Source organism: uncultured Phocaeicola sp. (assembly GCF_948499155.1).
Classification (GTDB): Bacteria; Bacteroidota; Bacteroidia; order Bacteroidales; family Bacteroidaceae; genus Phocaeicola; species Phocaeicola faecalis.
In genome coordinates this window covers 1-57,671 of the sequence record NZ_CAOOSE010000014.1, presented here as the reverse complement: position 1 = coordinate 57,671, position 57,671 = coordinate 1, and the positions used below count along the sequence as shown (strand labels likewise).

The window sequence follows — 57,671 nt, the reverse complement described above, 5'->3', positions numbered from 1 at the left end:
AAAAGTATTTTAGTATTAAAAACATAAACGAAAAACTTATCTTTGCAAACAAGTTAACGAGGAATAATAAGATGAAAACAGACAAAAATATAGAAGATATGGCTTTATTGAGTTCCCTCCGAAAAGGGGAACAGAAAGCGTTCGACAGTCTGTTCAGAAAATATTATCCGATGCTATGCGCTTATGCCCACCGTTTCATTGAAATGGAAGATGCGGAAGAGATTGTTCAAGAAATCATGCTCTGGGTATGGGAAAAACGTTCGGAACTGATAATCGAATCCTCCCTCAACCAGTATCTTTTCAAAATGACCTATCACCGGGCATTAAACCTTATAACCAAGAAAGAAATCACTAGCCGGGCAGAAACCTTTTTCTATACCAAAAATCAGGAAGCGACGGAGGATGTGAATTATTATCAGATAGAAGAACTGAGCAAAAGAATCGAAAAGGCAATAGCTGCATTACCCGAATCTTATCAGACGGCATTTGTTATGCATCGTTTTAAAGGCATGAGCTATAAAGATATCGCCACCATTTATAATGTGTCCCCCAAAACAATAGACTACCGCATTCAGCAAGCCTTGAAATTACTGAGAGAAGACCTAAAGGATTATTTGCCACTGACAGTATTGCTGGCATTGCATATCGGCTGATATGCAAATTTATTTTTTACCGGTTAATTCTTACTTTCTATACCTCTTCCATCCTTTCCAGTTCCCATCCGCAGAACTGCATCACAATGCAATGCAGGCGGGTTCCCCTGCAAAGCTGCCGCACCTTCTCCCCTTCGGCATAACGGTGGATTTGCTGCACGGCTGCATCCCACTGTTCCGCCGACTGTGCCTCGAACCTGTCTTTCGGGAGATATTTCAGTTCCAGAATGTAGCTGTGCTCCACTTCCGGATATCGCTGCAGGTCCGGCATGAGGAACATGTCGCAGAAACCGTGGTTCAGCTCCACTTCGGGCATGGTCAGGTAATAGGCATTGATACTCAGGTAGGCGGTGAAGAAACCTTGAATGTTCCTTTCGCCCTCTATGCTACTGCGTACCGATAAAATGCGTAGTCAGTGACAAGTATCGGATGTAATGCCGGCTCTCGGCTTTTGTCATAAAGGTCTTGTCATACAATGACTGAATCCACCAAAACCAACTGTATTTTCTCGCCCTACAAACGGAAAACCGGTCTCTTCCTTCCTCCTTTCATTAGTCGTTGAAACGCCCTGCCGGTGGGGGTTCCGGTAGTGAAGGGATATCCCGTCACCGCCCTTTCAGCCTCCTTTCATTCGTAGAATTTCTTCTTTCGGTTTTTGAACTTTTTCGATAACGCTTTACGGTAGGGGCGGACCCATGTGTCCGCCCAATAGCGCCAATGGCTTAAAGTGAACTGTTCTCAGGCAGACACACGGGTCTGCCCCTACAGAAACCGGTGGGCTAAAAAGATGTGTAGACATACAATTGCTGAAGGCAGGTTGTGAAGGGACTTGGGAAGCGCGGCTGAAGGGAGGATGAGGGGATGTGCTGTCATCTTTAACCGGTTGATAACCAGTGTGTATGAATCAAAATGAAAGGATGAACGGAGAAGAGGGAATAACCGGCTTAATGAGGGGATACTCCCATCTGCCCCTCCATGAAAAAGATGCCGGGCTTTTTTAAAAAGATGGTGATGTTTTTAAAAAACTTCCCGGTCTTTTTCGAAAAACTCAAAGTCTTTTTTGAAAAGTTCAAGGTCTTTTTGCAGCATTCAGCGTGAGCTTCAAGCTGTATATTTTTAAATGTGCACGTATGCACGCATCGGTCAACACATACGGTGACATCAGCCTGCACGTATATACGCATCGGGTCACACGTACGTACGCATAAGCCTAGACATATATATGTCATTGTGTCAGATTCCGTAACCAGGCTTCAACATCCTTTTATCGCTTCCATAATCTATTCTCCTTTTGAGTTTAAAACAACCGATAGACAAAGGTCGTTTTTCAACCGGATATTGAGCAGGAAAAAGAAAATATTCTTAAGACTCACATGCATGGGGTGCGTTTCACATTCGACGGGCGGAAGTGACGGTTCTTTCACACTAATTCCCCATAAACAGGCGGTTCCGGCAGCTGTTATGTGTGAAAGGAGGTATGCAATAAGTTTTCTACCACTTAATTTCCGTTTGCTTGCGGCGGAAAAGTAAAGCAGTATCATCACCCCTAAACAATGGGCATTGTCTGGACAAACTGTTACCATTGTTTCAAGAAACTGTTCCCATTGTTTGAAGAAGTTCTCACGAGAGTTTTTGAGGTCTCATATTCTATTTTATTCGACTAAAACGAGTGATTTTTCTGTCTTTCCCCTCTTTTTATCAATTGATAGAAATGCTTTGGAAAAAGACCTTGAGCTTTTTGAAAAACGCTTAAGTCTTTTTCGGAAACTCCTTGGTCTTTTTTAAAAACATCAGAGTCTTTCCATTAAGATACGTTGACATTTGTTAGGATTTTCAAGTTGGAAGTAAAGCAGGGACTTGACACTGCTTAAACTCTTGAAAACGTGATGAATAAGATTTTAGGAGAAAGAAGAAAAAAAGTGCATCTCTTAGTAAGAGATACACTTTTCGCTGCAAATTTACACAAAGTTTTGATAATTAAAACTTTTTGAGAAGAAAAATCACAAGGCAAGTGCAAAAATATCTTTAGTCTTAAGTTATAGGACACTTTTTTATCGGCTTAAACTATTAATAATAAAGCGGTTATGTGCGTTCGGTGTATCTCTTACTAAGAGATGCACCGAACGCAACCCTTTTTTAAGGGTTTGAAAAATGTGTAATTATCTGAAATAGAGACGATAAAAAGAGAGTACAATGGACTACCTGTTCCTACATCGCGACAAGCGCACCTTTACTTCCGAAAGGCAGAAGAATCTGCTCTTCCGGGCTGCCCATCTTTACTGGGAGCAGAAGTTTGCAGGCCGTAACGTGGAGCAGGCAAGGAAAGTCGATTGTGAGCTATATAAATATGTATTGTACTATTTGGAAGTGCGCCAGGTGTTCCTTGACCCGAAGCTCTCACTGAATAAGTTGAGCGATATGATTGAAACGAACCAGACTTATCTGTCCAATGTGGTGAACCGCTACTTCGGTTGCCACCTGAAAGATTTGGTGAACACATACCGTGTGGAATATGCCAAGGAACTGCTCCGGTCGGGAGGATGTCCGTTGGAGGAGCTGCCTCAACGATGCGGATTCCTGTCACGAAGTACGTTTTACACTTCCTTTAAGAAGGTGGCGGGTGTCTCTCCAAAAAGATATATGAAACAAGAACAGAGGGCTGTACCCTCGGAACCGATAGAATATGTATAACCAATTTTAGTTTTTTAAATTTATAAATTTAAAGTTTTTCTATTATGAACAAAAAGTTTTTAAGTGCAATCCTGTTCGGAGCCTTAATGGTTACCTCGACAGGAACATTTGTGTCTTGTAAAGACTACGATGATGACATCGATAACTTACAGGAACAAATTGACAAACTAGCGACCAAAGAAGATATGGAAGCTAAATTGTCTCAGATGCAGACAGCTATTGATGCTGCAAAATCAACTGCCGCAGATGCTTTGAAAAAGGCCGAAGCTGCCGGCAATGCTGATGAAATTGCTGCATTGAAAGAACGTATCTCTAAGTTGGAAAAAGCTACTATCGATGTAGAAGCATTGAAGAAAGAACTGAAAGATGCTGTAAACGAAGACATTACTGCTTTCCGCACAGAAATGCAAGATTTAATCAAGGAAGTAGAAGGTCTTGTAGGTAAAATCGCAGACATGGTTACCAGTGTAGAACTAGTAAAATCATTTGCTCTTGATTCTGAAACAGGATTCGATCCTATTACATTAAGTACAGCTATCGAAAAAGACAACGAATTCAGCAAAGACATTGCAGGAAAGATTACCTTTACAAAGGGGAATGAAGTACAGACTCCGGGCCAATTCCTGGTTCGCGTATCTCCGACCAACGCTGTTCTGACTGCTGATATGATTTCGCTGGTAAACAGCCAAGGCGAAAACTTGGATGAAATTCTGGAAGTGGTAAAAGTTGAGAAGTCTGACGTGCTGTTGAGCCGCGCTGCTAACGAAAGTGGCTTGTGGAACGTAACTGTTCAACTGAAGAACTACGGTGACGGAAAAGCATTCGCTGCTGCCACTACAACAGAGAAAGGCACAAAACAAATTTTGTTTGCTGCCCAAGTAAACAACACACTATCTACTTCTGACGTAAGATATGTAACTTCTTCTTACGACTTGACTTTAGGTTGGGAAGAATTCAAAGCTGCCAACAAACTAAACTATTTCGTTGACGCTGAAAACATCAAGAACGTAAACAACCGTTACGATAAAAACAGTAAGTCTTTGAAAGAAACGACTGCTAACATTACATATAAAGAATTAGTTTGGTCTGGTGGTGGTGCTGCTGTTGCAGGTAATGATAAAAACACAAAACAGGACGATAACCGTTCTTCACAGAATGTATATCCCGCTGTACAAGGACAAGCTTTAAAAATTGCGCTGTCTTCTTCTGACGATAAAGTAGTTGCTCCTACAAATATCAGAGCCATCTACGTTGTATTGGATAAGCAGAATGCTGTTGAATCAGCTCCGTCAGAATTGAACGCATGGAACAGCTATACTTATACAGGTTTGAACACCGTAGTTGAAGGAACTTCTACAGAAATTACGATTGACAGCAAATCAGCTATCAACGATATCATCGGTTTCCGTGTATTCGCTGTTAACTATGATGGTACTTTGGTTGACCCGGACGGTAAAGCATTCTATGTAAACTTGGGTGATGCAAGCAAAGACTGGAATGCTACAGCTACTAAGATTACCGCTTTAGATCCGGCCAAGGTTACAACAGAAAAATCTGCATTGGTACCTGTTACCCTGACTAAGGTTAACGCAGCCAAGGCTACTTGGACAACAGACAAGATTGGTGAAAACGCACATATATTCGATGCATACTTTGTAGATGCAGAAGGCAAAGTTCTCTTCAACACTGCTGATTTGACTAGTATCCCCGCAGATTTCAGCAAGGTAGTTAAAGTTTACACTATGCCGACTATCAGCGACTGGACAAGCTACGAAGATGATAAAGCTTACAGTGGTAAATTGACTCTAACAGCTGCAACAGGTCACGTGGTAGCTACCATGAATGTATCAATGACGAAAGCTGTTCCGAACACATTGCCCGAAGGCTTCTCATTAAAAGACAAGCAGGTCATCAACGGTATTTATAACTGCTACATGATTGCCGACAACTGGACTGCTGAAAAAGCTACATTGGGTGAAATGCCTGTAAAAAACTTCATCAATATCGGTAAGGGTGAAGCTGCTAAATATGAAGTAAAATTGTCAGATTCCCAGTATGATGCCGACAATAAGCTTGAAGCTCAAACTGTAACCGGTGATGCTTCTATCTCTGTAAAGGCTGAGTTCGTTGACAACAAGACACCACACGCTACCGTAGTTTCTTACAACTATGGATTGGTTTCTTCTAAGAAAGACGCTGAAGGTAACTTCATCCCTGTAGAAATCGAAGCTACTAATTTCAATACGGTTTATTGCTGCTTCTACAAGAAAGAAATTCACACTTGGGATTGGGCAACTAGAGCACAACTTGGTGGCGAGTATAATGAATTGAAAGATTCTAGCAAACCTGCTTCTGGTTACAAGAAAGATCCTCTGTCAACGACTCTGACTTATGGTAATCCTGTAGATGAGGATGGAAATGCTATTGAAACAGGAGCTTACAATGAAATGATTTTTGGTCAGAATGCTATTGACGGAACATTCTCTAAACTGTTGAGCGCTCCTTACGAAGGAAGTTTGGTTGTTAAGAGTGCTAAATTAGTTTCTGATGCAACTCAAAAGGAAGACTACTTCTCGGTAAGCACTGATTTGAAGTTTACAGCAATCAAGACTGATCTTGGTTCTAATCCGAAGGAAAATGTACCTTCTACATTGATTGTAACTTGTGTTGATTCTTACGGACACGAAATTGTCATCTCATTGAAGATGACTGTTGCTCCTCGTAAGTAATTGAAACAACAGTCAATTCACACTCTAGAATAAGTTCTCCCTCATGCATGAGGGAGCTTATATAATAGAAAAACTTTAAAAAACTATCGAAATCCTCGGCTTGTGATAAGTCGGGGATTTTTTAATTACTCTTCCACTATCCACTTTTCTATATTTCTTGTTTCCGCACTGAAGTTTACTCCTATTTTAAACAGTTTACGGCTGTCAAGTTCAAAAGGTTGTGCATAACGCTTTTCATTGATTTGTCGCAATGCTTCTTCTGCCGTTCCATCCAGTTTAAACTCCATTACATAAATAAAACGATCTGTCTGTAACACTAAATCCACACGCCCCCTAGCAGTGTGATATTCCACTTTCACATAAAAGCCTACCAGCTTGAAGACAATAAAAAGAACGTTTTGATAATGAAGTTCCAATTCACGCACCATCTCATAAGGAGTATCTGCAAAGAAACTCTGCAAACGACGGAAAAAAGAATCATAATCACCAACTTCTACCTCATGGACAAACTTCTGTATTTCAAAGGGAGAATCCACTTTATTCACATTGGCATAGAAAGGCAATAAAAAACGAATAAACCCTTCTTCCACCTCACGGTTTGGAAAACCTAAACGGTAAATGCCAAAACGCTCGTCATACCCTTTAATAGTCAAATATCCGCTTTGATAAATCACCGGAATAGGATTGGTCGATTCTGAATCAATGCTATTCAACACCTGCGCATCCGTTTCTTCATGCGCCATCCGTTCCAGGTCATAATGATGTTTTTTCAGTAAAGTCACCAAATAGGTAGGTGTTCCCGTCTCAAACCAATAACTGCCAAATTCCCTCCTCTTGAAGGCACTAAGCAGACTGAAGGGATTATACATGCCTACAGAATTATGTGTAAAATGATAGCCGTCATAATTCCGTTTCAATTCATCACAAAGTTCATCGTAAGAGATGCCCCTCGCAGCAGCAAACACATGAAGCTCTTCCTCCAGATATTCATGTATTTCGTTGTCGCTGACACCGCATATCTCAATAAACTCATTCCACATGGATATATCATCCAAATTATTCAAATCACTAAAGACACTGACCTTTCCAAATTTCGTTACCCCTGTCAACAAAGCAAACTTGATACAACTGTCCATCGTTTTCAGTACTCCATAAAACGGCTTCAGCGTATTCCGATACTTTTCTTGAAGTTCCTTATTTCCAATTGCTTGCAACATCGGTTTATCATATTCATCCACAAGAATCGCCACTCGCTGTCCCGTCTTTTCACAAGCACGTTTCACAACTCCTTTAAAGCGCAGAGCCAAAGAAGTTTCAGACGGAGCCGCTCCGTAAAGGGCTTCCCAATTAGTGAGATAGTCATTTAGAATATCATCCAAATCCTGTGCCGAATCATATTTTGAGATATTAAGGTCAATATGCAGAATAGGATATTGCACCCAGTCTTTCTCCAAACCGGCTATGGCCAGGCCGTCAAACAGTTCTTTCTTTCCCTGGAAATAAGCTTCCAACGTAGATATCAAAAGACTCTTTCCGAAACGGCGCGGACGGCTGAGAAAATAATAACTTCCTGTTTTTACCAACTTATAAATCAAAGCTGTTTTATCAATATAAAGATAGCCGTCATTACGCAGCTTCTCAAAACTCTGTATTCCAATAGGATATAACTTGTTGCCCATAACTCATTGTTTTAACAGATAACACACAAAGATAAAGAATTCCTTCTCATGTTCAACCTTTTACAACTATAAAAGCTCTCTTCTCACCGGATAATTTCCTCTGAACTGTTCAAACTCTTCAGGCCGTTGCTTCAGCCAATCACTATCCCGCTGCGGATTATAAACCTGTAAGAAAGCTTCCTCTTTATCAGACGACAAAGTCATAGGCGGCATGGCAGGAGGAACAATCTCAAATGAAGCCTCTATATGAAAAAAACGACAAACGGCCTCCAGTGCCATACGAGTGGCATTCGCCTTTCCGTCGGCAGAATAACCGGCTATGTGAGGTGTTCCCAAAAACACGGTTTGCAACAGTTCAAGATTTATATCAGGCTCGTGCTCCCATGTATCGATAATTGCCTCACTGACCTGTCCCGTTTTCAGAGCATTGAGCAGTGCCGGAGTGTCGATGACTTCTCCGCGACATGTATTTATAATCACAGGACGACGCTGCAATGATGCAAAAAAAGAAGCATCCGCCAAATGAAAGGTCTTATACACCCCGGTGCGGTATAAAGGAGTATGGAAAGTGATAATATCGCATTCGCGCATCAAAGTCTGCAAATCGACAAAACCCTGTTCACCGCTGTCCTCACGGGGAGGGTCGTTCAGCAACACATTCATCCCCAAAGTCTCAGCCATCCGCCGGATGCGGCTACCCACATGGCCTACCCCCACAATACCCATACACATATTTTCCAGCTTCTTTCCGCGTAACCGTTTGAGCAGCAGAAGCGAAGCATGTACATATTGCTCCACTCCTCCGGCATTGCAGCCGGGACAGTTGCTCCATGCGATACCTGCCTCACGGCAATAATCCACATCGATATGGTCAAAACCAATCGTCGCCGTTGCAATAAATTTCACGGAACTGCCCTCCAGCAATTCACGGTTACAATGGGTGCGTGTACGGACAATCAGAACATCGGCATCTTTTACATCCCGAGGCGTAAAAGCAGCACCCGGCAAATATACCACCTCATCGGCTATCTGCCCGACAGCTTCTTTAATATAGGGGATTTTATTGTCTACAATTACTTTCATCTTCTAAAAAAACTAGGATTAGGACAAAGGTAGACACTTTTACCGAATAATAATTGGTTGATTAGAAAAGTTTGCATAGATTTGTCTTTCCAATAATTTTAAAACGAACAAGATATGAGTTTTACAGAACTATGCAAGCCCATTTTTGTGCAGTCTATCAATGACTATCACAAGACAGATAATGTTGATACTCCCATCAACAATCCTTATGAAGTGAAAAGCATCGAGTATTATCTTTATCTGAAAAACTGGATTGACACAGTACAATGGCACTTTGAAGACATTATCCGCGACCCGCAGATTGACCCGGTGGAAGCATTGACACTGAAACGCCGTATCGACAAGTCCAATCAAGACCGTACTGATTTGGTGGAACTGATTGACAGCTATTTCCTTGACAAATATAAAGATGTAACAATACTGCCCGATGCAACGATTAATACCGAAAGTCCTGCATGGGCCATCGACCGCCTTTCTATTCTTGCACTGAAAATCTATCACATGCGTCAGGAAGTGGAGCGCACTGATGTGTCTCCCGAACATCACGCACAATGTGAAAAGAAACTGAATATCCTGCTTGAACAGCAGAAAGACCTCTCATCCGCCATCGACCAATTGATAGCCGATATCGAAGCGGGCCGCAAGTATATGAAAGTATATAAGCAGATGAAGATGTATAACGATCCGGCATTGAACCCTGTTTTGTACGGAAAGAAATAAATGGTTCCCTCATGGCTAAGATTCTGGTAATTCGTTTTTCAGCAATCGGCGATGTGGCAATGACCATTCCGGTGATTTACTCATTCGCCGTTCAGTATCCTCAGCACCAAATTACAGTGCTGAGCCGCAATACGCTTGCGCCCCTGTTCAACGGATTACCTCCCAATATCACTTTTCACGGAATGGATTTAAAGGGAGAACATGCAGGAATCATGGGACTGGAATGGATGTACAAGGATTTGAAGAAAGAGCATTTCGATGCCGTAGCGGATTTCCATGATGTATTGCGCAGCAAATATCTGCGGTTGAGATTCAGACTGGCCGGCGTGAAGGTGGCGCATCTGGACAAGGGACGCAGTGGAAAAAGGAAACTGGTACGCGTCAAGAACAAAGTGATGGAATGGCAGAAGTCGTCATTCCAACGATATGCCGAAGTCTTCCGAAACATTGGTTATCCGGTAGAATTAAGTTTCCGGTCACTTTTTGGCAACGGCAAGGGAAGCATTTCGTGCATGCAACTGCTAACGGGCGACAAAGGTACAGACAAATGGATTGGAATTGCCCCGTTTGCAGCCCATGTAGGCAAGATATATCCTTTATCCAAACAAGAACAGGTCATCAGTTTACTATCTGAACGCAAGAATACGAAAATCCTGCTGTTCGGAGGAGGAGCTAAAGAGATTGAAGTACTGGCTAAATGGGAACGTCAATACCCCAACGTCATATCCACGGCAGGCAAACTGACACTGAACTCGGAATTGGCACTTATGAGCCATCTGGACGTTATGCTGTCTATGGACTCTGCCAATATGCATCTGGCATCATTGGTAAACATTCCGGTGGTCTCCATTTGGGGAGCCACACATCCATACGCCGGATTTATGGGATGGAAACAATTGCCCGACAATGCCGTACAGGTGGATTTACCGTGCCGTCCCTGTTCCATTTTCGGAAACAAACCCTGTTGGCGCAAGGACTATGCCTGTCTGCAGGGAGTCACTCCCGAAATGGTGGTACACCGTATTGAACAGGTTATCGATTAAAGAAAGAATAAACCAACGCTCTATGAAAATAGTAATTCATCCCGATTTTATGCAGACTGCCGATTTTATCAGGCAGCTACCCCAACACTTTGCACAAGAAGGGGAGCTGTTGTATGAAGGTAGAAATGAAGTCAGACGGTATCGGGTGAAGGACGAATGGTTGGTAGTGAAAAGATACAAGCAGCCCAATATCATTCAACGGATTGTCTACACCTTTTTCAAGAAAAGTAAAACGGAACGGGCTTACCTCTTTGCCGGCATATTGCGCCAGAGAGGTTTTGACACCCCGCACGAAGTGGCTTATATTGAAAAGAAAAGAGGAGGATTGTTTCTCGACGGATATTTTATCTCTACCCAGTGCGACTACCCTCCCCTGTCCAAAGTGCTGTGGCAACGCCAGTTCGACAAGCATGCCGCCGACGAGCTTGCTGCATTTATGGTACGGTTGCACGAAAAAGGAGTGTTACACGGTGATTTGAATCTGACCAATATACTTTATTGTACAGACAAAGACAGCCATTACCATTTCACCTTAATTGATACTAACCGTTCCAAGTTTAAATCCTCCCTCACCCGAAAGGAGTGTCTGGAGAATCTGAAACGTCTCACACACAGCAAAGCCCTCCTGCGGTATGTGGTGATGCAATATGCTAATTTGAGAGGATGGCCTCCAAGAGAATGTGCTTTGGAAGTATTTCAGTTCCTTCTTCAGTTCGAACACAAACGACGAAGAAAACGCAGACTCCAGGCATTAATCGGAATAAAAAAGTAACAGACAATGAAGATAGTATATTATATTGTATTTTTCTTTTGGTATATGCTTTCGCTTTTACCATTACGCCTCTTATATGTTTTTTCCGATATCCTCTACTATCCGCTCTATTACTGCATTCGCTATCGGCGCAAAGTGGTCAGACAAAATCTTACCGGCTCCTTTCCCGATAAGGATGAAAAAGAGCTCATCCATATAGAGAAACAATATTATCACTTCTTTTGCGATTATATGATAGAGACAATCAAGCTGTTCTCTATCTCGAAAAAACAATTAAAACGAAGAATGACCTTCGGAGGTATTGACGAGATTGTGAAGAAGCTGGAAGAAGAGAACAAAAACTTCTGCTTTGTCTATCTGGGGCATTATTGTAACTGGGAATGGATTGCCTCCCTGCCCTATTGGGTGCCGGAAGATATATTGTGCGGGCAAATCTACCACCCGCTATACAACAAAGCTTTCGACCGGCTCTTTCTCCGCCTGCGCAACCAGTTTGGCGGCGAATGTATCTCCATGAAGGAGACGCTCCGCCGAATCATAGAACTGAAACGCGCCAAACAGAAAACAATTATCGGTTTTATTTCCGACCAGGCTCCGAAGTGGAACAGCATCCATCATTGGGCAGAGTTCTTCCATCGTGAAACTCCGGTATTCATCGGAACGGAAAAGATAGGCAAACAGGTAGACGCCTTGATTTATTATGCCGATGTGAAACGGATAAAAAGAGGATATTACCATTGCGAGTTCAAGCAACTGGCCAACAATGCCAAGGATGTTCCCGATTTTCAACTGACAGATATGTATATCCATAATCTGGAACGTATGATAAGTGCAGTACCTCAATATTGGCTATGGAGCCACAAACGCTGGAAACGCACCAAAGAAGAGTGGATAAGAAGACAACAAGAAGAGAAGAAATGACAATGAAGGAGTATGATTATTTAATAGTAGGTGCCGGATTATTCGGAGCAGTATTTGCACACGAAGCCCGATGTGCCGGCAAGCGTTGTCTTGTCATAGACAAACGAGACCAACGCGGTGGTAACTTATACTGTGAAGACGTAGAGGGAATACATGTACACAAATATGGCGCACATATTTTCCATACAGACAATAAAGAAGTGTGGGATTATGTGAACAGCTTTGTGGAGTTCAACCGATACACCAATTCTCCGTTAGCTCATTTTGAAGGTAAATTATACAATCTTCCCTTCAACATGAATACCTTCTATCAGTTATGGGGCGTAAAGACTCCGGCAGAAGCAAAGGAGAAAATAGAAGAGCAACGCCGTGAGTTTGCTCACATCACCGAACCGACCAATCTGGAAGAACAGGCATTAAAACTGTGTGGCAAAGACATTTATCGCTGTCTGATAAAAGGTTACACAGAGAAACAATGGGGCAGGGCGGCCACTGAATTACCCGCATTCATCATCAGGCGTATCCCCTTCCGCTTTGTATATGACAATAATTATTTCAATGATGCCTATCAAGGCATCCCCAAAGGCGGATACAATGTATTGATTGATGCGCTGCTGGAAGGTATTGACGTGCGATTAAACACAAACTACTTCGAGCACCGGAAAGAGCTGGATGCATTGGCAGACAAAGTACTTTTCACCGGATGTATCGACGAGTATTTTGATTTCTGCTGTGGTCATTTGGAATATAGAAGTCTACGCTTCGACCATCAACGATTGGATACAGAAGATTTTCAAGGAAATGCAGTGGTAAATTATACCGAACGTGAGGTTCCTTACACACGCATTATTGAACATAAGCATTTTGAATACGGCACACAACCCACCACCGTTATCACTTATGAATATCCGGACGATTTCCAACCGGGCAAAGAGCCTTATTATCCCGTAAATGACAGACGAAATACAGAAATATATCAAAAATATAAAAAGCTGTCCCAACAACATCCCAACGTTTTATTCGGCGGACGATTGGCTCAATACGCTTATGCCGATATGGACGATACGGTGAATGCAGCACTTACCTTGTGGAGAAAACAAACTAAAAACTAAAACTTTAACTTATGAGAAAGACAGAAAGGAAGAAGGTACTCATAGACCTTTCCTATTTAAAACATCCAAATTGCGGATTCGGACAGATAGCCATCAATTACTCAAAGCTATTTGCTGCTTTATCCGTAGAAGATTTACATTTCATTTATTTACTTCCCAAAGGATACCAGGATTTTTATGGCAATAATGTAACATGCGTACCTATTAAACATAGAAGAATCAATAGATGGCTTCCCTTTACTCTTCCTAAAGTAGATCTGTGGCATTCCGTGAATCAGTTTAATAAGCTATATAGAAAGAGCCCTCAATTTATATTGACCATACATGATTTAAATTTCCTATTTGAACATCAAGGCCGGAAAAAACAAATCTTTTTGAAGAAGATACAACAAAAGATAGATAAAGCTACAATCATCACGACTATTTCTCATTATGTAGCGAATGAAATAAAGAAATATACCAATTTGAATGGAAAAGAAATCCGTGTTATCTATAATGGAGTAGAAAGGATAGACCAACAAGAAGGCAAACAACCGACATTTGCGACAGGACGTCCTTTTTTCTTTACTATCGGGGAAATGCGTACCAAAAAGGACTTCCACCTGTTGGTAGATGTTATGAAGTCGTTTCCCGAATATGACCTCTATATTTGTGGAAAAGACAGTTTTCATTACGCAGACGAAATAAGAACACAAATAAAAGAGAAAGCAGTCAATAATGTCTTTGTAACAGGCATGATAGAGCAAACAGAAAAGATATGGCTGTACCGTAACTGCAAAGCCTTTCTGTTTCCCAGCAGAGGTGAGGGATTCGGACTGCCGGTTATCGAAGCCATGCAGTTTGGAAAAGCTGTATTTATATCCAATTATACTTGCCTACCGGAAATCTGTAATGGCTTCGCGTTTATTTGGGAGAAGCTGGAACCGGAAGCAATGGCAGAAAGTATCCGAAAAAATCTTCCCTTATTCTACGAGCAAAAAGAACGAATTGCCCAAATGAAAGAACATGCATACTCTTTCAGTTACGAAAAGCATATAAAGGCATACATCGATTTATACCATGAATTACTGTCATCAGAATAATTCAGTGTGTTTGCATGATATTCTCTAAAGAAATCATCGTAAATACAAAAAATCTCTGTAATTTTGTTCTAATAAACTTTCAGAGAATTAAACGAAAGAATAAATATAGATGAACTGCTACCTGTCACGCAATTACAAAGGACTGTCCAGTGCCGGAAATAAGGCAAAGACAGATATTGAACAGATTATGAAAGACCTGTCTTTCAAAAATGTAGGACTCAAGCAGACAACTTACAGAAACAAAGTGCTTTCATTTCTCTTCACTTTAGCCGGAGTATTGAAAGCTCCGTTCTGTCTGCACAAAGGTGACTATCTGGTACTTCAATACCCGTTAAAGAAATATTTTTCCTTTGTCTGCAACATGGCTCATCAAAAAGGAGCTAAAGTAATTGTGATTATTCATGACTTAGGTAGTTTCCGCCGTAAAGCATTGACGATAGAACAAGAGATAAGCCGATTGAACCATGCCGACTACATCATAGCACATAACGAAAAGATGAAAAAATGGCTGGAAGACAACGGATGCAAGGCTAAACTTGGCATCTTGGGAATCTTCGATTATCTGTCGGCGACATCGGCTACCCCCAAACAGGACACAGAAAAACCATACAACGTATTATATGCCGGAGCGTTGAGCCCCCGTAAAAATGCATTTCTTTACGAAGTAGGTACTTTTGTACATTCTTTCAATCTTAATCTGTATGGCAACGGCTTCGAAATAAATCAGGCAAAAGGTAAAGAGCACTTCAACTACATGGGGTTTGTGAAATCTGATGATTTGATAGCCACAGCCCAAGGAGATTTTGGCTTGGTATGGGACGGCACTTCTGTCTCTACTTGCACCGGAGACTTTGGAGAATATCTGCAATACAACAATCCTCATAAAACATCCTTGTATATCCGATGCCAACTGCCTGTCATCATTTGGAATAAAGCTGCATTAGCAGATTTTGTACGCGAGAACGGCATCGGAATATGTGTGGATTCTCTGGAAGAACTGGAGAAGATTTTAAATACATTAAGTGAAGAAGAATATGCAGAAATGAAGAAAAGGACGGCAAAGATAGGAGAGCAGTTAAGTCAAGGCCATTTTGTACGAAAAGCCTTACAGGAAGCTATTGAGCGTCTATAATATTTTTCAAAGAAAAGAATAACTAATTAAACAGATACTTCATGATACCTAAAATCATCCATTTATGCTGGTTCAGCAATGATCCCTTTCCGGTAGAAATAAAAGTTTGCCTGGATACATGGAAACGTATATTACCGGACTTTCAGGTGAAACATTGGACTTATCAAGATGCCAAAGCCATAGGCTGCCAATTTATAAATGAAGCATTAGAAGCCAAGAAATGGGCTTTTGCTGCCGATGCAGTCCGTTTTTATGCTGTATACAGCGAAGGAGGTATCTATATGGATAGCGATATTTTCATCTTAAAACGCTTTGACCATCTTATACCGGAGCATGGCTTTGTCACCTTTCAGGAAAATGAAAGGACACAGTTACAAGCAGCCTTCTTCATGGGAGAAAAAGGGAACACATTCTGCAAGGAAGTCTTTGAGTATTACAATTCAAGACCTTTCTTAAATCCCGACGGCACTTATAATACCATTATATCCCCTGTCACAATGTATGATGCCGCCCGGAAGAGAGGCTATCTGCCCGAAGACAAGGAGCAGCATCTGACCGAGGATGTGATTATTTATCCGTCACATTATGTTACCCCGCGTCACAAGTACCCCACTACCCCTGATACATTTGCCGAGCACCGTATTTTTGGAAGCTGGAGGAAACGTAAAGCGGGTAGAAAGATTGAACTTTTTATCAAGCACGCGATAGCTACAGTCAGATATGCAATATTCAGACGGTAATACACCTAAAAATGTATTACACGTCTGTTGCCAATCAAAGATATTGTCCGATGCCTTCAGGACACTTAATGACTCCGTTCTTGTTGTTTTCCTCGAATATCTTTTCATTGGCAGTCATATCTTTTTTAGTAGAAGCGGCTTTATGGTGGATATGATATTCTATAGCTTTGAATTTTATAAAACGCTTTTTGATGCCCAAACGACGCAACCGTGCCGGAAGGTCAATATCTTCATAGCCATACCCCAAAAACCGTTCATCATAACCATTAACACTTAAAAGGTCTTTCTTCCAAAATGAAATATTGCATCCCCGCTCCTTCTGATTCTGTTTATAAAGAAAGAATAGGGGTGTAAGCCACGGCAAGTGCAATGCATTAAGTTTCCGGCATACACCTTTAGTGAAAAAAGACAAGTGATAATCCTGCTGTTGAAGTAGTTGCCGAGACAGCTGCTCACTTATTTTGCCCCGGCTTCCTACCAAGAAGTATCCCGGAGCAGCTTCGGAAATATGGTCTTCGATAAAATGTGAATGCATGATGATGTCTCCATCAATCTCTATTATATAGTCACCCTCGCAAAGTGCAAAGGCCTTATTCATGATAATACACTTGCGCCATCCTTTATCTTCATGCCATATATGCTTGATAGGACAAGGGAAATTCTGCTGAAAATCTTCAATCAAGAGTTTTGTATCCGGACGCGAACCATCATCAGCGATGATAACTTCTGCGGGTACTACAGTCTGTCGTGTCACGCTTAATAAACACAGACACAGAGCTTCTTTCCAATTATAAGTGGAAATCACTAAACTTACCTTCATTCATTTATTATTTTTTTAGTTTTTCAACCAGGCCTCTTCATGTTACAAAGTTATTAAAGGAAACGATATAAAACAATTATTCACCATTATTCTATATCTTTTCTTCATTGCTGCCTTTGTCTTTTGGGAGATACATGTTTTCACGTACGTACGCATAGGCCTGTGCGGACGTATGCGTAGCCTTACACGGACGTACGTGTAGCCCCACGCGGACGTACGTGTAAAAGCGTGCGTACTGACGTGATTACCCCAACCGAGAAGTGGCTGAGGGTTTCTTAAACTACCTGATGCCTTTCTATACGGACAAGAGATAGTGGAAGTGCTTAAACCACTCATACATACGTTGTATGCCGTCCTGTATCTCCGTGCTGGGAGCATATTGGAAATCTTCTTCCAGACGGGTGGTGTCTGCATACGTACAAGTCACATCACCCGGTTGCATCTCTTCGTATCGGCAAACAGCCTCTTTGCCGGTGGCATGCTCTATGCAGTGTATAAAGTCCATCAGCTCTACCGGACGGGAATGTCCGATATTATAAACCCTGAAGGGAACTTCCGCTTCGTAAGGCTTACTTCCGATGATGCGTACCACTGCCTGAATAATGTCATCGATATAAGTGAAATCGCGGCGCATCTTTCCATGATTGAACACACGGATGGGCTCTCCCTCCGTGATGGATTTCATAAAGAGATAGGGCGCCATGTCCGGTCGGCCCCACGGCCCATAGACGGTGAAGAAGCGGAGGCCGGTAGCCAGAATATGATAAAGGCTGCTGTAAGCATGTGCCATCAGTTCATTCGACTTCTTGGTGGCAGCATACAGACTGACCGGAGTATCGGTCATATCGGTTTCGCTGAAAGGCACTTTCTCGTTCATGCCATACACACTGCTGGAACTGGCATACACCAAATGCTCTATACGGTGATGGCGGCAGGCTTCCAGAATATTCAGAAACCCCATCAGATTACTTTCTGCATAGACATACGGATTGACAAGGGAATAACGCACCCCCGCCTGTGCCGCCAAGTTGCATACAATATCGAACTGTTCCGTATCAAACAGCATTGACAGCAAATCACGGTCTGTGATATCGCCTTTCACAAAACGATAGTTGGAATATAACGTGCTGACAGTAAGTCGGCCTTCTTCTACATTCTCCCGCTGGATGCCACATAACTCTTTCAGACGGCCATACTTCAGATTGACATCATAATAATCATTCAGGTTATCAATGCCAACCACTTCATTGCCTTGCTCTGCCAATGCCTTCACCAGAAAAGAGCCGATGAAGCCGGCTGCTCCTGTCACTAATATTTTTTTCATCACCTTATTCTTTTATTTTCTGACTTTTATGACCAATCATCAAGTTGCGGATATAGGACAAAAAGCCAAAGGATTGTCCCAAAATCAGGATGGGGTCATGGCGCAGCACGCCATAAATCACTATAATACAAGATCCTACGAGACTGATTACCCAGAAAGTAGGCGGCAATGCCGATACCTGTTTGCGGCTGGAGTAAATCCACTGATAGATGAAACGGAAAGTAAAAATAAACTGTCCCGCAGTGCCAAACACAATCAGCCACACAGGTATATCTTCATTCTTCAAAAAGTTCTCGACAAAATGGGTACTGTCCTGCAATGTACCGACAGCAGCCAATAAAGGAGTGACTGCCAGCAGTATTCTGAACAGGAGCGGGATGCGCCGCCACACACCTTTCAAACGCAAATTGCCTATATAGATATAGAACGAGATGAACTGCCCCACGATGATGGAAAAATCATTGCGCAGCCAGCCATAATAAAACATCAAATAGGAACCTACCAAGCTGAACACCCAAAACAGTGTCGGCGAAATGACTTCATGTTTCTTTTCCGAAAGAAACCATTGTATCAGAATACGGGCGGAAAAGCAAACTTGAGCCAACAAACCGACGCAGAGAATCAGCATATTCATAGGTTGTTCTCTCCCACTTGGTAGTTGATATATCGATGTGCCATCCAGCGGAAAGCAAAACAATCCTTAAACGGTGACACCAGTCGGTTCCACAGATGATACTTCGACACACCTGCCTGACGCGGATAATGCCTCACCGGTATCTCGTAAAACTTGCCTCCGTCCTGCAACTGTATCAATGCCGGAAGAAAACGGTGCATGCCAGTAAAGAACGGAACACGCTTTGCATAGTCGGTATGAAGGATTTTCAGCGGACAGCCCGTATCGGTCGCTCCATCATGCGTCATCATGCGACGGAAGGAATTGGCTATCTTGGACTGCATCCGCTTGAACGCAGAGTCCTTGCGCCGGGCACGAATCCCCATCACCAAAGGATACTCAGGGGCATACTTCAATAACAAGTCAAAATCACGCACATCTGTCTGCATATCGGCATCCATATAACCGACATACTTTGATTCGGCCGTATCGATACCTGCTTTCATAGCGGCAGACAGGCCTCTGTTCTGTTTCAGACTGATATAATAAAAATGCGGAGTGTCCTTGCACGCTTCCTGAATGAGTGCCAAGCTTCTGTCCTTTGAGCCGTCATTCACAAAAAGTGCGCATGCGGGCACGGAACATACCGGCAGATAAGCACCAACCACTTCCTGCAAACGTTTTATATTGTCTTCCTCATTATAAACGGGAATAACAATAGTCAATGAGTAATTTGCTGTCTTGTTCATTTTTTCTTCAATAAAGTTATATGATAAACAAACTTATCGTTGTAGCGGCTACTGCTTTTTGCCCAGCGATTATCATCATATTGTCCAATATATGTTGTATCTATACTTCTCAGAAGTTTTGCCGGCAACTCTTCTCCTGCTCTGCCGTGAGTCAGGATGGCACAAGGTAAAACTGATTTAATCGAATCTGCATGTGACATATCCAACGGACGAATCTTCCGTCCGGCAGCATAAACGAGCTCTATTCTCAACTCGTCCTTTTGATTATAGTAGAAGGGAACATCCTTCAGTTCCTCCAACTCCCGCGTCTGAGAAACACTCTTCATCTCCGGATTGTTGATGACATCTTCCAGCAAGGGAAGCATGAAACATTCTGCCGACAAAAACAGTATCAGGACTCCACCCACCAGTTTAAGCGGCTGCAATCTTACTGCCGAACGGACAAGGCAGGCAGCTATCCCCCAAATCAGGACAGAGAGTAAGGCCAGTGTCAACAAAGAAACATAACCGGGACGATAGACAAACCAATATCCGGCCATCGGCAAAACTGCCACCACCACTGCCACCAGCCACGCATTGACACGATACACCGTTTTATCGGCTCTCGATGCTTGCGGGGAGCGCAACCGGTCTGCCCAAACCATGACCAGATAGCCCATCGTGTAAGCAGCCGACATCAACACCGGCAATAAATACCTGTTTTTCTTTTCCGGCAACAACGACAGTAAAACAACAGTAGAGAGCATCCATATCAAAGGGAAAAGATATTCTTTTCGTTTTCTGTCTTCCTTAGACCATAACGGAAGGAACAGGGAGGAAAGCAATAATATCGCCCATACTCCGGTCTCGAGAAAAAAGCTCCAATAATAATACCACGGACGGACATTCCGGTTCACCCAGGCTGCCGACTCTTTATCTGCCACGTATGACATGGCGTCGCCATGAAACAGATAAATAAAAATATACCACCAGCAACCAACGACCAGACAAACGGCAATCATCACCGCAAGGGCTTTCCACTTCCCTTTCATCGACGGCCGGTAGATATAACAATAAGAAATGAGGAACGGCAACAGCAAGGCATAAAAGGAAACAGGGCCTTTACTCATAAACGACAGTCCCATAAATATGCCTGCCCAAGTAAAGTCTTTCCAAGAACAGAACTTGGCCGCAAATGCCCTGATGAGGAAATAAATCGCCCCCATCATAAATGCATGGCAATAAATGTCCCACGAAGCCGTACGCCCCATCAAAATAATGTTGTAACAGGTGCAGAGCAGAATGGTGGAAATAAAGGCATAACGCTTGTTGCGCATCACTTGCACAGCCGTGAGATAGAAGAAGACAACCAACAAAATGGCTGCAAGACCTGCCATCGCACGCTGAAGAGCCAGATTATCGGGAGAAATCATCTCCGCCACTGCTGTCAACCATGTCGGTAAAGGAGGCTTTTCCAAACGCAAGTCTCCGTTCATAGTCGGCACCAGCCAATTGCCATCATGTACCATTTCACGGGCAGTCACCATGTTCCGCGCTTCCATGATATCCGGCACAACGACCCGGTTGTTAATGAAAAAGGAGATGATACATATCACCAGTATCACCCATCCTTGCTTGCTTAGCAATTTATCTTTCATGCTCTAAATCAAGTTCCAAGTTGAGATGGGTACAAAATTAAGTAAAAATACAGAGACTTCTCAATAGTCTGCACAGAAAATAAGATAGAATAACAATCAGACGGACAACTCTTTAATTAGCCGATACATTCTCTCCTTGGTATAAAGCGACAAAAGTATCTGTCTGTTTTTCAACTTCATTTCACTGTCCAAGGGTGTATCCAGCTCCTTTTGTGACAGTTTTTCCAGTTCATAAACCGTCAGCCCGTGAGACCGGGCCCATTCATAAACTGGGTTTACATGAGAAAGGAATACTTTGGCTCCCAGATAAAGTGCTACAATAATATTTCCGATAGCTTCCTGCCTCCAATTTCCGAACAAGGCAACACTGACATCCGACTGGAGACGATTGTATTCATCCAACGGCATAAAATCCAGTAATGGCGAAAAATTTCCGCCCAAAAGCAACTTGCCTGATTGAAGGACATGATCCACATATCCTTTCTTGCCCGAATAGCTCAATGGAACAATGACACGCCTCGAACCGATGTCCAGCTTAGACAGGATACGCATTACATATTCGTGGTTGTTACTGCCGGAAGCAGAGTTCCCAATCATGATGCTGTTACCACGGACTTCGCTATTCATCAACTCTTTGCCCAGAATAATGTCCAAAGGATAGTAAAAGAAATCCTTCCAAGGCTTTGCTTTCAACTCAGGGTAATAACGCATCAAATACTGATAATCGTTTTCGGTCGTATCAGTGACGATGTAATCTACTTTCTGCTTGATAAAACGTATAGTCCTTCGGGCATTCCATTGCTGTTTCCATCTGTCAAACGGACGCCATAACAAACTCTGCCGGTATTTTCTCTTATAATAGGAAGTGGTGGGGTCAATCATACGAAAGCCTTTGGGAACCAATAGCTTATTATACAAGTCCATTCCCCATATAATCCAATAGACGACAGTTCCCTGCAAATCCAGCTTATCAAGAACATCCATCTTACGCTTATTGAGCAAATGAATATAGACCTCAGAGAACGAAAACTCATCTTTGCGGGCAAAGAATTCTGTCCTCGAAAGTACATTCGGTTCCTTTCTCACCCATCGGAAGGAAGAAGTGCGGTTGGTGACCACAAACAGATTCTCTCCCGGAAACACTTCTTCGAAGGCATCAATCGTACGATTGATAATCTTCTCATCATTCACCAAATGAAGCTTCATCTCTCTGATGTATAAAAAGACCGGATCTGTTCACAGATATATTTCACCTCATCGGGCTCCAAGGCGTAAAACAACGGGAAACGCACCAAACAGTCTGTATATTTATCTGCCTGCGGCAATTCTTCCACCTCCCACTTCCGGTTCTTCACAAAATCACTTTTATGCAGACTCAAATAATGAAATACAGAATAGATACCATGAGCCTTCAGATAACCGATTAATGCCGTCCTTTCTTCGGGGGTGGCACATACGGCATAAAAGGCATGGGCGTTATTGGTCGCATAATCCGGCAACACAGGCAACGATAGGTGCGAAATGCCTTGCAGATTCTGATAATACAGGTTCCAAATCTCTTTCCGCTTCTGCTGAATGGAGTCCAATGCTTCCAATTGTGCCCACAAGAAAGCCGCTACATACTCGGCCGGAAGAAAAGAAGAACCAGTATCCACCCAACCGTATTTATTGATTTCTCCCCTGAAAAACTCGGCACGGTTCGTTCCTTTCTCCCAAAGAATTTCGGAACGTTTCACAAAGCGGGGGTCATTAATGGCCAATAGGCCGCCTTCGCCGCACTGGATATTTTTTGTTTCATGAAATGAGAAAGCAGCCAGATGGCCTATACTGCCCAAAGGACGCCCTTTATAAAAACTGTCTATTGCCTGTGCCGCATCTTCTATCACCAGCAGATTATGGCGTTCGGCCACTTGCAAAATCACATCCATATCGCAAGCTATTCCGGCATAGTGCACAGGAACAATGGCACGGGTACGGGGAGTAATCAGGGATTCCAGCTTTTGCTCGTCGATACAGGGGTTGTCAGTACGGCTGTCGGCAAAAACAATCTTGGCTCCCTGCCTTACGAAAGCAAGGGCTGTAGAAACGAAAGTATAAGAGGGTACGATAACTTCATCGCCGGGCTGGATGCCGGCCAACATAGCACACATTTCAAGTGCGTCCGTACAGGAGGTTGTCAGTAAACATTTACAACTTCCAAGCTTTTCCTCAAAGAAGGACTGACATTTATGGGTAAAGTTACCATTACCACATGTTTTTCCTTCTGATAATGCCTGAGTTATATAACTTTTCTCGTTACCGGTCAGCCATACCTTATTAAAAAGAATAGTTTTCATTATATCTTTTTCTAGTTTGTTAGTTTTCTCATATTGACTTACATGCAACAAAAGTAGTAAAAATAAGTAGAACCCTTTATTCTTTTCAAAGAAATAATCTATCTTTGTCCACATTATATCATAACTATGAATTATGAAGCAAACTTCTGCCTACAGTATCGGAGTAATTATCTCTACTTACAATAACCCGGCATGGCTTGAAAAAGTCCTCTGGGGTTATCTTTTTCAAACACATCCAGCAGATGAAATAGTCATTGCCGATGATGGTTCTAAAGAAGACACCCGCCAACTGATAGAAAGCTTTAAGGACAAACTGCCCATCAAGCATGTGTGGCATGAAGATAACGGATTCCAGAAATCACGAATCCTAAACAGTGCTATTCTGGCTTCTGAATCTGATTATCTGATATTTACAGATCAGGACTGCATACCGCGTAAAGACTTTATAGCTACTCATAATGCATACGCCGAAAAGGGATATTTCCTGTCGGGAGGCTACTTCAAGCTGCCGATGGATATCAGCAGGCAGCTTACTTATAACGATATAGAAAGTGAGAATGCCTTTTCTCTTTCCTGGCTGAAAGAACAGCGCATGAAATGCAGTTTCAAATGTACCAAGCTAATTAAGAACAAAGCTTTTACACGTTTTATGAACGCTATCACCCCGACCAAAGCCACATGGAACGGTTGCAATGCTTCCGGATGGCGTGAGGATATACTCACTGTCAACGGATTTAATGAAGAGATGCATTATGGCGGACAGGACAGGGAGTTCGGAGAACGGATGTTCAACTTGGGAATCAAATCCAAGCAAATACGCTATTCTGCCATTGTGCTTCATTTGGATCATAAACGTCCTTACAAGACAAAAGAGTCGATAGAGAAGAATATCAATATCCGTCGTAATACACGTAAAACAGGTATCACGGAGACACCATTCGGAATCAAACAATTACATTAAAAAAGCTGCCGGGGCCTCATGTCCTACACATGGGTACCGGCACTCTGGAGAAGGAGGAGAAAGGATAATAAACCGTTTATCGTCTTCCCAAATCGTCGTATACACTTTGAAGAATTGCTTTACCTTTGTCTATACGGTCATTTGTTCCGGCTGGTTCATCCAGCAATATATTTCCCGAATTATTATCAACAACCGTCACTCCCGTACTGTCACGGAAAGCAAAGCCGTTGTTGAAACTATAAAAAGCAAAAGGATAGGTATAATCACTGCCCAACACATTGCGGCTGAAGTTGAAAGAAGAATGATCCAACTCCAGTTGCCCCAATAAAGTAGCAGCTAAATCAGCCTGATTCATAATCTTGTCTATTTTCATCGGCTGCTTCACCGCCCCGCCCAGCCATAGCATAGGTATGTGATAGAATCGGGGGGAAGTATTCAACCCTTCGCGGGGATAATAAAAGCCATGATCGGGCAAACAGATAACCAGCAAATCCTTCCATACTGGAGTCTGTTTCAGTTTCTCTATAAATTTGCCCAAGCAATCATCTGTAAAGGCAAAGGCATTGGGAATCTGTTCGTCCAAGCGATGGTAAGGAACTTCAAATGGTTCGTGACTGCTCAGGGTAAGGAAAGCCGTGTGCCACGGAGTTTCTTTTCTATCTTTCAATTGATTGTACAGATGCTCAAATGTAATATCATCATTTACTCCCCATGCATTGCTGGTCTGTTCGGCTAAAGAGAAATCTTTGTCGGCAGTAAGACGCTGATACCCCTTACTCAACAAATAGCTCTTCATATTGGTAAAGTTGATATCTCCTCCATAAAGAAAATCGGTCTTATACCCTGCTTTCACCAATTCCTCTGCAATGGAAGGCAAAGTGCGGCTCTTTGCCGGGATTTTCATGACCGAGGCCGTCGGGAGTCCCAAATATCCACTGAAGGTACAGACGGTACCACGGTCGGTCCGGAAACTGTTGGCATAACAGTTTGTGAAGAAAACACCTTCTTCTGTCAAGCGATTGAAATGAGGAGCTACATCAGGAAGACCGCCAAGAGGTTCGATAAAAGTAGCTCCGTAACTCTCCATCAAAATGACAAGAATATTGGGACGCTTCGTATTCAATACCTCCATGATGCTGTCACCGTCTGTCGAGGGGTAAAGTCCGTCAAACAGTTCGGCGCGTTTTCCTTCCTCGAAGAAATTAAATTCAGATGCAAAGTCTTGCGATTTCCCCATGGAGGAGAGCAAACTGAAATCAGGATTGACTGCCGAATGATTCAAAAACTGCTCACTACTGAAATACACCTGACCGACGTTGGAAGTCGACTCGGTAACTCCACCCCGGATAATGATAAACAGTACTCCGCCTATCAGCAGCATAATTCCTGTCCCTGCCAGCCTTGTTCGGACAAGCGTCAAAACCGAAGGAGTTATTTTCAGCAATATCCACGTATTCAATATGATAAGCACTAATATCGCCAATACCCGCAGAAGAATGAATCCCGGCGACACACTTGCCAAAGCTTCTTTGGGAGAATCAATATAAAGGAAAATAGAGGCATCCAACTTAAATCCCCAAAAAGGATAAAGCCCCATGTCTACCACAAATATGACAGAGACAAGGGTGGCAATGAGCACATAATATCCCCAGAGGATTTTCTTCAATGGGAACCGTTGAAACCAAATGCTAATCAATATAAGAAGAAAAGGAAATGCCGTCAGATAACCGGTCATGGCTGCATCAAGACCGGCTCCGTGAATCATCACGTGCAGAAAATCAGTAAAGCCAAATCCTTTCTCAATAGCACCATTATAAAGCATAAACAATGGCTTCTGCAAAATAAATATCAGTAAGACTGTAAAGAAGTACAGGCTGATATAGGCAATCCGTTTCTTCATATCTTTCATTTATTATAGATATCTTTATTTCCGTCCGAAGTCTGCGGGGACCTCTCCCCAACGGTCGGTCTCCCATTTTAATAAGGGAGTGGTATAAGCATTATCTCTCAACCAGTTCTCAGCTCGCTCTATCATCCGAAAGAGTTCTTCTGTCCTTGGAGTACGTTCGAGCTTGGTCTTGCATTTCTTCTGCTTTACCCAGCTCAGGGCATTCCGGCTATCTGAGTAAACAGGCATATTGATTTTTTTTTGTTTCATCAATGCCAATGCATGCACTATGGCGAGAAACTCACCGATATTATTAGTTCCATATACAGGGCCGAAATGAAAAATTTCCTGCCCGGTAAGAAGATAAACACCGCGATACTCCATAGGGCCGGGGTTTCCGCTACAAGCGGCATCGACTGCCAGGCAGTTCATATCAAAATTCTCGGGAAGTTGCCGGGGGGCTTCTTCTTTCTTCACCGCATTCTTTCCCACATAATGGAAAGCAGAGGAAGCAAACGCCTGTTCTGCTTCATCCCGGGTGTCAAAGGATTTGTAGAGTGCACCTTCATAACCCTTAATCTGTAATTGGCAATCAGTCCAAGAGTGATATACTCCCGGACTGACTCCTTTCCATACTACATAATATTTCTGTTTTTTTGCCATCTGCATTGAGATTACACCCTGCGTACGGATTGCTTACATTACATGCGCTCCGGCACTTCAATACCCAACAGTCCCATTGCAGTCTTCACAATCTTGCCCACATTGGCACTCAATGCCAGACGGAAAATCTTAAGCGCTTCGTCTTCTTCACGCAAGATGCTGAAATCATGGTAGAACTGATTATATTCCTTCACCAAATCGTATGTATAGTTGGCAATAATAGATGGATTATAATCCGTACCCGCTTGCTTTACAACCGTCTTAAAGTCAGCCAACATCTGAATCAAGCCTTCTTCTTTTGCACTCAACTGCAATCCTGCCGGAATCACTTCGGGAACAGCGATGCCTGATTCGGCTGCTTTACGCAACACCGACTGGATACGGGCATAAGTATATTGGATGAAAGGTCCTGTATTACCATTGAAATCAATGGATTCCTTCGGATTAAACGTCATGTTCTTACGTGCATCCACTTTCAGGATAAAATACTTCAAAGCACCCAAACCTACAATGCGGGCAATATCATCGGCTTCTTCTTTAGACAATCCGTCCAATTTACCCAATTCGGCTGAAGTTTCTTTTGCTGTCTCAATCATGCCTTCCATCAAGTCGTCGGCATCCACCACAGTTCCTTCACGACTCTTCATCTTACCTTCCGGCAACTCTACCATACCGTATGAGAAGTGAACCAATCCTTTACCCCATTCAAAACCCAACTTATCAAGCAAGATGGACAATACCTGAAAATGATAATTCTGCTCATTTCCTACTACATATATCATCTTATCGATGGGATAGTCCTGAAAACGGAGTTTGGCAGTACCTATATCCTGAGTCATATAAACCGAAGTACCGTCTCCACGAAGCAACAGCTTATGGTCCAATCCTTCCGCGGTGAGGTCGGCCCATACCGAATTATCCTCCTTACGATAGAAGAATCCCTTTTCAAGCCCTTCCATCACTTTATCCTTCCCTTCCAGATAGGTATTCGATTCATAGTAAATCTTATCAAAACCAACTCCCATCATCTTATAGGTTTCATCAAAACCGGCATACACCCAATCGTTCATCTTTTTCCAAAGCGCACGGATTTCGGGGTCGTTAGCCTCCCACTTACGCAGCATTTCGCGAGCCTCCTGCATCAAAGGCGAGTTAGCCTCAGCCTTTGCTTTAGCTTCTTCCTCATTCATTCCTTCTGCCTGATATTGGGCCATCAGCTCTTTTACTTCCGCTTTGTAGTGCTTATCAAAAGCTACATAATAATCGCCAATCAGGTGGTCACCCTTCTTGCCTGACGATTCGGGAGTCTCACCATTACCATATTTCAACCAAGCCAGCATAGACTTGCAGATATGGATTCCGCGGTCGTTTACAATATTGGTTTTCACCACCTTATTGCCATTTGCCGCCATCACATTTGCCAATGCATTACCCAGCAGGTTATTACGGACGTGCCCCAAGTGTAAAGGCTTGTTCGTATTCGGCGAAGAATACTCAATCATCACCAACGGAGAGTTTTCAGTAGCTTTCTCTATGCCATATTCCGGTTGAGCCTGAATAGAATTCAACAGTTCAATCCAACAATCCGAAGCAATAGTCAAGTTCAAGAATCCTTTTACCGCATTATAAGCAGATATCAGCTCAGGAGCATTCTGGTGCAAATATCCGCCGATTTCCTGTGCAGTCTGTTCAGGGCCTTTCTTAGACATTTTCAAGAAAGGGAAAACAACCAATGTGAGGTGTCCTTCAAACTCTTTCTTTGTCTTCTGGAGCTGTACCATTTTTACTGGTACTTCCTGTCCGTACAGCATTTTGATAGCGCTGATAATGGACGCGGTAAGTTTTTCTTCTATATTCATAGCGTGTAAGTACTTATTTGTTATTGAGTTGCAAAGATAAACATTTTAGATGAAATCTTTTCTATCTTGCTCCAATTTACTCTAGCACAGATCCAATTCCTCTATAATTTTCCGTTTTTCATTTTACTCCAGTCTATGCTACTCTTAAATAAACACTTGCTCCTGATGATTATAAAGTATATGCACAAACTTTTTTTCTAGAAAAATGCTTGATAATCAATAGTTGCCATCCGATTCTTCTTATAGAAAGAAAAACACACATACTGCTTTGAAGAACTTGTTGCCATAAACAGAAGCAACGTTGTAACAAACATGCAAAATCTTAACAGATTTCAAGCGCCCGCTCGTTTAACATTAGTGAATAAATCTCGTCATCGTTTGCCTTAGCAATAAAAATATATTAAAAAACTATATTCTATTCAAATTAAAATACATATATTTGCGCCCATTATATTATAATTTAAGTTATTGCTCAAAAGCAAGCAGAGCATAATTTATGAAAGAAAATAATAAAGGGGAAACAAGACAAGCACTGATATAATAAAAAATGAGATAAAGAATTCATCAACATAAAGGTCACAGAAAGTGGCTATTAGTAAAATCCCAAATTAAAAGCCAAGTTTATATGAGCAAAATTTCTTTATTTTTATGTAGTTTACTATTTTGTATTACTACATATGCGCAGGAAATTACAGTAACTGGTAAAGTGACAGCCGGAGGAGAGGAAATGCCGGGTGTTACCATAGCTGTAAAAGGACAACCTCGCGGTACTATTACCAGTGCCAATGGTAATTACCAACTTCAGGTGAGAGGTAATGAAAGCCTCATCTTTTCTTTTATCGGTTATGAAACAGTCACTATTCCGGTGAATAACCGTAAAGTTATCAATGTAGAACTGAAAGAGAGCAGTCTAATGGTAGATGAAGTGGTCATTACTGTGCCTTACGGTACTGCCAAAAAGTCCACTTTTACGGGTTCGGCTAGTTATATTGCCGCAGGAACGATTGAAAAATCACAAGTAAGTAATGTATCAAAAGCATTACAAGGAACAGTAGCCGGACTACAATCATTTTCATCAAGTGGACAACCGGGGTCGGATGCAACAATCCTGATTCGTGGTGTAGGCTCTGTCAATGCTTCAAACACTCCGCTTTATGTGGTAGATGGTGTGCCTTATGATGGAAATCTGTCTTCTATTGCATCATCGGATATTGCATCAATCACCGTATTGAAAGACGCTGCATCTGCTGCTCTTTACGGTTCTCGTGCTGCTAATGGTGTAATCATGATTACAACCAAACAAGGGGCTAAAGACAGTGCACCTGTTATCGAACTGTCTGCCAAATATGGTTTCTCCAGCCGTGCACGCGCCGACTACGACCAGTTAAATACAAACCAATATTTCGAATTATACTGGGAGGCATTACGTAATTATCGTATGGATAACGGTTACTCTGCTGAAGATGCTGCTGCGTGGGCATCAAGCAACGTAGTTGGCCGTTTGGGTATCAATCCTTACGGAACCGGAATTCCCGAACCTATCGGTCACAATGGAAAACTGGTATCAGGAGCTACTCCGTTATGGAACGACAGCTGGGACGACGCCCTTTCACAAAATGCCCACTACACAGACTTGAACGTGCGTGTCAGTGGCGGTAGCAAGACATCCAAATATTTCGTTTCAGCAGGTTATATGGATGATCAGGGTGCATATATCTGTTCAGGATTCAAACGCTATACTCTTCGTGCAAATATAACTTCTGACATCCGGAAATGGTTACAGGTCGGATTAAATGTATCAGGAACCCACTCCATTCAGGATTATCCGAAACAAGACGATTCAACGATCAGCAACGTGGTATTATTTGCCCGTTCAGTCCGCCCATTTTATCCGGTATACCAACGTGATTTAGCAACCGGTGCATATTTATTGGATGAAAACGGTGACCGTCAATTTGACTATGGTGAATATCGCCCGAACTCATACGCTAAATACAACTTATTAGCCTCTATGCCTCACGATAAGAGTGAAATTAAACGTGATGCCGCTTCGCTCCGTGGTTTCATTCAAATCACCCCTATTGAAGGTCTTTCTTATAAAATGTCACTAAACATTGACTACAATAGCAAATTCAATCATGACTATGCTAATCCCACTTACGGCCCCAGCTCTATTACAGGCGGTGAAGTAAGTAAATACAACTACCGCACAACCGGTATGACCTTCAATAATGTCATTAACTACCAGCATACCTTTAAAGACGTACATAATGTGCGCGTAATGGCCGGACAGGAATATTATGAATATAATACCTCTAACTTTGGCGGTTACCGCAGTCAAATTATTATGGATGGTTTCTACGAACCGGATGCAGCCTCTTCTTTAGGTGATTTCGGCGGTAACAGCGACCAATACAAATTATTGAGCTTTTTCGGTAGTGCGGAGTACTCATACGATCAAAAATATTTCTTATCAGCATCGGTTCGTTCAGACGGCTCTTCACGCTTCCATCCCGACCACCGTTGGGGTACTTTCTGGTCTGTAGGAGGTTCTTGGAAAGTGATGCAAGAAAGTTTTATGGAGAAAACATCTTCATGGCTTTCTAACTTGACATTACGTGCCAGCTATGGTGCGCAAGGTAACGATAACATCGGTTATTATGCTTATCAGGCACTCTATTCAATCCGCAATAATCTCGGTGAATCCGGTTTACATGCTTCACGCTTGGCTACTCCGAATTTAACATGGGAAACCAACCTGAATACCAACATCGGTTTGGACTTCGGCTTATGGGACAACCGCTTGACCGGTACTGTCGAGTTCTTTGAGCGCCGCTCCAAAGATTTGCTATTCTCCAAAGACCTTGTCCAGTCTTCAGGCTTCTCAAGTATGGATGAAAACATTGGCTCCATCAAAAACTATGGTTGGGAATTTCAATTATCAGGCTATCCTATCATGACACAAGACTGGAAATGGAAACTTTCTTTCAATGCCACAACTTATAAAAACAAAATCACCTCACTGCCATCTGAAGTAATGTGGAGTGGTAATAAGAAATGGGTGAAAGGCGGTTCTTTATATGATTTCTACCTGATAGAATGGGCCGGCATTAATTCTGAAAACGGTAATCCGATGTGGTATCGTTATAATACCGAAGGTGACAAAATAACAACGGAAGACTACTCGTCAACCACCACAAACGACAGAGTAAAATGCGGTAATTCATTACCCGATTGGACAGGTGGTTTACAGTCCGAACTCTCATACAAAGATTTCACTTTATCGCTTCTCTTCTCTTATTCATTAGGAGGCAAGATTTACAACAGCGATAAGGTATCCTTGCTGAGCCAAGGCCCTTCAGGAACAGGATGGAGTGTAGATATGCTGGACCGCTGGACTCCAGAAAACCCGAATACAGATGTTCCCCGTTTAACAACTTCACCGAAGAGTTCATGGACAAATTCTTCAAACCGCTTTTTGGTAGACCGCTCATACCTGCGTTTGAAGAACATCACATTCTCTTATAATCTGCCAAAGTCATTGCTCAACACACTGACATTGAAAGATGCCAGCATCTTCTTCCAAGCAGAAAATATGCTGACATTCACTAAACAGCAAGGTTTAGACCCCGAACAGACATATAGTGGCTCGACCTATTATCGCTATCCGACAATGAAAACCATTTCATTCGGTATCAATGTGAAACTTTAATACAGGAAAAGAATATGAAGACAATTTTTAAATATATACTTTCAGTTGCATTAGGAGCCAGCATACTGACTTCCTGCGATTTGGATACAATCCCTACAACTTCTGTAGATGCCGGTTCGGTATTCGGTAAAACAGGAGATGCCGAAAAGGTACTTAACGGCGGTTGGAATTACTTAATGGAAACCTTCAATTCCTACGCTAACCCAGGATATGGAGCAATGCTGCGTGCCAATGACGCAATGGGATCGGACGTGGTATTGAATGACAAATACGGTTTTAGATCGCATAATCAATTTAATGCTATATACGGAAAAGGCGGTACCAACACATTGAGTTGGCTACTTTGCTATCGTGTCATTAATGATTGCAACGGAGTATTGGACAATATCGATAATGCCGAAGGAACACAAAACGACAGAGATCGCATTAAAGGACAAGCACTTGCATTACGCGGATTCCTTTATCTGCATCTTGCATCATGCTATTCTTTTGCCATCGACAAAGATCCCAATGCTGTATGCGCCCCTATCTATACAAAATCAACCGATGAGGTTTCTGCTGCTGAAGGAATGCCGGCATCCAGCGTAAGCGAAGTGTATGCACAATCTATCAGTGACTTGGAAAAGGCATTAGACCTTATCCCCGAGACATACATACGTAATTCCAAGCATAAGATTGACAATCAAGTTGTATTGGGACTGCTTTCACGTGCTTGCCTTTACGCACGCCAATGGGAGAAAGCTAAGAATTATTCCGACCAACTTTTGGCAAAAAACAACTATTTAATGAGCGAAAGCGAATATAAAGAAGGTTTTAGTAATGCCGAAAACAAGGAATGGATTTGGGGACATCCTCAAACCAATGACCAGAACAATGCCAGTTATCAGTTTTATTATCTAGATACCACTACTCCGGGATCCTATTATTACAGTTTTAATGTAGATCCTTATTTCCGCGACTTATTTGAAGATGGAGACTATCGTAAAGAAATGATATATTGGGCAACCGACCCGGGAGCAGATGTAGAATCGGCTGCTTATGTATGGATGCGTAATGCGAAATTTAAATTCCGCGACATTCAGAACACTGTTGCCGATATCGTATTGATGCGTGTTGCCGAAATTTATCTAATCAATGCAGAAGCAAAGGCTCGTCTGAACGATCCGGACGCTGTCAACAAACTGAATGAACTGAAAGCAGCCAGAGGAGCACAAGCCATTTCAACAAGCCTGACAGGAGAAGATTTACTGGAAGCTATTTGGTTGGAACGCCGCAAAGAACTATGGGGTGAAGGTTTCAGCTTGATAGACATTATCCGTAACCAGAAAAGTGTAGTTCGCAAAGAATATCCCGACGATAAAATAGATTATACCTATACGGATTCAGAAGGTAAAGAACATACCGTAAAAAAGACTCCGCAAGGACACCGTTACTTTAACTTCCCTGACAAGAGCAACTTCTGTCCGAACAGCAAATACTATCTGTATCGTATTACCGACTCCGAAGAGTTGACTAACACCAAACTGTATAGTGTTTATCCCAAACTTTCCATTTATATGGAATAACAGCGAACTCTAACAAAAAGTAAAGGGAGTGTGTCAAAACTAAACCGACCTATCCCATCGTCAACTGTAGGGGCAGGGTTTGCCTGCCCGAAGACACAAAGTAAACTGTTTTCGGGCGAGCGAACCTCGCCCCTACGAACGAAACGACAGCATTATCCACGTTTTGACACAACCCCTTTTTTCATTCACCGATAAACCAAGAATCGTTTATCTTATTTGTTTTTTAGCTCCTAAGGAGATACCAACTTATAAAGTTTGTCGCTGGGGCGTATCTTTTCGGGAACTTTAAATGAAACATGCTGGCCTTTCCGCACCACATCTACCGGCTTCAAATCAACCCGCGCCTCATCCGGTGTGAAGAACACGGCACCCGTGGTAGGCCCTGTTATCAACAGCTTGTCACCTACCTTCATTTCGGCCGCCTCCACCAGAAACTCAGCCACACCGATATTAGAGAAGTATTTAATGCCTTTTCCCACATACACTTTACGTTCAGTTGCTTCGGAACCATAATTCCTGCTCCACTCGCCCAATCGCTGTCCCAGATAATAACCGTTCCAGAATCCGCGGTTAAAGACAGTTTTCAGACGTTCATCCCACCCCAATTTCTTTTCTTCCGTAAACGTACCTTCCAAATACGAACGGATAGCATCTTTATAACATTCCACTACCGTGCGTACATACTCAGGCCCGCGGGCACGCCCTTCAATCTTGAACACACGCACACCGGCCTCAATCATTTCATCCATGAAATGAATGGTCTTCAAATCTTTGGGAGACATGATATATTTATTGTCCACTTCCAACTCTATATCACTTTCTTTATCCTTCACTTCGTATGCACGACGGCAAATCTGCATGCAAGCACCACGATTGGCAGACGCATTCATCTCATGCAGACTGAGATAGCACTTGCCCGACACAGCCATGCATAACGCTCCGTGACAGAACATTTCTATCCGGACCAGCTCGCCTTTCGGCCCTTTTATCTGTTCGTTCTGGATAGTATCATAAATCACTTTCACCTGTTTCAGATTCAATTCACGTGCCAGCACCACCACATCGGCAAAGCGGGCATAGAATTTCAGAGCCTCTGCATTGCTGATATTCAACTGAGTGGAAAGATGCACCTCCTGCCCAATCTCATTACAATAAGCCATCACCGCAACATCGGCAGCAATCACAGCACTGATTCCGGCTTCTTTTGCAGCCTCCACAATTGTACGCATCAAGGCAATATCCTCATCATAAATAATAGTATTGATGGTCAGATAACTCTTGATGGCATGCTCATCACAAATCTGCGCAATCTCGCGCAAATCATTAATAGTAAATGTATTGGCAGACCGGGCACGCATATTCAGGCTTTCAATACCAAAATAAATGGAGTCCGCACCTGCCTGTATAGCGGCAGCCAACGACTCACGCGAGCCGACAGGAGCCATTATTTCAAAGTCTTTTATAGAAGGTTTCATTATTCTTTTGATTATGTGTGTGCAAAGGTAGGCTTTTTTCCGTATTTTTGCAGCCAAATAACTGTTAGAATATGAAAATACGCCATATAGACTTGGGGGAACACCCTGTTTTATTAGCTCCGATGGAGGATGTGACCGACCCTGCCTTCCGCTTGATGTGCAAAAAGTTTGGTGCCGACATGGTATATACCGAGTTCGTATCAAGCGATGCCCTGATACGCTCGGTAGGAAAAACCATGCAGAAGCTGAACATCAATGACGAAGAACGCCCCGTAGCCATTCAGATTTATGGAAAAGATACCGAGACAATGGTAGAGGCGGCCAAAATAGTGGAAGAAGCACACCCTGACATTCTGGACATTAACTTTGGCTGTCCCGTCAAGCGCGTCGCAGGCAAAGGAGCAGGCGCCGGAATGTTGCAGAACATCCCTCTGATGCTGGAAATTACCCGCGCCGTTGTGGATGCGGTAAAGATTCCCGTCACCGTAAAGACACGCTTGGGATGGGACAACGACCATAAAATCATTGTCAGCCTGGCCGAGCAACTGCAAGATTGCGGCATCGAAGCATTAACCATCCACGGACGTACACGCGCACAGATGTATACCGGTGAAGCCGATTGGACGTTGATAGGCGAAGTAAAGAAGAACCCGCGTATACATATTCCTATCATCGGCAATGGAGACGTGACCACACCGCAACGTGCCAAAGAGTGTTTTGACCTTTATGGAGTAGATGCCATCATGATTGGACGTGCCAGTTTCGGACGCCCCTGGATATTCAAAGAAGTGAAGCATTATATAGAAACCGGCGAAGAACTTCCACCTCTGTCTTTCGACTGGAAAATGGATGTCCTCCGCCAGGAAGTGCTGGACAGCGTCAATCTGTTGGACGAACGCCGCGGTATATTGCATGTACGCCGCCATTTGGCTGCATCACCCATGTTTAAAGGAATTCCTAACTTTAAGGAAACGCGTATCGCCATGCTTCGCGCCGAAACAGTCAAGGAGCTTTTCAGTATCCTTGACTATATAAAAGGCAACTATACCCTTTAATCATCATTGGAACGACGATGACGCTTGCCCTTCGTGCTGTTCTTTTCCACAGTACGGGGGTTTCCGCTGTAAGACACATCGCTATTCTTGCCTTCCTTATTAATGATTATCTTTTCGGAAGCATAGCACGAAATGTCACCGGTACTACGCGGAGACGTATAAGCAGTAACTTGTTTCGCTTTCAATGCAGAACCTGTAATGTCACCGGAACCGCTTAACGAATAATTAGCTTTCGTACACTTGCCCGATAACGTAACATCGCCCGAACCGTTGACCGTACCATTCACTTCATCAGCCGAAATGCCTTTTACAGTTACATCACCCGAACCGTTGACAGCACTACTCACTCTATCGACCGAAATGCCCTTCACGGCAATATCACCCGAACCATTGACAGCCATGCTCATTTCCTCTCCCGAAACATAACCTAAAGTAACATCGCCCGAACCGTTGACAGCGACATTCATCTTACGACATTTCACCTTGTCGGCGTCAATGTCACCACTGCCATTCACTGTCCAGTTAATGGCATCATTCACGTCAACCCCATTCTTGAAAATAATATCACCCGAACCGTTGACCACAACATTTTTCACCATAGGGGCAGCTACACAAAGTTCCAGTCTGGTACCATTCTCAAATGAAACGGAATATCCCTTCTTTAACTCAAGAAACAACGTATGGTCTTTTACATACACTTGCACAATGTCCTGCAAGTTATCCGGAACAGAGAGTTCCAATTTCTGCTTGCCGGAAGTTTGGGTATAAACAATCTCGCTGCTTCCATTCAGACAGACCGCATCAAAACGCCCCACACGCACTTCCTTTGTCACATTGTTCTTACTTGCTCTTATTCTTTCACCTAAAGATTCTGCCCATACTGTTGTAGATACTAACGCCAAGGCAAATAGCATAAAAATAGATACTAATTTTTTCATAATATTATCGTTTTATATATAAGACGTATCCAGTTGGGCAAACGTTGCAGCCTTTGCGCATTTTTTTTTCAATTAATTAGCTCCGGGCATTAGTCCGAGTAAGCATTTTCGCCCTTTAGGTTAAGCCTTTCTATCAGTCGGGCTACTACAGTCTTCGGCAGTGGACTGTACAGTCTACTACAATGGACCGTACAGTCTGCTACGGTGGACTGTACAGTCCGTTGCCGAAGTCCGTAATAATCTTCCGCTTAAAAAGCCTTAGCCGACAGCAAGAAACCGCTTACTCTTCTATCCATCCGGTTCTATCTGGCCACCAATTGGAACACCACCGAGGCAAACCATCGTTTATACATCCACGTGGCCGCAATATAAATACAAACAGCAGAAACCCAACCGGCAATCACATCTATCAAATAATGCGCCTGAATATAAACCGTGGCACAGCAAAGAAGCACATAAAAGGGTGCCAGGAAATAGCATAACTTCTTATTTACCCGATAGGCCATAATCATGATAATAGTGGAAATGCCGACATGCGAACTGGGGAAAGCTGCGGTAGGACGTTCACCCACTTCCTGAGAAGCCTCTACAAGATTATAAAAGAAACCATGGTCGAAACCGGGACCGGGCAACAAAATATCATTGTGATTGAAATAATCTCCAATCGCCGGAAAATGTTGCGCCATCACATTATCCATGCCGATAGCAGGAAAGTAAAACTGCGGACCGGCCACAGGAACCAATATATAAATAAGATAATAAATGAAAAATGAGGTAACCAATACAAAAGACGCCTTCTCAAACCATTCAAAACGGAAAAGGAAATAATAGATTGTCACTATCGCAATCATCGGGTAATAAGCGAAATAGCCCAAATTAAAGGGCTCACTGAACCACATGGACGGACAAAGCTCACTGAACTCCACCGACGGCTGGCAACGGAACAGGAATTGTTCTGCAGAAGCAAAGAAATTATCCAGATTCGGGAATAAACGGTTGAACTCAAAGGTATCGGGATACCAATAAGCCAAAAATGCCATTTGCACAGCCATACGCGTAAATGCGGATAACTTGCAAGGATATTTGTGATACAGATATATCAATGCAAAAGTAATAACCACAATACCTGCACGTTCCAGAAGCATTGTGCCGGGGTGATCCATGCGCGGCCACAATATCAAAACCATGATCGTAGTGAGAGCATTATATATCAAACTGATACTCTCTACGGCAAACAATCCTTTTACACTGTCTACACGTTTGAATAAATTTAAAGCCATCCTTCTTTCTTATACCAGGCAATAATCTCTTTTACTCCCCTTTCTAACGGATACTCGGGACGATATCCCAATTCATCCGTCAATGGAGTGATGTCGCATTGCCAGTTGCGTTGTTTCATTATTTTATATTTATCACGATTCAGCGTACTTACCTTCCCCAGGCAACGCGCTGAAAATTCAGCGAGCAAAGATACAACTTTTAAAATAAATAGCGGACATTTAAAGTGTATAACCCACGGATTACCAAGCTCTTTTTGTATTAAATCGGAGAAAGCACGGCTGGAATATACATTTCCGTCACTTACAAAATAGGCACGGTGCTTCACTTTATGCTCTATAGCCAGATAGACTGCCTGCACCAAGTCCTTCACATAGATAAAGGTAAGATCCTGACGTTTGAAGCCGGCGGCAAAGTCTACGTGCTGCTTGATTGATTTGGCCATCAGGAAATAATCTTTCTCGCGAGGCCCGTAGACACCGGTCGGCCGGAAAATCACGACCGGGAAATCACCCAATGATTGCAGATAATGTTCCGACTTCAGTTTACTGACTCCATAAGCCGTATTGGGCATCGCCGCATCATGTTCATTGATGGGGGTATAATTCTCTTCACGTATAGGCCCGAAGATACTAAGCGAACTGATATAGATAAATTGTTCGGGAACCATATCCAATGTTTGCAGCGCCTCTACGAAATTGCGGGTATAAACATAATTCCCTTTGTCAAACTCTTCTTTGTGACGACATTTAGTCACACCGGCACAATGAATGATGTAGTCCCACCCCCCATGTGCTTGTTTATGAACCGCCAATTGCTCTACCAATCTTCCGGGACGGGCAAAGTCCAGTTCGGCAAACCGGATACGAGAATCTTTCAAGTACTTGCGGCTGCTGCTTTTGCGCATGCCCGCCCATACCTGCATACCTCTTTCCAAACCGCCTTCCACCAGAAAACTGCCGATAAACCCGCTTGCTCCGGTTACCAATATTCTTTTTTCCATTATTCCTTATCACATTTTATTTCACCGGTTCCACATGGATACCCACATGAGTATCTTCCCCATATTTTTCTTTCAATTTCCGTTCGATTGCCGTGGCCGTCTCATGTGCTTTGTATAATGATATATCACCATTCATACGGACATGAATCTCTATGGCATAATTATTCCCGATACGCCGTGTGCGCAAATGATGAGGCTCTGTTACTCCGTCGAAAGACAAGACTGTCTGCTCTATCTCGTGCTCCACACTTTCGGGCAATGATTTTTCCAGCAGTTCATCAATACAAGGTATCAGGAGCTTGACAGACACTTTCATTATAAAGAAACTGACTATCACAGCGGCAATAGGGTCGAGCACCACCCAATGGGGTCCGAGCAGGATAGCTCCGCCAATACCTGCAGCCGTGCCGATAGAAGACAATGCATCGCTCCGATGATGCCATGCATTGGCTATCACCGCTTGAGAGTTGTACTTTCTGCCCATACGGACCGTGTATTGATACAGTATCTCCTTCAGCAGGATAGAGACAAGAGCCGCAATCAGTGCAAGCATTCCGGGCGCACGCAACTGTTCTCCGCTCATAAAGGCCAGAATTTCGCCGGCGCCATTCCACAAGATGCCGCAACCTACTCCCAAAAGTGCCATTCCAATCAAAGCGGTAGCCAAAGTCTCATACTTGCCGTGTCCGTAGTCATGCCCCTTGTCCTGAGGCTTATTAGAAATACGCACAAATAGGATGACCACCACATCCGTTATGAAGTCGGAAAGAGAATGGACGGCATCCGCCATCATAGCAGCACTATGCCCTGCTATCCCGGCCAGAAATTTAAAAATAACCAGCAAGAAATTAACAAAACTGCCCCATAAAGTGACCTTATAGATTCCTTTTTCTCTGGCTCTTTTCTCAAGTTCAGTCATAATCGTTATTTTTGAACGGACAAAGATAGCACGTTTCGCCCATATTCAACCAAATTTAATGCATCTATTGAACCACCATTCCAATTATTTTGTTTACTTTGTGACACATAATACATTAAAATACCCATCTATGGCTAAAAAGAAAGAAAAAAAAGCAGGGAAACGCATGAAAAAGAGTGAACTGGCAGAACGCCTCATAAGCTACTTCCATGCCAAGCCGAATGAAACATTCAGCCTCAAACAGCTCTCAAGCGGGTTAAACTTAACTACTCATCCTCTTAAAATGCTTTGCGCCGACATCCTCCTCGAAATGACAGAAGATGATTTTTTACAAGAAGTTGAAAAAGGGCAATATAAACTGAACGACCACGGACTGATTATGACGGGTATTTTTCAGCGTAAAAGTAATGGTAAGAACTCTTTCATTCCGGAGGACGGAGGAGAGACCATCTTTATAGCCGAACGAAACTCGGCACACGCCATGAACAACGACAAAGTAAAAATCGCCTTGTTTGCAAAACGCAAGAACCGTAATCCGGAAGGAGAAGTAATTGAAATCATCGAACGGGCCAACGATACGTTTGTCGGAATACTGAAAGTAGACAAATTCTATGCTTTCCTTGTAACCGAAAACCGCACGCTGGCAAATGACATTTTCATCCCCAAAGATAAATTAAAAGGCGGAAAAAGTGGCGATAAAGCTGTCGTAAAGATAATAGAATGGCCGAAAGAAGCCAAAAACCCTATCGGGCAAGTCATTGACATCTTGGGCAAGGCAGGAGAAAACACCACTGAAATGCATGCCATTTTAGCAGAATACGGACTGCCGTATGTATATCCCAAGAATGTGGAAGCCGCCGCCGAAAAGATTCCGGCTGAGATAACAGAGGCCGACTATGCCGAACGGGAGGATTTCCGGGCCGTAACTACCTTCACCATCGACCCCAAGGATGCAAAAGACTTTGACGATGCTCTTTCCATCCGACTTATCAAACCGGGACTGTGGGAGGTCGGAGTACATATTGCCGACGTTACACATTATGTAAAAGAAGGAGGTACCATAGATAAAGAAGCCGAAAAACGTGCCACTTCCGTTTACTTGGTAGACCGCACCATTCCGATGTTGCCCGAACGTCTGTGTAACTTTATCTGCTCTCTCCGTCCCGACGAAGAGAAACTGGCATTCTCCGTTATTTTCGATATGAACGAAAAAGGTGAAGTGAAGGACTCGCGTATCAAACATACCGTGATTAAGAGCGACCGCCGTTTCACCTATGAGGAAGCGCAACAAGTCATCGAAACAGGTGAAGGCGATTATAAAGAAGAGATTCTGGAGTTGAACAAGTTAGCTCAAATCCTGCGCAAACAGCGATTGGCTGCAGGTGCTATCGATTTCGACCGCATTGAAGTAAAATTTGAGATTGATGAAACAGGAAAGCCTTTAAGCGTCTATTTCAAAGAATCCAAAGAAGCCAACAAGCTGATTGAAGAGTTTATGCTTCTGGCCAACCGCACTGTGGCTGAAACAATCGGCAAAGTGCCCAAGAATAAAAAAGCAAAAGTATTCCCCTATCGTATCCACGACCTTCCCGACCCCGACAAACTGGAGAATCTGAATTGGTTTATTAACCGCTTTGGTTATAAGATACGCACTTCGGGTTCAAAATCAGAAGTTTCCAAATCCATCAACCGCCTGTTGGATGATATCAAGGACAAGAAAGAACAGAATCTAATAGAGACTGTTTCTTTGCGTGCCATGCAGAAAGCACGTTATTCCACGGTTAACATAGGCCATTATGGATTGGCTTTTGATTTCTATACCCACTTTACCTCTCCCATCCGCCGTTTTCCGGATATGATGGTACACCGCTTGCTTACACGCTATCTGGCAGGAGGGCGAACGGCACAAAAGGATAAGTACGAAGATTTATGCGACCATAGTTCCGAAATGGAACAAATTGCATCAAATGCAGAACGCGCTTCGGTGAAGTATAAACAAGTGGAGTTTATGAGCGAACGTTTGGGCATGGAGTTCGACGGTGTCATTTCCGGAGTAACCGAATGGGGACTTTATGTAGAAATCAATGAAAACAAATGTGAAGGTATGGTACCCATGCGCGATTTAGGCGATGATTATTATGACTTTGACGAGAAAAACTATTGCTTAATAGGAAGACGTCATCATAAGAAGTTCAGTTTGGGAGACCCTATCACTATTAAAGTGGCACGCGCCAATCTGGAAAAGAAACAGCTGGACTTTGCATTGGTGGAGAAATAAGAAAGTTTACTATGGGAGTGTGTCAAAACTAAACCGGCCTATCCCATCGTCAGCTGTAGGGGCAGGGTTTGCCTGCCCGAAGACACAAAGTAAACTGTTTTCGGGCGAGCGAACCTCGCCCCTACGAACGAAACGACAGCATTATCCACGTTTCGACACACCCTCACAAGAAACGAAAGCTTCCTTCCACACCAAGGCAAACACTCATTTCACCCGTCTGTTCAACTGATTATTCGCTTTATCCGGTTTTGACTTCCCAATTCGTTTGCCACCTGACTTTTTTTTATTCCCTTGCTTAACCTTACCGGCGAAAGGATTCTTCTTATTTGCCATAAAACATCTTCTTTTTTCTGCAAAAATAAACTATAAAACCCAATATTCCTTCTATTTATTGGCAATGATATAGAATTTCTTTACTTTTGTCCTTATTAACCATGATAGATATGACTTCATTCGACTATACCGGCATATTGACCCAAGCAGTAGACGAGCTCTCCGACAGTCAATCCTATAAAGGACTGTTTCATCAACACAGAGACGGAGATCCTCTGCCTTCGGCTAAATCACTATACAAGATTGTAGAGTTAGCCCGCTCCATCCTCTTCCCCGGATATTTTGGTAATTCCACTATCAACAGCCATACCATTACTTATCACATAGGGGTAAATGTAGAAAACCTGTTCGACCTGTTGACAGACCAGATACAAGCCGGCCTGTGTTTCGGGCAGGACAATAATAACAATGATAACACCGGCAACAATGAACCGTGTCGGGAAACATCAGCATTGCTTGCCGCCCGTTTTATAAGCAAGCTGCCCGAAATGCGCCGCGTTCTGGCTACCGATGTAGAAGCAGCCTATTACGGAGACCCTGCCGCTACTTGTTTCGGTGAGATAATTAGTTGCTACCCTGCCATTCGTGCCATCAGCAACTACCGGATAGCACATGAATTGCTGGTGTTAGGTGTGCCCCTGATTCCCCGGTTCATCACCGAAATGGCACACTCGGAAACGGGAATAGATATCCATCCGGGAGCAAAGATTGGACATCATTTCACAATTGACCACGGAACAGGCGTAGTGATTGGTGCAACCAGCATCATCGGCAATAACGTAAAACTCTATCAAGGGGTCACTCTGGGAGCAAAAAGTTTCCCATTGGACGACAATGGCAATCCTATCAAAGGTATTCCCCGCCATCCTATTTTAGAAGATGACGTAATTGTTTATTCCAATGCTACCATTTTGGGACGCGTAACCATAGGTAAAGGCGCAACCGTAGGAGGGAATATATGGGTGACTGAAAATGTTCCTGCCGGAGCACGCATCGTGCAACGCAAGACCAAAGAAGGAGAGAAAATTTAAACCTCAATCAGTGGGAGAGTCAGGATAAAACGACATCCCACTGTATAGCCTTTATCAATGACCAGTGTTCCACCTAACTTTTCAGCAATCAGCCGGCAGATAGGAAGCCCCAGGCCTGTCCCCTGAGTAAAGTCGTCCAATTTAGTGAAGCGTTCGAAAACATACTCCTGCTTATCCGCCGGAATACCTTTCCCTGTATCCGTAACACGATAAATAATTTTCCGCTCGTCCCTTTTTAGTTCATAGTCTAAAACAATAGAACCGTTATCGGTAAATTTAGCCGCATTCTGCAAAAGATGAATCAATATTTGTGAGACCCTGCCCGGATTGGTTTTAATCAAGCACCTCTCTACAGAAGGACGAAACTCCAATTCCACTCCCTCCCGCACCAAAGTCCGGATAGCTTCCATCCCCGACAGACAACTTATATTGATATCTTCCACCTTATCATAAGGCACCTCTTCAGATTGGTCGAGAAAAGAGATATCAAGCACATCATTAATCAGTCTCAACAAGTTGTCGCTATTGACTTCAATAATCGAAACAAACTCTTTTGTCTCCGGATTATCCTGATATATATCCACCAATAGTTGAGAGAATCCCACTATAGAATTCAACGGTGTTCGAATCTCATGAGACATGTTCTGGATAAAAGCCGTTTTCATCATGCTCGCATATTCAGCCCGTTCTTTGGCCTTCATCAGCTCCTCAGCAAAAACCTTTAAGTCCTTATTCTGTTTGTTGACAATAAGTTTCGATGCTTTCAAACGTTTATTGAGTTTATAAATCCGAAAGAATAGAATCCCGCTCATTACCCAAAATACGACAGCGAATATCAAAACCAAATAAACGGTATGCAACTGATCTTTCTGAACACTTAACTGAAGCTCATTCTTTTCATTCTTCAACTGTTCCAACTCTAAAATAGAAGAAAACTCAGCCGCAGAATTCTGCAATTCTTTTGTACGGACAGAATCCGTAGCCTCAATGTAATCATAGTAAAACTGAGCAGCCTTCACCTTGTCTCCCATCTCCCAATAAATATTTCCCTGTTCCCTTACCAATTTATAATCCATATATTTAGAACGGCTGGGAGTCGAGTCATTCATCATTACATCCACCATCTTCAACGCCTCACTATATTGTCCGGCAGCACTATAATACGTTTCCTTCAGATAATAAAGCCCTATAAGGTATGTAGCCATATCTTTATTCTGCATGAACAACTTTTCAATGTCCTGTATATATTTCCAGGCCTCACTCAACTGCCCCTTCTTTATATAATAGAGCGCATACGCCTTACGGGTCGTAAAAGCCTGGTAATCCGTCTGCGCCAAAGAGAGCCCCTTTTCCAAAGCCTCTTTTGCCTCATCCCATCGTTTCAAGTCTACAGCCGACTGAGCAAACGAAGCATAATAAGACGGAAGATTGATATCTGCAATATTATTTTCCTCTGTTATCGCTATTGTCTTTTTAAAGTTATCATAAGCTAATTGATAATTGTCCTGCGTCAGATAAATATTCGCCATACAACGGTAACACTCCACAATTCCCCGCATATAGTTATCTTTCTGGGCTTCCTGAAGCATTTTCTTTACTTCATACAGAGCGATATTGGCTTTATTTTGTTTAATATAGTAGATTACCAGACGGCTTCCCCATGCAAAATAGTAATATTTCAGTTGATTGTACTTCCGACTGATTTGCTTTACCTCCTTTACACTTTCCAGAATATTCTGCTCATCGTTCTTGTAGTAATAATAATCCAGTTTCAAACATTTTGCAATAGCCATCAACCGTCTGTTACCCGCTTTCTCGCTCCGCACAAACAGAGTATCACACATATCCAAAACAATGGGAGAATCCAGATTCGCCTTACACTTTTTATAATAGGTCATCAATATGCTGTCGTTTTCCACAGCAACTTCATTTTGCCCTTTGCCGCAGCAGCAACATAAAACAAATAGAATTGTCAGACAAAGCCTAAGACACATCAAAGTGAGTAATTTTTCACAAAGATAACATAATATTCTGAGACGAAACCGAAATGAGATAAAAAACGAAAGGAAATATAAAAAGAAAGGAGCATCGGCTTTCCACCGATACTCCTCCATTCTAAACTAAAGCAAACCGACTACTTTGAAGCATAGGCTACCAACATCCAAACCATCTTTTCCTGTTCTTTCAGGTAATCACTCATGACAGCTACAGTAGCTTCGTCGCCTGCCTGTGATGCAATAGCGAGTACTTTACGTTCTTCAACAATAAAATGACTGTAAGTCTCAAGAATGTTGTTCAACGCTTCGTCGCCGGATGAAACACCCTCTACCTCTTTTATATTCGACATTTTCAAATAGTCACTATACTTATTCTTCGGCACACCTCCCAACATCAGGATACGTTCTGCCAGCTCGTCTACCTTATCGGCAGCATTGTTGTATAACTCTTCGAACTTGCTATGCAATACAAAGAAACCGTGTCCCTTGATATTCCAATGAAATCCACGCAGATTAGCATAAAACACCTGATAGTCTGCCAATAATTGTTGCAATGAATCTACTACCTTTGCAGCGGCTGCTGAATCTAATTTGATATAATCTAATGTTTTCATAATTCTATGTTTTTAAATTGATTACTATTTTTCTTTTTCTCTGATGCAAAGATAAAGGAGAAAGTAATGCGTGTCAAACTGATAATTTCTATCTTTGTATAGACAAAATCTATCAAGCCCAAAGCCTATGAACCTACAACAACTGGAATACATACTTGCCGTGGACGAACTTCGTCATTTTGCCAAGGCTGCCGAACATTGTAATGTAACACAACCTACCTTGAGCGCAATGATACAAAAGTTGGAAGATGAACTGAATATCAAGATATTCGACCGCAGTGCACAACCGGTACAGCCCACGACGGTCGGCAAGAAAGTCATTGCACAGGCACGGATTGCCCTACATCAAACCTCGCTTATCAAAGACTTGGTAAAAGAAGAAGAGCAATCTTTGAATGGTATTTTCCGCATCGCCGTCCTCCCGACAATTGCCCCCTACCTTCTGCCCCGTTTCTTTCCCGAGGTAATGGAAACCTATCCTTTGCTGGATATCCGGGTAATCGAAATGAAAACCCCTAACTGCCTTGCTGCCCTTCAAGCTGGAGGCGTGGAAGCTGCCATCATTGCCGGCCCCGCCGAAGAAAAAGATTTCATCTCCACTCCTCTTTATTATGAATCTTTCTTCGGATATGTCTCTACAAAAGAATCAGCTTATAAGAAAGAAATGATTCGTTCTTCTGAAATAAGCGGAGAAAAGCTTTGGTTGTTGGACGAAGGACACTGTTTCAGAGACCAGCTGATGCGTTTCTGTCAGTTAAAGTCCGCACAATCCTGTCAGATAGCCTACAAACTGGGAAGCATGGAAACCTTCATGCGCATGGTAGAGAGTGGAAAAGGTATGACTTTCATCCCCGGTCTGGCGGTATTGCAACTGAATGAGGAGCAGAAGAAGCTGGTCCGCCCTTTTGCCATCCCGCAGCCTACCCGACAAATTTATATCATTACAAAAATAGATTTTGTACGCCATGCCATACTTTCCATGCTTGTAGATAAGATTAAAGCTGCTATTCCAAAAGAAATGCTCATTCTGCAAAACGGACAAAAGGTGGTATAACTCCTTTTCCATAAAATGATATTAACCAAATGACAAACAACAAAAGATTTATGAATAACACAGACACTCCTATAAATGAACGCGAAATAGTTCTCCGTCTGATAGATGGAGATGAAGACGCTTTTTGTGAACTCTATGCCACTTATAAGAACCGCCTGCTTTATTTCGCCATGAGATTCGTAAAATCAAGAGATTTTGCCGAAGATATTTTTCAGGATGCCTTCACTGTCATTTGGCAAGGACGCCGCTTCATTGATCCCAATGCCTCTTTTTCCTCCTATCTGTATACTATCATGCGCAACCGCATCCTCAATCAAATTCGAGATATGGAAAAAGAAGATACACTGAAAGAAAGTATCCTTTCGCAAGCAATAGATTATAGCGACGATACTAAAAACAACATCTTGTCAGGTGACCTGAAAAACATCATCCAAAAGGCTTTTGAGTCTCTTACTCCCCGCCAACAGGAAATCTTCAGAATGAGTCGTGAGGAATTATTGTCACACAAGGAAATTGCCGACAAACTTGGCATCTCCATTCATACTGTACAAGAACACATCTCTCTAGCTTTACATACCATTCGTACTTATTTAACCAAATACTCCGATACTTATGCCGATTTACTGCTCATCCTGATTTGCATGAATTTATAATAAAAGTTAAACATACCCTAGTACTCCCTCATATTTGTGTATTACTTATGTGAGGGGAAAACAAACAGCCCCATCCCATAAAGAAGATGAAAGACCATAAAGAAGAAAAACAAAAACTACGTCGTTATCTGGACGATATGTATGTTCAGGAAGAAGCAGCCGAACTACTCGACAGCCTGCGTCGTGATGAAAACAAAGAGCTGTTGAACGAACTGGCTTCCAATATATGGGAAGAATCTTCTCTCCACCGCCAAAATACGAACACCGAGCATGATACATACAAAAAAGAAGCATACCGGTTACTCCAGAAGTTGGAACACCACAAACGATTCCATTTCCGCCACATTACTTATGCAATAGCAAGTATTGCCGCCTTATTGTGTCTCATATTCGGAAGTATCCACTATTCCCGCTATATCGAAAAGAAGAGTATTGTTTTCACCCAAGCCGGCACCACTTTCGGAGAGAAAAAACAGCTCACTCTACCGGATGGCAGCCGTATCGTACTCAATTCTTGTTCTTCCCTCCGATACCCCAATAAATTCATAGGCAAAACCCGTACAGTAGAACTGGATGGAGAAGCCTACTTTGAAATAGCCCATAATGAAAAAATGCCGTTCATCGTCAGTACATGTAATTTCAATGTCCGTGTATTGGGAACTCAATTTGATGTAAAAGCTTATCGGCAAGACGAAATTGTATCGGTGGACGTAAAAAGCGGAAAGGTGCAAGTAGACCTGCCGGAAGCCATGATGAGACTCACGGCACAAGAGCAGGTATTAATCAATACCTTATCAGGCGAATACAATAAAAAGAATGAGGAAAAGGAAGTTGCTGTTTGGATAAAAGGCAGCCTGAGGTTTAATCACACCCCTATTCGGGATGTTGCCCGAGAATTGGAACGGATGTACAATTGTCGGATTAGTTTTGCAGAAGACCAAGAATTCAACAATCTAATCTCAGGCGAACATGATAACCAAAGTCTGGAATCCGTACTCGAATCTATTCGCTATATCAGTGGAGTGAAAAACAGAAAAGAAGGAGATAGAATCATCTTATACAAATAACCGAATGTTTAACCTTATAAATCTAAACAATATGCTTATGTTATCATCTGCTTAGCTCATAAAAAAGTAGGAGTTTCCCGGCCGGATACCCCTACTTTATATCCCGGAAACTATTTGCTGTTTCGACCTCAGACAAATTGGTTTCCTGTGTCTTAACAACTTAAGTCTTAAATCATTAAAACGCACAAATTTATGAATATTATTCCGACTCATAAAGGAATAGGTAAAAATAGCCATTCATTTTTAGCTTTTTTACTATTCGTATGCCTGTCATTGATGCCTATGCTTGTGCAAGCACAAAAAGAAAACAACATCACGCTGAAAGCACAAAGCGAATCTGTAGAAAATGTATTCAACCAGATAAGTAAGCAAACCGGTCTGAAATTTTTCTATGACCAAGAAACAGTGAACAATGTTCCGCTGGTTACTATTCAAGTGACAAATGCCACGCTTCAAAGCGTGTTGGATAAAATCACGGTACAAACGAAACTGTGTTTCAACAGAAAAAATAAAACCATCTCTGTCAGCACTCCTCAGATAAAAGAGGAAAGTCAAAAAAACATCCCGGTAAATGCACATGGAACCGTGACCGACGAAAATGGAGAAGCCATTATCGGTGCTACCGTACAAGTCAAAGGAGCTACCACCGGAACCATTACTGATATCAATGGTGAGTTCAACCTGCCTACCGAAACCGGCAAGACACTGATTATTTCATATATAGGCTACCAATCGGCACAGCAGAAAGTAAGCAACAAGCCAATGAGAATCACAATGAATGAAACTTCTATTGCCGTAGATGAAGTAGTAGTAACCGCTTTGGGTATCAAAAAAGAGAAAAAAGCGCTAGCCTACTCCGTTACCGAAGTGAAAGGTGACGATATGAACCGCGTTAAAGTAGCTAACCTGGCAACCGGGCTTGCCGGAAAAGTAGCCGGTGTCAATGTCTCCAAACCCGCTTCGGGTGTGATGGGTTCCAGCCGTATCGTTATCCGTGGTAACGGCTCTTTAAACGGTTCCAACCAACCTCTCTATGTCATCGACGGTATACCAATGGATAACAGTAACTACGGTCAAGCCGGACAGTGGGGCAGTAATGACGGCGGTGACGGTATTTCTTCCATTAACAGCGAAGATATCGAAAGCATGTCTGTACTGAAAGGAGGTACTGCAGCCGCACTATATGGTTCACGCGCTGCCAACGGTGCGATTGTCATCACGACCAAACGAGGAAATGTGGGACGCATCAAGGTAGAATATAACCTCTCTTATCTCAATGACCAACTGACTTTTAAGAACGACGATTTACAATGGGAATACGGTACGGGAGCCAGAGGCATGAGTCCTGAAACAATGGCCTATTACACCGCAGTCCAACAGGCTGAATCAATGGGTTTACCCGAATCCATGATTCCCACGCTGGTAGACAAGATTGCACCGATGCTCGCTTCACAAATGGGCATGCTCTCTTTCGGCGGTAAATTAGACGGATCGGATGTAATGCAATTCGACGGTGTCCGCCGCCCTTATGTAGCTGCAGGAAAAAATAACTTTAAGAACTTCTATCAGGATGCTTGGGCGTTGACTAATAATATAGCTGTATCGGGTGGTACGGATAAAGTTCAGTTCCGTATTGCCGCAGGCGACCAACGTTACCATGACCTGATGCCCAATTCCAAACTGGAGCGTAACAACATTACCATGAGTGTCAATTCCAAACTCAGTGAGAAATTTACAATCAAAGCTAATGTCATGTATGTGCGTGAACGCGCGAAGAACCGTCCCGGACTAGGCGACATTACCATGAACGCCAATGCCACACTTTATATGTTACCGGCCAATGTTGATGTAAGGGACTTGGAAAAACGTGTAAACGATGACGGAACCGAATTTCTTCCCACGTCACAAACATTCATTGGCAATCCCTATTTCATTGCCTATGACCGCAGTCAAAAGGATAGTAAAGACCGTGTTATCGGATCTGTAGAAGCACAATATAACTTTACTCCCAACTGGTATTTACGCGCTCGTGGCGGTGGCGATATGATTAATCGCCGTAGCGAAAGTGTTACTCCGTGGGGAACAGCTACCACTCCCGAAGGTTCAATCTCGAACAGTTCTACTTACAATGGCGAATTCAATGTCGAGGCTATTGCCGGATATACCAATACCTTTAAAGACAATCTGTTCAGTGTAGACGCTTTTGTGGGTTGGAACACTATGGGAACATGGTACAACTCCCTCAGTGGCTACGGTGAAGGGTTCATTCAACCGGGATTCAATGTAATCGGCAATACCGGCACTACTTCCGCCGGACATTCTCGTTCTGAAAGTTACATCAATTCGCTGTTCGGACAAGCCGAATTCTCTTATAAAAGTATGCTTTACCTTACTTTGACCGGACGTAATGACTGGTTTTCTACCTTATCTTACAAAGGCAAAACCACTCCGAATCACATATTCTATCCGTCAGTCGGCGTAGGATTTATAGTCAGCGAAGCCGTGAAAATGCCCGAATGGATACCTTATTTCAAATTACGCGGTTCATGGGCGCAATCAGGTGGTTCCGTCGGTGCCTATAACCTTGGTCTGACTTATGGTTTCAACCAAAAATATAATGGTAAATATCCTATCGGTTCCATCAATTCGGGCACAATTCCTTATCTTGACCTGAAACCGTTAACATCCATCTCTTACGAAGGAGGTTTTGAAGCGCGCTTCTTAAATAACCGAATCGGCATCGACTTTACCTACTATGTGCGTAACACCAAAGACGACATTGTAGATGCCGGAATCTCCTCTACATCCGGTTACAGTAAAGTACGCATCAATGCCGGTAAGGTGAACAATCATGGTATAGAACTGTTACTGACCGGAGTTCCCGTTAAAACAAAAGACTTCACTTGGAATTCCTCTTTCAACTTTTCCTACAATAAGAGTGAGGTAAAGAAAATCACTGATGAAGTAGACGAATTCATCCTCGAAACAGCCCGTACCGGACATGATGGCGATAATTGCGGTCCTGCTTATATCTATCACCAGGTGGGACAACCTTACGGTATCATTAAAGGCGTTGCCTATAAACGCAACGACAAAGGCGAAATCATGTACAAAGACGGCCTGCCTATGCAAGGCGGTATCCAAAAGCTGGGAGAAAGTGTAGCCCCCTACACCTTGGGCTTCAGTAACAGCTTCACCTATAAAGACGTGACACTAAGCTTCCTGATTGATGCCAAAATAGGCGGAGATATCTTCTCTATGACCAATGCCCACATGTACAGTTTCGGCCGCCATGCCAAAACATTGCCGGGGCGTGAAGACGGTGCTATCGGACAAGGAGTAAAAGAAGACGGCGTCACTCCGAACGATATAGCTGTAGATGCCATGACCTATTATATGGCAGTGGCCGGCATCACCGAAGAGTTTGTTTATGATGCTTCTTATGTCAAATTGCGCGAAGTGTCACTCGGTTATAGCTTTCCACAGAAATGGATAAAGAAGCTGGGTATGTCTGCTCTTTCACTGTCAGTAGTAGGTCGCAACTTATGGAACATTTATGACAAGGTTCCTTTGGTTGACCCCGAATCATCTTTCAACACCGGCAATGCACAAGGCTTTGAATCGTATGGTATGCCTGCCAGCCGTAGCATTGGTTTCAACTTAAACGTTAAATTCTAAATTGCATTTACTATGAACAATAAACTGATAAAATCCGTACTTTTGTTATCCGTTGCAGGTTTGGTAACTGCTTGTGATTTCGAAGAAAAAAATACCGACCCCAATAACAGTACTACTATCGAACCGGGACCATTACTCACCTATACTCAGATGAACACCACTACCGGAGGTGCCACCAAAAATATGCAGGTAGGCACTTGTATGATGCTAGTACAGCAGACCGCCACTCTAAACAGTAGTGAGGCTAGTGCCGGAGACAAATATTATATGATGAGTGCACCCGCAAACACATACTTCTTGGATTATTACTCCTCCACCATCAAGAACTGGCGCGAAATGGAGTATCAAGCTACTCTGAACCCGGATAAATACCAAAACATGATAGCCGTTGCCAAGATATGGGGAGCTTATTTGTTTCAGCGTATGACAGACTTATATGGAAATGTGCCGTATTCCGAAGCCGGCCTAGGTTTTCACGAAGCAATTTACAAGCCCAAATATGACAGCCAAGAATCTATCTACTATGATATGATAGACCAAGTACAAGCCGGTATCGAGTTGCTAAGTGAAGATAAACCTGCCATCAGCGGTGATTTATTTTATGATGGGAATATAGCCAAGTGGAGGAAATTCGGCCACTCATTGTTACTTCGTTTGGGGATGCGTCTCTGCAAAGTCGACCCTGCACGAGCAGCCGAAACAGCAAAAGCAGCCATTGACGGCGGAATAATGAATGAAGCAGGCGATATCTGCATGGTAAGGCACAACACGCGCCGCAACGAAGAAAAGAATCCGTTGAGTTACCGTTTCTCGGTTGACAACTATGTAAACAATGACATCGTAAAAATCAGCAAGACTTTCATGGATTACCTTAAGGAAACCAACGACCCGCGTATCCGTGTGTTCTGTTCCTTGAAAAACGGTGATAACAATCCCGACAAACAAGTCGGTCTGCCCAACGGTTACGATAGTAATAATATCCCTTCTTACCCCGGCGGTTATTTAGGAAAAGAAGCTTATTCCAATTTCAACATCAATACCATTTTGAAAATGGACGCGCCTACCCTGTTCTTAATGCCGAGTGAAAGTAAACTGCTGCAAGCAGAAGCAGCGTTACGCGGTTGGGTAAGCGGAGATGCCAATACCTTATACCAAGAAGCCGTTACGCTATCGATGAAAGAACAAGAGATAGCTTATGGAATAACAATCAGTAATAAAGAGATAGAAACATTCTTGGCACAAGACCTGTTTGGCAAAGCTGGAAGCACAGAAGAAAAGATGGAAGTGCTAGGCAAACAATATTGGGTTGCTACCTTTATGAATGGCTATGAAAGCTATGCCAACTGGCGTCGCTGCGGATATCCCAAACTGACTCCAACTCATTATTCGGGCAATGAAAGCAATGGAGAAATCCCCCGACGTGTGCCTTATCCTACAGATGAATATACCATTAATAAGGCAAATCTTGAGGATGCTATCCACCGACAAGGTGCGGACAATGTAAACACCCGTGTATGGTGGGATAAATAAAACAGTAATTGAAACAACATAAATATGAAAAAATTTATATTAGCAATTAGTTTAATTGGTGGAATCTGCCTCCCTGTGAAGGGAGGCGATTCGTTATCACGAATCATCCTCCACACAAACCGGCCTGCCGAACAAGTGATAAATGGTTTCGGGGCAGCACAAGCCGGTTGGTCCGATGCCTTGTTCTTATTCCCTAACCGAGAGAAAGTAATTGACGCCCTTTATGGTCCTGACGGGCTAAAGCTCAATATTCTAAGGGGCGAGATATTTCCTCATTACTCTAAGGAGGCTCATCAATACGACTTCGGCCTACAAGCAGATACCAGTACCGCCACCGTTGCCCATGCAACTTCACTGGAAAAGAACGAACTATTGAGGCGGGGACAACTTTGGCTCACCATGTACACACAACAGAAATATCCCGAAACTCTTCTCATGTTTTCGGCATGGAGCCCTCCTGCCTGGATGAAAGAAGGCGGAGAACTCACTCCCGACCAATATGCCACCCACGGACGACTAAGTCCCGAACACTATCAGGACTTTGCCGATTATATGGCTGCATTCTACAAGGCTTTCCAATCCATAGGTATCCATACATACGCCTTGTCACCCTCCAACGAACCAGGTTATCCGGCCCCTTGGAACTCCTGTGTCTGGACTTCCGGTGAAATGGGAGATTTCATCCATCACTATCTTCTTCCTACTTTCGAAAAAGAAGAAATCCCTGCCAAAATCATCTTTGGAGAAAACCCTGCATGGTCTGTTACCTTCGACCGGCTGAAGATGATTTCTTCTGCTGATTTCACCAACGAGATTTTGAAAAAACATCCCGATATGCCATCCGACAGGTTGATAGCAGCCGGTCACGGCTACATTCTGCCCGACAGTCTGCCTCTTCCCGCAGAACTGAGACAGACACCGGTTATTCCTTTTGCCGAGGCAGAGCAACAGAAGATACCGGTATGGGTGACTGAAATCAGTGACATCACTCCACTCGATACCTCCATGGAAGATGGTTTGCGCTGGGCAACCACGTTCCATCATTATCTGGAGAAGGCTCATGTAAGTGCCATCGTGTGGTGGGCAGGAGCACAACCTACCGGCAACAATGAAAGTCTCATCGTTTTAAACAAGACAACAGGTGAGTTCGTCTTGCCCAAACGTTATGATACTTTCGGCAATTACACCCGATACATCCCCACAGGCAGCCATCGCATCAAAAGTGAATCAAGCGGAATGCCGGAAGGTGTAAAGGTAACCTCTTTTATCAAAGACGGCCGTTACACCGTGGTAGTAGTGAATCCTACAGACAAAAAGATAGACTGTCTGCTGTCATTAGAAGATGCCAGAAGCAAGGAACCCTTAAGTTCTTACACAACCACCATGGACAAACGATGGGAAGAAAGCACAATTACGTGCAGCAAAGACGGATATGCCTTGCAAGTACTCCCCCGAAGTGTAACAACTTATGTAGGAGTTTGCTATTTCGACCAATAAAAGACAAGCTAATTCTATAAACGAATCCGTCTGCTTGCACTATTAGATACAGAATAAAGGCTACAATGTAACAAAATGAATGCAAAATTGACCCTGATTCGCTGTTGTCTTGCCGCAAGATAGCCTCATCCCTATCGCTCATCCAAGTAGTGCTTGTCCTTATAAGCCTAATGCATGGCCTGGAAAAGCTTATTGTAATTGCTTGAATGAGATGCGAAATATATAAAAAGAAGTGAGTGAGAGCATGAGAGCAATGCTCTCACTTTTTATTATGCTCTCACTGTGTGTGACTTGCTCATTATGAGTTGATTACATTGAAAATGAGAGCATGAGAGTATAAATGAATGCAACTTACTATTGTATTATCAACTGTTTTTTGAGTAATTTCAATATATCGAAGAAAAAACACCTCCTCTTATCTTTCCCGAAAAAATTCATTTCTATAAAATAAAGAACGGAAGTTTCTGAGAACAAACGGAACTATCCCCACTAAATTTCTATTGTTCCGAGAAAAGACCTTGAGCTTTTTGAAAAACACTTAAGTCTTTTTCGGAAACTCCTTGGTCTTTTTTAAAAACTTCAAGGTCTTTCCATTAGGATACGTTGACATCTGTTAAGATTGACAAGACAAGAGTAAAACGGATAGTTGATGATGTTTAATCTGTTGGGAATGTGATGAATAAGATTTTGGGAGAAAGAAGAAAAAATGTGTATCTCTTAGTAAGAGATATGCATTTCGCTGCAAATTTACACAAAGTTTTGATAATTAAAACTTTTTGAGAAGAAA

At 42.8% G+C, this 57,671-nt stretch carries 43 protein-coding genes and 1 pseudogene; 23 read left to right on the top strand and 21 right to left on the bottom strand.

Annotated elements, in window-relative coordinates; genetic code table 11:
* Nucleotides 1–71: 71 nt before the first annotated feature.
* Nucleotides 72–653: an RNA polymerase sigma-70 factor gene (locus QYT14_RS11360; protein ID WP_288325953.1), complete on the top strand. Its 582-nt coding sequence runs from the start codon at nt 72–74 to the stop codon at nt 651–653.
* 37 nt (nt 654–690) lie between these two features.
* Here QYT14_RS11360 and QYT14_RS11355 read toward each other — a convergent pair.
* Nucleotides 691–1,053, bottom strand: a pseudogene (locus QYT14_RS11355) (PD-(D/E)XK nuclease domain-containing protein); the annotation flags it as partial.
* Nucleotides 1,054–2,846: 1,793 nt separating this feature from the next.
* On the opposite strand from QYT14_RS11355, the gene QYT14_RS11350 reads away from it, so the two are divergent.
* Together QYT14_RS11350 and QYT14_RS11345 are read left to right on the top strand one after the other, a co-directional pair.
* The gene (locus tag QYT14_RS11350; protein ID WP_289307599.1) at nt 2,847–3,344 is read left to right on the top strand and encodes an AraC family transcriptional regulator; all 498 of its coding nucleotides are present in this window, start codon (nt 2,847–2,849) and stop codon (nt 3,342–3,344) included.
* 44 nt (nt 3,345–3,388) lie between these two features.
* Entirely contained in the window at nt 3,389–6,073 is a 2,685-nt protein-coding gene (locus tag QYT14_RS11345; protein WP_289307086.1) for a cell surface protein, read from the top strand.
* Nucleotides 6,074–6,198: 125 nt separating this feature from the next.
* On the opposite strand, the gene QYT14_RS11340 is transcribed toward QYT14_RS11345, so the two are convergent.
* Both QYT14_RS11340 and pdxB read right to left on the bottom strand, forming a co-directional pair.
* Nucleotides 6,199–7,752: an ATP-binding protein gene (locus tag QYT14_RS11340; protein WP_288325642.1), complete on the bottom strand. Its 1,554-nt coding sequence runs from the start codon at nt 7,750–7,752 to the stop codon at nt 6,199–6,201.
* Nucleotides 7,753–7,818: 66 nt separating this feature from the next.
* A complete protein-coding gene (pdxB, locus tag QYT14_RS11335; protein WP_288325643.1) occupies nt 7,819–8,835 on the bottom strand; it encodes a 4-phosphoerythronate dehydrogenase PdxB in 1,017 nt (338 codons plus the stop codon).
* Nucleotides 8,836–8,949: 114 nt separating this feature from the next.
* On the opposite strand from pdxB, the gene QYT14_RS11330 reads away from it, so the two are divergent.
* The 8 genes from QYT14_RS11330 (at nt 8,950) to QYT14_RS11295 (ending at nt 16,357) form a co-directional block, all read left to right on the top strand.
* On the top strand, nt 8,950–9,555 hold the full coding sequence (locus tag QYT14_RS11330; protein WP_237039560.1) for a DUF4254 domain-containing protein: 606 nt from the start codon (nt 8,950–8,952) through the stop codon (nt 9,553–9,555).
* 11 nt (nt 9,556–9,566) lie between these two features.
* Nucleotides 9,567–10,598 carry a glycosyltransferase family 9 protein gene (locus QYT14_RS11325; RefSeq protein ID WP_288325644.1) on the top strand — a complete coding sequence of 344 codons (1,032 nt, stop codon included), beginning with the start codon at nt 9,567–9,569 and terminating at the stop codon, nt 10,596–10,598.
* A 22-nt stretch (nt 10,599–10,620) separates the two neighbouring features.
* Nucleotides 10,621–11,370 carry a lipopolysaccharide kinase InaA family protein gene (locus QYT14_RS11320; RefSeq protein WP_288325645.1) on the top strand — a complete coding sequence of 250 codons (750 nt, stop codon included), beginning with the start codon at nt 10,621–10,623 and terminating at the stop codon, nt 11,368–11,370.
* 6 nt (nt 11,371–11,376) lie between these two features.
* The gene (locus QYT14_RS11315) at nt 11,377–12,291 is read left to right on the top strand and encodes a lysophospholipid acyltransferase family protein (protein WP_288325646.1); all 915 of its coding nucleotides are present in this window, start codon (nt 11,377–11,379) and stop codon (nt 12,289–12,291) included.
* 2 nt (nt 12,292–12,293) lie between these two features.
* Nucleotides 12,294–13,403, top strand: a complete 1,110-nt coding sequence (gene glf, locus QYT14_RS11310) for a UDP-galactopyranose mutase (RefSeq protein WP_288325681.1) — start codon at nt 12,294–12,296, stop codon at nt 13,401–13,403.
* Between the two features lie 11 nt (nt 13,404–13,414).
* The gene (locus QYT14_RS11305) at nt 13,415–14,485 is read left to right on the top strand and encodes a glycosyltransferase family 1 protein (RefSeq protein ID WP_288325647.1); all 1,071 of its coding nucleotides are present in this window, start codon (nt 13,415–13,417) and stop codon (nt 14,483–14,485) included.
* Between the two features lie 109 nt (nt 14,486–14,594).
* A complete protein-coding gene (locus tag QYT14_RS11300) occupies nt 14,595–15,617 on the top strand; it encodes a galactofuranosyltransferase (protein WP_288325648.1) in 1,023 nt (340 codons plus the stop codon).
* A gap of 41 nt (nt 15,618–15,658) precedes the next feature.
* Entirely contained in the window at nt 15,659–16,357 is a 699-nt protein-coding gene (locus QYT14_RS11295; RefSeq protein WP_288325649.1) for a glycosyltransferase, read from the top strand.
* 34 nt (nt 16,358–16,391) lie between these two features.
* Here QYT14_RS11295 and QYT14_RS11290 read toward each other — a convergent pair whose 3' ends face one another.
* The 7 genes from QYT14_RS11290 to rffA form a co-directional block, all read right to left on the bottom strand.
* The gene (locus QYT14_RS11290) at nt 16,392–17,177 is read right to left on the bottom strand and encodes a glycosyltransferase family 2 protein (protein ID WP_288325650.1); all 786 of its coding nucleotides are present in this window, start codon (nt 17,175–17,177) and stop codon (nt 16,392–16,394) included.
* Between the two features lie 295 nt (nt 17,178–17,472).
* Nucleotides 17,473–18,501: an NAD-dependent epimerase/dehydratase family protein gene (locus QYT14_RS11285; protein ID WP_288325651.1), complete on the bottom strand. Its 1,029-nt coding sequence runs from the start codon at nt 18,499–18,501 to the stop codon at nt 17,473–17,475.
* A gap of 4 nt (nt 18,502–18,505) precedes the next feature.
* Complete coding sequence (locus QYT14_RS11280) at nt 18,506–19,135, bottom strand: lipid-A-disaccharide synthase N-terminal domain-containing protein (protein WP_237039568.1); 630 nt, start codon at nt 19,133–19,135, stop codon at nt 18,506–18,508.
* Entirely contained in the window at nt 19,132–19,863 is a 732-nt protein-coding gene (locus QYT14_RS11275) for a glycosyltransferase family 2 protein (protein WP_237039569.1), read from the bottom strand. Before QYT14_RS11275 ends, QYT14_RS11280 begins: the two co-directional genes overlap by 4 nt.
* On the bottom strand, nt 19,860–21,500 hold the full coding sequence (locus QYT14_RS11270; protein WP_288325652.1) for a glycosyltransferase family 39 protein: 1,641 nt from the start codon (nt 21,498–21,500) through the stop codon (nt 19,860–19,862). The genes QYT14_RS11275 and QYT14_RS11270 overlap by 4 nt, the downstream gene beginning before the upstream one ends.
* Before the next feature lie 96 nt (nt 21,501–21,596).
* Nucleotides 21,597–22,706 (bottom strand): TDP-N-acetylfucosamine:lipid II N-acetylfucosaminyltransferase, encoded by a 1,110-nt coding sequence (locus tag QYT14_RS11265; RefSeq protein WP_288325653.1) that lies wholly within the window; start codon nt 22,704–22,706, stop codon nt 21,597–21,599.
* A complete protein-coding gene (gene rffA, locus QYT14_RS11260; RefSeq protein ID WP_288325654.1) occupies nt 22,703–23,836 on the bottom strand; it encodes a dTDP-4-amino-4,6-dideoxygalactose transaminase in 1,134 nt (377 codons plus the stop codon). The genes QYT14_RS11265 and rffA overlap by 4 nt, the downstream gene beginning before the upstream one ends.
* Nucleotides 23,837–23,969: 133 nt before the next feature.
* On the opposite strand from rffA, the gene QYT14_RS11255 reads away from it, so the two are divergent.
* Nucleotides 23,970–24,797 (top strand): glycosyltransferase family 2 protein, encoded by an 828-nt coding sequence (locus QYT14_RS11255; protein WP_237039584.1) that lies wholly within the window; start codon nt 23,970–23,972, stop codon nt 24,795–24,797.
* Nucleotides 24,798–24,873: 76 nt separating this feature from the next.
* On the opposite strand, the gene QYT14_RS11250 is transcribed toward QYT14_RS11255, so the two are convergent.
* The 3 genes from QYT14_RS11250 to argS are packed head-to-tail and all read right to left on the bottom strand — an operon-like array spanning nt 24,874 to nt 29,207.
* Nucleotides 24,874–26,697 (bottom strand): alkaline phosphatase family protein, encoded by a 1,824-nt coding sequence (locus QYT14_RS11250; RefSeq protein ID WP_288325655.1) that lies wholly within the window; start codon nt 26,695–26,697, stop codon nt 24,874–24,876.
* A gap of 24 nt (nt 26,698–26,721) precedes the next feature.
* The gene (locus QYT14_RS11245) at nt 26,722–27,348 is read right to left on the bottom strand and encodes a ribonuclease H family protein (protein WP_288325656.1); all 627 of its coding nucleotides are present in this window, start codon (nt 27,346–27,348) and stop codon (nt 26,722–26,724) included.
* Between the two features lie 38 nt (nt 27,349–27,386).
* Nucleotides 27,387–29,207, bottom strand: a complete 1,821-nt coding sequence (gene argS, locus QYT14_RS11240; RefSeq protein ID WP_288325657.1) for an arginine--tRNA ligase — start codon at nt 29,205–29,207, stop codon at nt 27,387–27,389.
* Between the two features lie 625 nt (nt 29,208–29,832).
* On the opposite strand from argS, the gene QYT14_RS11235 reads away from it, so the two are divergent.
* Together QYT14_RS11235 and QYT14_RS11230 are read left to right on the top strand one after the other, a co-directional pair.
* Nucleotides 29,833–32,919, top strand: a complete 3,087-nt coding sequence (locus tag QYT14_RS11235; protein WP_288325658.1) for a TonB-dependent receptor — start codon at nt 29,833–29,835, stop codon at nt 32,917–32,919.
* 14 nt (nt 32,920–32,933) lie between these two features.
* The gene (locus QYT14_RS11230) at nt 32,934–34,484 is read left to right on the top strand and encodes a RagB/SusD family nutrient uptake outer membrane protein (RefSeq protein ID WP_237039589.1); all 1,551 of its coding nucleotides are present in this window, start codon (nt 32,934–32,936) and stop codon (nt 34,482–34,484) included.
* Nucleotides 34,485–34,714: 230 nt separating this feature from the next.
* Here QYT14_RS11230 and QYT14_RS11225 read toward each other — a convergent pair whose 3' ends face one another.
* Nucleotides 34,715–35,959 carry a peptidase U32 family protein gene (locus QYT14_RS11225; protein ID WP_288325659.1) on the bottom strand — a complete coding sequence of 415 codons (1,245 nt, stop codon included), beginning with the start codon at nt 35,957–35,959 and terminating at the stop codon, nt 34,715–34,717.
* A 71-nt stretch (nt 35,960–36,030) separates the two neighbouring features.
* Here QYT14_RS11225 and dusB point away from each other — a divergent pair, with 71 nt between their 5' ends.
* Nucleotides 36,031–37,014: a tRNA dihydrouridine synthase DusB gene (gene dusB / locus QYT14_RS11220; RefSeq protein WP_237039591.1), complete on the top strand. Its 984-nt coding sequence runs from the start codon at nt 36,031–36,033 to the stop codon at nt 37,012–37,014.
* On the opposite strand, the gene QYT14_RS11215 is transcribed toward dusB, so the two are convergent.
* The 4 genes from QYT14_RS11215 to QYT14_RS11200 all read right to left on the bottom strand — a co-directional run bounded on the left by QYT14_RS11215 (nt 37,011) and on the right by QYT14_RS11200 (nt 41,152).
* The gene (locus QYT14_RS11215; RefSeq protein ID WP_288325660.1) at nt 37,011–37,952 is read right to left on the bottom strand and encodes a DUF2807 domain-containing protein; all 942 of its coding nucleotides are present in this window, start codon (nt 37,950–37,952) and stop codon (nt 37,011–37,013) included. The genes dusB and QYT14_RS11215 overlap by 4 nt on opposite strands.
* 302 nt (nt 37,953–38,254) lie before the next feature.
* Nucleotides 38,255–39,232, bottom strand: coding sequence for a phosphatase PAP2 family protein (locus tag QYT14_RS11210; RefSeq protein ID WP_237039593.1), 978 nt, complete (start codon nt 39,230–39,232; stop codon nt 38,255–38,257).
* Nucleotides 39,223–40,233 carry an NAD(P)-dependent oxidoreductase gene (locus QYT14_RS11205; protein WP_237039594.1) on the bottom strand — a complete coding sequence of 337 codons (1,011 nt, stop codon included), beginning with the start codon at nt 40,231–40,233 and terminating at the stop codon, nt 39,223–39,225. The genes QYT14_RS11210 and QYT14_RS11205 overlap by 10 nt, the downstream gene beginning before the upstream one ends.
* 16 nt (nt 40,234–40,249) lie before the next feature.
* Nucleotides 40,250–41,152, bottom strand: coding sequence for a cation diffusion facilitator family transporter (locus QYT14_RS11200; protein ID WP_237039595.1), 903 nt, complete (start codon nt 41,150–41,152; stop codon nt 40,250–40,252).
* Between the two features lie 130 nt (nt 41,153–41,282).
* Between QYT14_RS11200 and rnr the strand changes: the two genes are divergently transcribed.
* Nucleotides 41,283–43,430: a ribonuclease R gene (gene rnr, locus QYT14_RS11195; RefSeq protein ID WP_288325661.1), complete on the top strand. Its 2,148-nt coding sequence runs from the start codon at nt 41,283–41,285 to the stop codon at nt 43,428–43,430.
* 204 nt (nt 43,431–43,634) lie between these two features.
* On the opposite strand, the gene QYT14_RS11190 is transcribed toward rnr, so the two are convergent.
* Nucleotides 43,635–43,763: a hypothetical protein gene (locus tag QYT14_RS11190; protein WP_262914294.1), complete on the bottom strand. Its 129-nt coding sequence runs from the start codon at nt 43,761–43,763 to the stop codon at nt 43,635–43,637.
* A gap of 110 nt (nt 43,764–43,873) precedes the next feature.
* Between QYT14_RS11190 and QYT14_RS11185 the strand changes: the two genes are divergently transcribed.
* The gene (locus QYT14_RS11185) at nt 43,874–44,794 is read left to right on the top strand and encodes a serine acetyltransferase (RefSeq protein WP_288325682.1); all 921 of its coding nucleotides are present in this window, start codon (nt 43,874–43,876) and stop codon (nt 44,792–44,794) included.
* On the opposite strand, the gene QYT14_RS11180 is transcribed toward QYT14_RS11185, so the two are convergent.
* Both QYT14_RS11180 and QYT14_RS11175 read right to left on the bottom strand, forming a co-directional pair.
* Nucleotides 44,791–46,692: an ATP-binding protein gene (locus tag QYT14_RS11180; protein ID WP_288325662.1), complete on the bottom strand. Its 1,902-nt coding sequence runs from the start codon at nt 46,690–46,692 to the stop codon at nt 44,791–44,793. The two genes, QYT14_RS11185 and QYT14_RS11180, sit on opposite strands and share 4 nt — an antisense overlap.
* Nucleotides 46,693–46,928: 236 nt before the next feature.
* Nucleotides 46,929–47,405 carry a Dps family protein gene (locus QYT14_RS11175; protein ID WP_237039598.1) on the bottom strand — a complete coding sequence of 159 codons (477 nt, stop codon included), beginning with the start codon at nt 47,403–47,405 and terminating at the stop codon, nt 46,929–46,931.
* A 127-nt stretch (nt 47,406–47,532) separates the two neighbouring features.
* Here QYT14_RS11175 and QYT14_RS11170 point away from each other — a divergent pair, with 127 nt between their 5' ends.
* The 6 genes from QYT14_RS11170 (at nt 47,533) to QYT14_RS11145 (ending at nt 56,884) form a co-directional block, all read left to right on the top strand.
* The gene (locus QYT14_RS11170; RefSeq protein WP_288325663.1) at nt 47,533–48,459 is read left to right on the top strand and encodes a hydrogen peroxide-inducible genes activator; all 927 of its coding nucleotides are present in this window, start codon (nt 47,533–47,535) and stop codon (nt 48,457–48,459) included.
* Between the two features lie 50 nt (nt 48,460–48,509).
* Nucleotides 48,510–49,112 carry an RNA polymerase sigma-70 factor gene (locus tag QYT14_RS11165; protein ID WP_288325664.1) on the top strand — a complete coding sequence of 201 codons (603 nt, stop codon included), beginning with the start codon at nt 48,510–48,512 and terminating at the stop codon, nt 49,110–49,112.
* 86 nt (nt 49,113–49,198) lie between these two features.
* Complete coding sequence (locus tag QYT14_RS11160; RefSeq protein WP_288325665.1) at nt 49,199–50,179, top strand: FecR domain-containing protein; 981 nt, start codon at nt 49,199–49,201, stop codon at nt 50,177–50,179.
* 192 nt (nt 50,180–50,371) lie between these two features.
* Entirely contained in the window at nt 50,372–53,857 is a 3,486-nt protein-coding gene (locus tag QYT14_RS11155) for a SusC/RagA family TonB-linked outer membrane protein (protein ID WP_288325666.1), read from the top strand.
* Between the two features lie 12 nt (nt 53,858–53,869).
* Nucleotides 53,870–55,387: a SusD/RagB family nutrient-binding outer membrane lipoprotein gene (locus tag QYT14_RS11150; protein ID WP_288325667.1), complete on the top strand. Its 1,518-nt coding sequence runs from the start codon at nt 53,870–53,872 to the stop codon at nt 55,385–55,387.
* Between the two features lie 24 nt (nt 55,388–55,411).
* On the top strand, nt 55,412–56,884 hold the full coding sequence (locus tag QYT14_RS11145) for a glycoside hydrolase (RefSeq protein WP_288325668.1): 1,473 nt from the start codon (nt 55,412–55,414) through the stop codon (nt 56,882–56,884).
* Nucleotides 56,885–57,671: the final 787 nt, after the last annotated feature.

What these genes read in the sequence shown, in the direction of transcription:
- QYT14_RS11215 (WP_288325660.1), bottom strand. Translation starts at nt 37,952, where the DNA reads ATGAAAAAATTAGTATCTATTTTTATGCTATTTGCCTTGGCGTTAGTA.
- QYT14_RS11175 (WP_237039598.1), bottom strand. Translation starts at nt 47,405, where the DNA reads ATGAAAACATTAGATTATATCAAATTAGATTCAGCAGCCGCTGCAAAG.
- QYT14_RS11345 (WP_289307086.1), top strand. Translation starts at nt 3,389, where the DNA reads ATGAACAAAAAGTTTTTAAGTGCAATCCTGTTCGGAGCCTTAATGGTT.
- QYT14_RS11150 (WP_288325667.1), top strand. Translation starts at nt 53,870, where the DNA reads ATGAACAATAAACTGATAAAATCCGTACTTTTGTTATCCGTTGCAGGT.
- QYT14_RS11350 (WP_289307599.1), top strand. Translation starts at nt 2,847, where the DNA reads ATGGACTACCTGTTCCTACATCGCGACAAGCGCACCTTTACTTCCGAA.
- QYT14_RS11205 (WP_237039594.1), bottom strand. Translation starts at nt 40,233, where the DNA reads ATGGAAAAAAGAATATTGGTAACCGGAGCAAGCGGGTTTATCGGCAGT.
- QYT14_RS11290 (WP_288325650.1), bottom strand. Translation starts at nt 17,177, where the DNA reads ATGAAGGTAAGTTTAGTGATTTCCACTTATAATTGGAAAGAAGCTCTG.
- QYT14_RS11320 (WP_288325645.1), top strand. Translation starts at nt 10,621, where the DNA reads ATGAAAATAGTAATTCATCCCGATTTTATGCAGACTGCCGATTTTATC.
- QYT14_RS11270 (WP_288325652.1), bottom strand. Translation starts at nt 21,500, where the DNA reads ATGAAAGATAAATTGCTAAGCAAGCAAGGATGGGTGATACTGGTGATA.
- QYT14_RS11245 (WP_288325656.1), bottom strand. Translation starts at nt 27,348, where the DNA reads ATGGCAAAAAAACAGAAATATTATGTAGTATGGAAAGGAGTCAGTCCG.
- QYT14_RS11325 (WP_288325644.1), top strand. Translation starts at nt 9,567, where the DNA reads ATGGCTAAGATTCTGGTAATTCGTTTTTCAGCAATCGGCGATGTGGCA.
- pdxB (WP_288325643.1), bottom strand. Translation starts at nt 8,835, where the DNA reads ATGAAAGTAATTGTAGACAATAAAATCCCCTATATTAAAGAAGCTGTC.
- QYT14_RS11300 (WP_288325648.1), top strand. Translation starts at nt 14,595, where the DNA reads ATGAACTGCTACCTGTCACGCAATTACAAAGGACTGTCCAGTGCCGGA.
- QYT14_RS11315 (WP_288325646.1), top strand. Translation starts at nt 11,377, where the DNA reads ATGAAGATAGTATATTATATTGTATTTTTCTTTTGGTATATGCTTTCG.
- QYT14_RS11210 (WP_237039593.1), bottom strand. Translation starts at nt 39,232, where the DNA reads ATGGCTTTAAATTTATTCAAACGTGTAGACAGTGTAAAAGGATTGTTT.
- QYT14_RS11165 (WP_288325664.1), top strand. Translation starts at nt 48,510, where the DNA reads ATGAATAACACAGACACTCCTATAAATGAACGCGAAATAGTTCTCCGT.
- QYT14_RS11190 (WP_262914294.1), bottom strand. Translation starts at nt 43,763, where the DNA reads ATGGCAAATAAGAAGAATCCTTTCGCCGGTAAGGTTAAGCAAGGGAAT.
- argS (WP_288325657.1), bottom strand. Translation starts at nt 29,207, where the DNA reads ATGAATATAGAAGAAAAACTTACCGCGTCCATTATCAGCGCTATCAAA.
- QYT14_RS11170 (WP_288325663.1), top strand. Translation starts at nt 47,533, where the DNA reads ATGAACCTACAACAACTGGAATACATACTTGCCGTGGACGAACTTCGT.
- glf (WP_288325681.1), top strand. Translation starts at nt 12,294, where the DNA reads ATGAAGGAGTATGATTATTTAATAGTAGGTGCCGGATTATTCGGAGCA.
- QYT14_RS11255 (WP_237039584.1), top strand. Translation starts at nt 23,970, where the DNA reads ATGAAGCAAACTTCTGCCTACAGTATCGGAGTAATTATCTCTACTTAC.
- QYT14_RS11295 (WP_288325649.1), top strand. Translation starts at nt 15,659, where the DNA reads ATGATACCTAAAATCATCCATTTATGCTGGTTCAGCAATGATCCCTTT.
- QYT14_RS11285 (WP_288325651.1), bottom strand. Translation starts at nt 18,501, where the DNA reads ATGAAAAAAATATTAGTGACAGGAGCAGCCGGCTTCATCGGCTCTTTT.
- QYT14_RS11305 (WP_288325647.1), top strand. Translation starts at nt 13,415, where the DNA reads ATGAGAAAGACAGAAAGGAAGAAGGTACTCATAGACCTTTCCTATTTA.
- QYT14_RS11360 (WP_288325953.1), top strand. Translation starts at nt 72, where the DNA reads ATGAAAACAGACAAAAATATAGAAGATATGGCTTTATTGAGTTCCCTC.
- QYT14_RS11180 (WP_288325662.1), bottom strand. Translation starts at nt 46,692, where the DNA reads ATGACCTATTATAAAAAGTGTAAGGCGAATCTGGATTCTCCCATTGTT.
- QYT14_RS11230 (WP_237039589.1), top strand. Translation starts at nt 32,934, where the DNA reads ATGAAGACAATTTTTAAATATATACTTTCAGTTGCATTAGGAGCCAGC.
- QYT14_RS11340 (WP_288325642.1), bottom strand. Translation starts at nt 7,752, where the DNA reads ATGGGCAACAAGTTATATCCTATTGGAATACAGAGTTTTGAGAAGCTG.
- rnr (WP_288325661.1), top strand. Translation starts at nt 41,283, where the DNA reads ATGGCTAAAAAGAAAGAAAAAAAAGCAGGGAAACGCATGAAAAAGAGT.
- rffA (WP_288325654.1), bottom strand. Translation starts at nt 23,836, where the DNA reads ATGAAAACTATTCTTTTTAATAAGGTATGGCTGACCGGTAACGAGAAA.
- QYT14_RS11280 (WP_237039568.1), bottom strand. Translation starts at nt 19,135, where the DNA reads ATGAATATGCTGATTCTCTGCGTCGGTTTGTTGGCTCAAGTTTGCTTT.
- QYT14_RS11330 (WP_237039560.1), top strand. Translation starts at nt 8,950, where the DNA reads ATGAGTTTTACAGAACTATGCAAGCCCATTTTTGTGCAGTCTATCAAT.
- QYT14_RS11200 (WP_237039595.1), bottom strand. Translation starts at nt 41,152, where the DNA reads ATGACTGAACTTGAGAAAAGAGCCAGAGAAAAAGGAATCTATAAGGTC.
- QYT14_RS11225 (WP_288325659.1), bottom strand. Translation starts at nt 35,959, where the DNA reads ATGAAACCTTCTATAAAAGACTTTGAAATAATGGCTCCTGTCGGCTCG.
- QYT14_RS11160 (WP_288325665.1), top strand. Translation starts at nt 49,199, where the DNA reads ATGAAAGACCATAAAGAAGAAAAACAAAAACTACGTCGTTATCTGGAC.
- dusB (WP_237039591.1), top strand. Translation starts at nt 36,031, where the DNA reads ATGAAAATACGCCATATAGACTTGGGGGAACACCCTGTTTTATTAGCT.
- QYT14_RS11265 (WP_288325653.1), bottom strand. Translation starts at nt 22,706, where the DNA reads ATGAAGCTTCATTTGGTGAATGATGAGAAGATTATCAATCGTACGATT.
- QYT14_RS11275 (WP_237039569.1), bottom strand. Translation starts at nt 19,863, where the DNA reads ATGAACAAGACAGCAAATTACTCATTGACTATTGTTATTCCCGTTTAT.
- QYT14_RS11185 (WP_288325682.1), top strand. Translation starts at nt 43,874, where the DNA reads ATGACTTCATTCGACTATACCGGCATATTGACCCAAGCAGTAGACGAG.
- QYT14_RS11155 (WP_288325666.1), top strand. Translation starts at nt 50,372, where the DNA reads ATGAATATTATTCCGACTCATAAAGGAATAGGTAAAAATAGCCATTCA.
- QYT14_RS11250 (WP_288325655.1), bottom strand. Translation starts at nt 26,697, where the DNA reads ATGAAGAAACGGATTGCCTATATCAGCCTGTACTTCTTTACAGTCTTA.
- QYT14_RS11235 (WP_288325658.1), top strand. Translation starts at nt 29,833, where the DNA reads ATGAGCAAAATTTCTTTATTTTTATGTAGTTTACTATTTTGTATTACT.
- QYT14_RS11145 (WP_288325668.1), top strand. Translation starts at nt 55,412, where the DNA reads ATGAAAAAATTTATATTAGCAATTAGTTTAATTGGTGGAATCTGCCTC.